The 56,565-nt window shown below is 63.1% G+C and carries 47 protein-coding genes and 1 pseudogene (1 of these 48 only partly in view); 26 read left to right on the top strand and 22 right to left on the bottom strand.

The genetic code is table 11. From position 1 onward, the window contains the following. Positions 1 to 766: the 5' portion of a GntR family transcriptional regulator gene (locus tag ACUN9Y_RS12220; protein ID WP_445460997.1), read on the bottom strand. Its footprint begins 14 nt before the window's first position; 766 of the gene's 780 nt are visible here — the first part of the coding sequence; it begins with the start codon at positions 764 to 766; its stop codon lies off the left edge, out of view. A gap of 93 nt (positions 767 to 859) precedes the next feature. Here ACUN9Y_RS12220 and ACUN9Y_RS12215 point away from each other — a divergent pair, with 93 nt between their 5' ends. From ACUN9Y_RS12215 to ACUN9Y_RS12205, 3 genes are all read left to right on the top strand, one after another. Continuing rightward, positions 860 to 2,626, top strand: coding sequence for a gamma-glutamyltransferase family protein (locus ACUN9Y_RS12215; protein WP_445460996.1), 1,767 nt, complete (start codon positions 860 to 862; stop codon positions 2,624 to 2,626). Continuing rightward, the gene (locus tag ACUN9Y_RS12210) at positions 2,623 to 3,093 is read left to right on the top strand and encodes a GAF domain-containing protein (RefSeq protein WP_445460995.1); all 471 of its coding nucleotides are present in this window, start codon (positions 2,623 to 2,625) and stop codon (positions 3,091 to 3,093) included. Before ACUN9Y_RS12215 ends, ACUN9Y_RS12210 begins: the two co-directional genes overlap by 4 nt. A 754-nt stretch (positions 3,094 to 3,847) precedes the next feature. Beyond that, positions 3,848 to 4,750 carry a GGDEF domain-containing protein gene (locus ACUN9Y_RS12205; protein WP_445460994.1) on the top strand — a complete coding sequence of 301 codons (903 nt, stop codon included), beginning with the start codon at positions 3,848 to 3,850 and terminating at the stop codon, positions 4,748 to 4,750. 22 nt (positions 4,751 to 4,772) lie between these two features. Here ACUN9Y_RS12205 and ACUN9Y_RS12200 read toward each other — a convergent pair. Further along, positions 4,773 to 5,155, bottom strand: a pseudogene (locus tag ACUN9Y_RS12200) (DDE-type integrase/transposase/recombinase); the annotation flags it as partial. 291 nt (positions 5,156 to 5,446) lie between these two features. Next, the gene (locus tag ACUN9Y_RS12195) at positions 5,447 to 6,181 is read right to left on the bottom strand and encodes a FadR/GntR family transcriptional regulator (RefSeq protein WP_445460993.1); all 735 of its coding nucleotides are present in this window, start codon (positions 6,179 to 6,181) and stop codon (positions 5,447 to 5,449) included. A 307-nt stretch (positions 6,182 to 6,488) separates the two neighbouring features. On the opposite strand from ACUN9Y_RS12195, the gene ACUN9Y_RS12190 reads away from it, so the two are divergent. Next, positions 6,489 to 7,835, top strand: a complete 1,347-nt coding sequence (locus tag ACUN9Y_RS12190) for an APC family permease (RefSeq protein WP_445460992.1) — start codon at positions 6,489 to 6,491, stop codon at positions 7,833 to 7,835. A 116-nt stretch (positions 7,836 to 7,951) separates the two neighbouring features. Then, positions 7,952 to 8,890 (top strand): acetamidase/formamidase family protein, encoded by a 939-nt coding sequence (locus ACUN9Y_RS12185; RefSeq protein ID WP_445460991.1) that lies wholly within the window; start codon positions 7,952 to 7,954, stop codon positions 8,888 to 8,890. A 53-nt stretch (positions 8,891 to 8,943) separates the two neighbouring features. On the opposite strand, the gene ACUN9Y_RS12180 is transcribed toward ACUN9Y_RS12185, so the two are convergent. After that, on the bottom strand, positions 8,944 to 10,533 hold the full coding sequence (locus ACUN9Y_RS12180) for an ABC-F family ATPase (RefSeq protein WP_445460990.1): 1,590 nt from the start codon (positions 10,531 to 10,533) through the stop codon (positions 8,944 to 8,946). Positions 10,534 to 10,636: 103 nt separating this feature from the next. Beyond that, entirely contained in the window at positions 10,637 to 10,789 is a 153-nt protein-coding gene (locus ACUN9Y_RS12175) for a hypothetical protein (RefSeq protein ID WP_445460989.1), read from the bottom strand. A gap of 171 nt (positions 10,790 to 10,960) precedes the next feature. Here ACUN9Y_RS12175 and ACUN9Y_RS12170 point away from each other — a divergent pair, with 171 nt between their 5' ends. Then, positions 10,961 to 11,875 carry a LysR family transcriptional regulator gene (locus tag ACUN9Y_RS12170; protein WP_445460988.1) on the top strand — a complete coding sequence of 305 codons (915 nt, stop codon included), beginning with the start codon at positions 10,961 to 10,963 and terminating at the stop codon, positions 11,873 to 11,875. Positions 11,876 to 12,017: 142 nt separating this feature from the next. Here ACUN9Y_RS12170 and ACUN9Y_RS12165 read toward each other — a convergent pair whose 3' ends face one another. The 4 genes from ACUN9Y_RS12165 to ACUN9Y_RS12150 all read right to left on the bottom strand — a co-directional run bounded on the left by ACUN9Y_RS12165 (position 12,018) and on the right by ACUN9Y_RS12150 (position 17,066). Continuing rightward, on the bottom strand, positions 12,018 to 13,568 hold the full coding sequence (locus ACUN9Y_RS12165) for an aldehyde dehydrogenase family protein (RefSeq protein WP_445460987.1): 1,551 nt from the start codon (positions 13,566 to 13,568) through the stop codon (positions 12,018 to 12,020). Then, complete coding sequence (locus ACUN9Y_RS12160) at positions 13,565 to 14,461, bottom strand: NAD(P)-dependent oxidoreductase (RefSeq protein WP_445460986.1); 897 nt, start codon at positions 14,459 to 14,461, stop codon at positions 13,565 to 13,567. Before ACUN9Y_RS12160 ends, ACUN9Y_RS12165 begins: the two co-directional genes overlap by 4 nt. Before the next feature lie 122 nt (positions 14,462 to 14,583). Further along, complete coding sequence (locus tag ACUN9Y_RS12155; protein ID WP_445460985.1) at positions 14,584 to 15,738, bottom strand: amidohydrolase; 1,155 nt, start codon at positions 15,736 to 15,738, stop codon at positions 14,584 to 14,586. A 29-nt stretch (positions 15,739 to 15,767) separates the two neighbouring features. Beyond that, positions 15,768 to 17,066 carry a DUF3100 domain-containing protein gene (locus tag ACUN9Y_RS12150; RefSeq protein WP_445460984.1) on the bottom strand — a complete coding sequence of 433 codons (1,299 nt, stop codon included), beginning with the start codon at positions 17,064 to 17,066 and terminating at the stop codon, positions 15,768 to 15,770. A 277-nt stretch (positions 17,067 to 17,343) separates the two neighbouring features. Here ACUN9Y_RS12150 and ACUN9Y_RS12145 point away from each other — a divergent pair, with 277 nt between their 5' ends. From ACUN9Y_RS12145 to ACUN9Y_RS12135, 3 genes are all read left to right on the top strand, one after another. Continuing rightward, complete coding sequence (locus tag ACUN9Y_RS12145) at positions 17,344 to 19,524, top strand: OsmC domain/YcaO domain-containing protein (protein ID WP_445460983.1); 2,181 nt, start codon at positions 17,344 to 17,346, stop codon at positions 19,522 to 19,524. 628 nt (positions 19,525 to 20,152) lie between these two features. Then, the gene (locus ACUN9Y_RS12140; RefSeq protein ID WP_445460982.1) at positions 20,153 to 20,950 is read left to right on the top strand and encodes a hypothetical protein; all 798 of its coding nucleotides are present in this window, start codon (positions 20,153 to 20,155) and stop codon (positions 20,948 to 20,950) included. A 174-nt stretch (positions 20,951 to 21,124) separates the two neighbouring features. Beyond that, the gene (locus ACUN9Y_RS12135; protein ID WP_445460981.1) at positions 21,125 to 22,216 is read left to right on the top strand and encodes a hypothetical protein; all 1,092 of its coding nucleotides are present in this window, start codon (positions 21,125 to 21,127) and stop codon (positions 22,214 to 22,216) included. A 53-nt stretch (positions 22,217 to 22,269) separates the two neighbouring features. Here ACUN9Y_RS12135 and ACUN9Y_RS12130 read toward each other — a convergent pair whose 3' ends face one another. Continuing rightward, a complete protein-coding gene (locus tag ACUN9Y_RS12130; protein ID WP_445460980.1) occupies positions 22,270 to 23,268 on the bottom strand; it encodes a DMT family transporter in 999 nt (332 codons plus the stop codon). A 355-nt stretch (positions 23,269 to 23,623) separates the two neighbouring features. Next, positions 23,624 to 24,532 (bottom strand): LysR family transcriptional regulator, encoded by a 909-nt coding sequence (locus ACUN9Y_RS12125; RefSeq protein WP_445460979.1) that lies wholly within the window; start codon positions 24,530 to 24,532, stop codon positions 23,624 to 23,626. Positions 24,533 to 24,676: 144 nt separating this feature from the next. On the opposite strand from ACUN9Y_RS12125, the gene ACUN9Y_RS12120 reads away from it, so the two are divergent. From ACUN9Y_RS12120 to ACUN9Y_RS12085, 8 genes are all read left to right on the top strand, one after another. Continuing rightward, the gene (locus tag ACUN9Y_RS12120; RefSeq protein ID WP_445461172.1) at positions 24,677 to 26,347 is read left to right on the top strand and encodes a GMC family oxidoreductase; all 1,671 of its coding nucleotides are present in this window, start codon (positions 24,677 to 24,679) and stop codon (positions 26,345 to 26,347) included. A gap of 392 nt (positions 26,348 to 26,739) precedes the next feature. After that, the gene (locus ACUN9Y_RS12115; RefSeq protein WP_445460978.1) at positions 26,740 to 27,078 is read left to right on the top strand and encodes a hypothetical protein; all 339 of its coding nucleotides are present in this window, start codon (positions 26,740 to 26,742) and stop codon (positions 27,076 to 27,078) included. 147 nt (positions 27,079 to 27,225) lie between these two features. Beyond that, complete coding sequence (locus ACUN9Y_RS12110; protein ID WP_445460977.1) at positions 27,226 to 27,438, top strand: hypothetical protein; 213 nt, start codon at positions 27,226 to 27,228, stop codon at positions 27,436 to 27,438. A gap of 75 nt (positions 27,439 to 27,513) precedes the next feature. Beyond that, positions 27,514 to 27,954: a copper chaperone PCu(A)C gene (locus ACUN9Y_RS12105; RefSeq protein ID WP_445460976.1), complete on the top strand. Its 441-nt coding sequence runs from the start codon at positions 27,514 to 27,516 to the stop codon at positions 27,952 to 27,954. A gap of 51 nt (positions 27,955 to 28,005) precedes the next feature. Further along, positions 28,006 to 28,584, top strand: coding sequence for an SCO family protein (locus tag ACUN9Y_RS12100; protein WP_445460975.1), 579 nt, complete (start codon positions 28,006 to 28,008; stop codon positions 28,582 to 28,584). Positions 28,585 to 28,871: 287 nt separating this feature from the next. Continuing rightward, a complete protein-coding gene (locus ACUN9Y_RS12095; protein WP_445460974.1) occupies positions 28,872 to 30,632 on the top strand; it encodes a chloride channel protein in 1,761 nt (586 codons plus the stop codon). After that, complete coding sequence (locus tag ACUN9Y_RS12090; protein ID WP_445460973.1) at positions 30,622 to 31,830, top strand: extracellular solute-binding protein; 1,209 nt, start codon at positions 30,622 to 30,624, stop codon at positions 31,828 to 31,830. Before ACUN9Y_RS12095 ends, ACUN9Y_RS12090 begins: the two co-directional genes overlap by 11 nt. Positions 31,831 to 32,188: 358 nt before the next feature. After that, a complete protein-coding gene (locus tag ACUN9Y_RS12085) occupies positions 32,189 to 33,019 on the top strand; it encodes a 3-keto-5-aminohexanoate cleavage protein (RefSeq protein WP_445460972.1) in 831 nt (276 codons plus the stop codon). A gap of 80 nt (positions 33,020 to 33,099) precedes the next feature. On the opposite strand, the gene ACUN9Y_RS12080 is transcribed toward ACUN9Y_RS12085, so the two are convergent. Then, on the bottom strand, positions 33,100 to 34,098 hold the full coding sequence (locus ACUN9Y_RS12080) for a helix-turn-helix domain-containing protein (RefSeq protein ID WP_445460971.1): 999 nt from the start codon (positions 34,096 to 34,098) through the stop codon (positions 33,100 to 33,102). Between the two features lie 144 nt (positions 34,099 to 34,242). Between ACUN9Y_RS12080 and ACUN9Y_RS12075 the strand changes: the two genes are divergently transcribed. The 3 genes from ACUN9Y_RS12075 to ACUN9Y_RS12065 all read left to right on the top strand — a co-directional run bounded on the left by ACUN9Y_RS12075 (position 34,243) and on the right by ACUN9Y_RS12065 (position 36,780). Then, the gene (locus tag ACUN9Y_RS12075; RefSeq protein WP_445460970.1) at positions 34,243 to 35,004 is read left to right on the top strand and encodes an SDR family NAD(P)-dependent oxidoreductase; all 762 of its coding nucleotides are present in this window, start codon (positions 34,243 to 34,245) and stop codon (positions 35,002 to 35,004) included. 190 nt (positions 35,005 to 35,194) lie between these two features. Beyond that, positions 35,195 to 35,692: a 2,4'-dihydroxyacetophenone dioxygenase family protein gene (locus ACUN9Y_RS12070; protein WP_445460969.1), complete on the top strand. Its 498-nt coding sequence runs from the start codon at positions 35,195 to 35,197 to the stop codon at positions 35,690 to 35,692. 32 nt (positions 35,693 to 35,724) lie between these two features. Next, complete coding sequence (locus tag ACUN9Y_RS12065) at positions 35,725 to 36,780, top strand: zinc-binding dehydrogenase (protein WP_445461171.1); 1,056 nt, start codon at positions 35,725 to 35,727, stop codon at positions 36,778 to 36,780. A 372-nt stretch (positions 36,781 to 37,152) separates the two neighbouring features. Here the strand turns inward: ACUN9Y_RS12065 and ACUN9Y_RS12060 are convergent, their stop codons facing one another. After that, positions 37,153 to 38,187, bottom strand: a complete 1,035-nt coding sequence (locus ACUN9Y_RS12060) for an AraC family transcriptional regulator (RefSeq protein WP_445460968.1) — start codon at positions 38,185 to 38,187, stop codon at positions 37,153 to 37,155. Between the two features lie 192 nt (positions 38,188 to 38,379). Between ACUN9Y_RS12060 and ACUN9Y_RS12055 the strand changes: the two genes are divergently transcribed. The 4 genes from ACUN9Y_RS12055 (at position 38,380) to ACUN9Y_RS12040 (ending at position 43,550) form a co-directional block, all read left to right on the top strand. Continuing rightward, positions 38,380 to 39,564 carry an acyl-CoA dehydrogenase family protein gene (locus ACUN9Y_RS12055; RefSeq protein ID WP_445460967.1) on the top strand — a complete coding sequence of 395 codons (1,185 nt, stop codon included), beginning with the start codon at positions 38,380 to 38,382 and terminating at the stop codon, positions 39,562 to 39,564. 182 nt (positions 39,565 to 39,746) lie between these two features. Continuing rightward, a complete protein-coding gene (gene bktB, locus ACUN9Y_RS12050; protein WP_445460966.1) occupies positions 39,747 to 40,943 on the top strand; it encodes a beta-ketothiolase BktB in 1,197 nt (398 codons plus the stop codon). Positions 40,944 to 41,067: 124 nt separating this feature from the next. After that, a complete protein-coding gene (locus tag ACUN9Y_RS12045; RefSeq protein ID WP_445460965.1) occupies positions 41,068 to 42,753 on the top strand; it encodes an AMP-binding protein in 1,686 nt (561 codons plus the stop codon). 20 nt (positions 42,754 to 42,773) lie between these two features. Next, complete coding sequence (locus tag ACUN9Y_RS12040; protein WP_445460964.1) at positions 42,774 to 43,550, top strand: enoyl-CoA hydratase-related protein; 777 nt, start codon at positions 42,774 to 42,776, stop codon at positions 43,548 to 43,550. Between the two features lie 182 nt (positions 43,551 to 43,732). Here ACUN9Y_RS12040 and ACUN9Y_RS12035 read toward each other — a convergent pair whose 3' ends face one another. Together ACUN9Y_RS12035 and ACUN9Y_RS12030 are read right to left on the bottom strand one after the other, a co-directional pair. Continuing rightward, positions 43,733 to 46,072 (bottom strand): glucose/quinate/shikimate family membrane-bound PQQ-dependent dehydrogenase, encoded by a 2,340-nt coding sequence (locus tag ACUN9Y_RS12035; RefSeq protein WP_445460963.1) that lies wholly within the window; start codon positions 46,070 to 46,072, stop codon positions 43,733 to 43,735. Positions 46,073 to 46,498: 426 nt separating this feature from the next. Next, positions 46,499 to 47,938, bottom strand: coding sequence for an FAD-binding oxidoreductase (locus ACUN9Y_RS12030; protein WP_445460962.1), 1,440 nt, complete (start codon positions 47,936 to 47,938; stop codon positions 46,499 to 46,501). 326 nt (positions 47,939 to 48,264) lie between these two features. Here ACUN9Y_RS12030 and ACUN9Y_RS12025 point away from each other — a divergent pair, with 326 nt between their 5' ends. After that, positions 48,265 to 49,131 carry an MBL fold metallo-hydrolase gene (locus ACUN9Y_RS12025; protein WP_445460961.1) on the top strand — a complete coding sequence of 289 codons (867 nt, stop codon included), beginning with the start codon at positions 48,265 to 48,267 and terminating at the stop codon, positions 49,129 to 49,131. 61 nt (positions 49,132 to 49,192) lie between these two features. Next, positions 49,193 to 50,482, top strand: a complete 1,290-nt coding sequence (locus ACUN9Y_RS12020) for an NAD(P)/FAD-dependent oxidoreductase (protein ID WP_445460960.1) — start codon at positions 49,193 to 49,195, stop codon at positions 50,480 to 50,482. A gap of 136 nt (positions 50,483 to 50,618) precedes the next feature. Here the strand turns inward: ACUN9Y_RS12020 and ACUN9Y_RS12015 are convergent, their stop codons facing one another. The 7 genes from ACUN9Y_RS12015 to ACUN9Y_RS11985 all read right to left on the bottom strand — a co-directional run. Then, a complete protein-coding gene (locus tag ACUN9Y_RS12015; protein ID WP_445460959.1) occupies positions 50,619 to 50,930 on the bottom strand; it encodes a cupin domain-containing protein in 312 nt (103 codons plus the stop codon). A gap of 191 nt (positions 50,931 to 51,121) precedes the next feature. Beyond that, a complete protein-coding gene (locus ACUN9Y_RS12010) occupies positions 51,122 to 51,937 on the bottom strand; it encodes a peptidylprolyl isomerase (RefSeq protein WP_445460958.1) in 816 nt (271 codons plus the stop codon). Between the two features lie 11 nt (positions 51,938 to 51,948). After that, on the bottom strand, positions 51,949 to 52,626 hold the full coding sequence (gene narI / locus ACUN9Y_RS12005) for a respiratory nitrate reductase subunit gamma (RefSeq protein WP_445460957.1): 678 nt from the start codon (positions 52,624 to 52,626) through the stop codon (positions 51,949 to 51,951). Further along, positions 52,623 to 53,399, bottom strand: a complete 777-nt coding sequence (narJ, locus tag ACUN9Y_RS12000; protein ID WP_445460956.1) for a nitrate reductase molybdenum cofactor assembly chaperone — start codon at positions 53,397 to 53,399, stop codon at positions 52,623 to 52,625. Before narJ ends, narI begins: the two co-directional genes overlap by 4 nt. Continuing rightward, positions 53,392 to 54,948 carry a nitrate reductase subunit beta gene (narH, locus tag ACUN9Y_RS11995; protein ID WP_445460955.1) on the bottom strand — a complete coding sequence of 519 codons (1,557 nt, stop codon included), beginning with the start codon at positions 54,946 to 54,948 and terminating at the stop codon, positions 53,392 to 53,394. The genes narJ and narH overlap by 8 nt, the downstream gene beginning before the upstream one ends. Beyond that, positions 54,945 to 55,112 carry a hypothetical protein gene (locus tag ACUN9Y_RS11990; RefSeq protein ID WP_445461178.1) on the bottom strand — a complete coding sequence of 56 codons (168 nt, stop codon included), beginning with the start codon at positions 55,110 to 55,112 and terminating at the stop codon, positions 54,945 to 54,947. The genes narH and ACUN9Y_RS11990 overlap by 4 nt, the downstream gene beginning before the upstream one ends. Continuing rightward, a partial coding sequence (locus ACUN9Y_RS11985) for a molybdopterin dinucleotide binding domain-containing protein (protein WP_445460954.1) occupies positions 55,109 to 56,565 on the bottom strand: 1,457 nt, incomplete at its 5' end. The genes ACUN9Y_RS11985 and ACUN9Y_RS11990, both read right to left, overlap by 4 nt.

The raw sequence follows: 56,565 nt of genomic DNA, 5'->3' as shown, positions 1-56,565 counted from the left end.
CGATCAGCTCCATAGGCCGGTGGCCGCGGGGCAGTTCGAAGCGTTGTACTAGCTGTAGCCTTCCCTCGCTGTCGTACTCGAAGGCGTCCCAGAGCATGCCGACATGAGGCGCGGCGAGATCCAGGTGCTCGCAGGCCTGGCGTGAAAGCAACTCCGTCGCGGCGCTGTGGCGAACGCTCGCTGTGCGAATGCCAAAGCGCTCCCACAGCAGTCGGTGATACGAGGCGCCGTGCTGTACTTCGGCGTTGTCCTGCAGTTCGACGGCGACCTCTGGGCGCATGAAGAAGGCGCTGAAGGCTGGCGGATATCCCGTCACCCACACCAGGCGGTCGATGCGCATGACCTCGTCGCAGTCGAAGCCGGTGAGCAGGGCGCCATACTGCGACGTCGCTACCCGCTGCACGCCGAGGACGCGGGTGTAGGGCATCATGACCTCGCCGGTGGCGGGATCACGGAAGCGATAAACGTGTACCTCCGGGACCTGGTCGCGAAGATCGGTGATGAAGCTGCCGAGCTTGCGCCGGCGAACGATCAGCCCCTTCTCGACCAGCTGTGCCAGCGCTTTTTGCACGGTGGAAAGGCCCACCGGTAGGGCAGCACAGATGTCTGTTTCCTTCGGCAACTGGTCGCCCGGGGCGTAGTCGCCTGTCTGGATACAGGCGTTGAAGGCGTCGGCCAGGCGCAGATATTTGGTGCGCTCGGGGACAGAGGCATCCCACTGGCTGATCAGGGGCCCAAGGGGCAGGGTGGTGGTCGTCTTTTGCATTCAACTAAGATAGATATGAACTAATTCTATTGTCAACTACGTAGTTAATGGGCGACGATGATGAGACGTTGATGAGCTGCAAAGGACAGAACTATGACCGAGACGTGGGCAGTGGCCAGCGGACATCCAGTGGCCACACGGGCAGCAGAGCGGGTGCTTCGCCTGGGTGGCAATGCGGTAGATGCTGGCGTCGCTGCGGGCTTGGCGCTCGGTGTGGTGCAGCCGGATCTGGTCTCGATCGCCGGCGTGGCACCCATCATCATGTATGACGCCAGTACCGGCGAGGTCACGAGTCAGGATGGCGTGGGTGGCTGGCCGGCGGCGGCGGATGTCTGCGTCATGCAGCGCGATCATGGTAATCACGTGCCTGAGGGGATTCTTCGTAGCGTGATACCGGCGGCGCCGGCAAGCTGGATCAAGGCGCTGGCGGAGAAAGGAACGATGCGCTTTGGCGATGTGGTCGAAGATGCCATTCGCGCCGCCCGTGACGGATTCGAGGTTTATCCTCTATTTGCCGACTTCATCGCCTCGCGTGAGCGCAAGTACGCTCGCTTCCCCTCCACCGCTGAGATTTTTCTGCCTGGTGGCAAGCCGCCGAAGGTCGGTGAGACCTTCGTGCAGCGCGACCTGGCTTGGACGCTTGAACAGATGGTCGCGGCGGAAACTGCGGCGATCGGGGATCGCCTGGTGGGGCTGGCGGCGGCTCGAGCGGCCTTCTATGAAGGTCCAATTGCCGAGCGCATTGTGGCCTTTCACTCCGAAAATGGCGGCTTGCTGACGGCGCGAGACCTGAAGAACTACCGAGTTCGTGACGAGCCGACCCTTGCAGTGACCTTCAGGGGCGTGCAAGTGCACTGCTGCGGTGCCTGGTGCCAGGGGATCTCCATGGCCCAGGCACTCGCGATGATCGAGGCGGCAGGAAAGAACGCCACCGTCAAGCCCGCTGCCCGCACTGGGGGAAACACCGACACTGACAGCGACACCGGAGGCCAGGGCCGGCAGCTCGATCTGCACTTCATTCTCGAAGTCCTCAAACGAGTCTTCGCCGACCGTGAAGCCTACGTCACCGATCCAGACTTCATGAAGATTGCTCCCGAGGCGTTGCTCGACTCGGCGTTTATCATGTCGCGTCTTGCGACGATCGGTGAGCGCTCGGACCCGTTGCCGCTGCCCGGTTGTGCGAGTGCCGCGAGTGGTGCGAGTGGCGAGCCTCCGGTCTATCGTGAGGGCTGTGCCGACACTTCCCACGTCAGCGTCATCGACGCCGAAGGCAACATCTTCTCGGCGACGCCCAGCGATCCCAGCTATGACACGCTGGTGATCCCCGGGACGGGGCTTTCGATATCCTCGCGGGGTTCCCAGTCACGCTCGATACCTGGTCACCTCAACGCCCTGGCCCCCGGCAAGCGGCCTCGGCTGACGCCTAACCCGATCCTCGCGCTCAAGGATGGCAAGCCCTGGCTTGCCATGGGCACGCCTGGCGGTGATGTGCAGGTCCAGGCAATGATTCAGGTGCTGCTCAACATGCTCGATTTGGGGCATTCGCCGCAGCAGGCCGTCGCAGCGCCACGGGTAGCGACCTACGCCTTCCCTGGCAGCTTCGCCCCCCACGATGTGCACCCCAATCAGGTGCTCTACGAAGACGACCTGCCGCGCGACCAGGTCACTGCACTTGCCGCCCACGGGCATGACCTCGAGGCCTGGCCGCCACTGACCTGGAAGGCTGGCGGTATCTGCCTGGCGTTGCGTGACGGTACCAACACGATTGCCGTGGCCGATCCGCGTCGGGCCGGCACATCGGCGGTGGGAAGCGAGAACACCGGGCCGGGGGCAGCCACCCGGAAAGGAGTCACGCCATGAGTCTCGACCTGGGCGTGACCTTGGAGCAACTGGTGGACCCCGCCACGTCACTCGAGCGTGTGCTTGAAGGTTGTGCTGGGGCGATCCCCTGCGGACTTTTCACCACCATGCGCTTTCACCAGGACAGCATGGAGGTTGAGCGTCTCTTCTCCACTCTGCCAGACATATATGCGGTGAGTGGGCGCAAACCGAAGCGCGATACCCCCTGGGGAGACAAGGTGTTGATCGCCCGGCAGGCGAACGTCGGTTTTGGTGCAGATGACATCGTCTGGGCCTTCTCTGATCACGAAACGATCCTCGGCCTCGGCCTCCTCGCGGTGCTGAACGTCCCGATCGTTCGCGGCGATCGGGTGTTGGGCACGATCAATTTCCTGCGACCTCGACCCGCCTTTACCGAGCAGGAAGTGGCCACCGGCCAATTGCTAGCCGCCGCCATCGCGTGCCGTGGTGACCTCGACGCAGGCTGATGCGACGGCGGCGAAGTAGGAAATAGCGCCACCCGAACCTGAATCGACATCAATGACAGAACACTGATGAAAACCGGACAAACTTCACTGACGTTGACAGTCAGGGCAAAACGCTGGTCCGCGACGAGACGAAGAGCCGCTGAAGCCCGCGCTTTGCACGGTGCCGCCCAACGGGGCCACGCCATGGAGGCGGGGCCGAATTATGCTTGCAAGGCGTTGGACTCGCCGCAGAACGGCGGGGGGCGAGTCGCATTGGAGAGCGATTTTCGCAAGCAGAAGGCATCGGTCTGGGAAGGCCACACAAGACAGATAAGCCTCAGGGGCCTACAGCGTCGCTAGTTCGGTGCCCGACCCGGCGTTGCTTGTGCGGTAGTGCAAGGGGCGTTGAATACCCCGGGGTGTCTCCTCGGTGGCGAACGAGTATTCTTTGGTAGCTCCGGAGGATATAGACAATGCGGCTTCAGCTCTTCATCTGAGTCCTTGAATGCGGCGAAGAAAAGGCTCGCTATCCTTCCGTAAACTTGCGCTGCTCATTGGGTATGCAGTCCGCATGGATGCCAAATAATTATACGCCTTGGCGAATAGCGCCAGTCGGGAGGCGCTGCATCGCCCGAGTGACACTTAGTGTGTTTGAGTGTGCTGTTTTTGTGTTTGTAGTGATGACAGCTTGTTTTCCTGGTCGTGTGTAAGCCCAGTTTCGTGCAGTCATTCTGTGTGGGTTGTGATTTATTATAATTATTGTGCAGAGTGTAATATGATTAGCGTCGAAGAGATGGCTTTTGTTTTGGAGGCATTGCCAGATCCCGTTTTTATACTTTCGCGGAGTGGAAAGTATGTGGCGGTTTTTGGCGGTCGTGATGATCGTTATTACCATGATGGCAGCGGGCTCGTTGGGTTGTATGTGTCCGACGTGGTGAAAAAGGACAAGGCGAATTGGTTTCTGGAGCAGGTCGATCTAGCGCTGGAAACTGGGGGGCTGGTAATCAGGGAGTATGAGTTGAGCAACCGGGATGTAAAAGGTTTGCTTGATGAAGGTCCCCAACAGCCGATCTGGTTTGAAGCTCGGATTCAAAAGCTCAATTTTTTGGTGGAGGGGGAAGAAGTTGTTCTGTGGGTGGCAAGCAATATTTCAGAGCGACACGAAATGGAAGCCAAGCTGCGTGAGCTCAGCGACACCGATCAGTTGACAGGGTTGTTTAATCGCAGGAAGCTTGAACGTGACCTGACGGTTCATTATGAGGCATTAAAAAGGCACGCAGTGCCGACGTCCATCCTGATGTTTGATCTAGATAACTTCAAAATTTTTAACGACACTCACGGACATTATAAAGGCGATGAAGTAATAGTGGCCGTTGCCGATATTTTTCGGTCGGAACTCAGGAAGTCGGATATCGCTTGTCGTTTTGGTGGCGATGAATTTATCGTAGGGCTGCCCAGTATAGATATGCAGCACGCGGAGAGGTTTGCTGCCCGACTGAGTGAATGCTTAAAACGCGAGTTGAGTCAGTTTTCTGCCGGCGGCATCGCTACGACGGTTAGTGTAGGTGTTGCGACGATGGTGCCTGATGATCGGTCGTATAAGGATGCCGTGAGGCGCGCAGATAAAGCGCTGTATGATGCGAAGCGAAACGGAAAAAATCGTGTTTTCTCGAAATGAAAGGTGAAACGCTCCGAGTATTCTAGACATTCGTCGGGCTCTGTGTATAACGCCGTTCGTACTCGATGGGAGGCAGGTTATCGTTCGTGCCATAGCGACGCCTCTTGTTTTAGAAAATCTCGATATAGTCAAACACATCGCTGGTAAATTGACGTCCCTGATCCGAATGTACCATGACAGCCCTTGGGGTTTGTAACGCCAACCGGCTGACAGCAAAGGGGTCAAGGCCAAGTTGGTAGTCATGCGGGGCTTCATCGACTAGCCCGCGACCTGACGAGAGAACGAGTCGATTACTACAGACGAGCAGAGCCAGCCTTCATGGGTACGGTTGTAGGTGATATCGGTGACCCAGGCTACATTGGGAGTCGTCACATCAAGTCGCCGCTTCAGCCGATGGGTTGAAGATCAGTCTCTAGCTGCTTCTGTTCGATCTCGGGTTCTTCGGTATGTCGCTGGCGACTCATGGAACCTCCTTGGTGCCTTCAGTGATACGGTCTGGAGGTGTCGATAAAACCCGGGGCGATTCACGCCAACAACGGGCGGTAAGCTCGGGTGCGGCCTGGTCGCCTTTCCAGGCGGTGAACGTTACCTTGACCTCACCGCTGTGCCATCGACGTTTCTTGCTTGTGATCAGAATCCCTGGTCGGTGGGATCAGAGGCTCGTACCTGATCCGAAATCTGGGAAGCACTTCAGCGTTACAGCGGCCGTCCATCCAGCGAGTGTTCCATGATCGCCAGGGTCAGGGTGAAGTGATGCTGCGCGATGCGAAAGGCGTCACCTTCGTGGCGATCCAGAATCGCCTGGACGAGCGCTCGGTGTTCCTTTCTGGCGCGGGGCAGGGATTCAACCGGATAGGGTTCGGAACCGAACCCAAGCGTGGCGCGGGCCGTCAGCTGGCGCGACTGGGCAACCAGATGATGGTTGTCGGCCATGTCCATGATGCAGTCGTGGAGCTGGCCATCGAGCTCTCTGGCGATCGATGCATCATTGGTCTCGCAGAAGGCCTCGAGTAGGGCCCTCAGCCGTTCGGCCTGGGCCGAATCGTGCCGTTCTGCCGCGGTTCTTGCGACGAGCCCTTCGACCAGGCAACGGTAGTCGAAAAAGTCCCTGAGCTGTGGCAATTCCTGGCCGAGGATGCGCTGTGCCGTGTCGGGAGAGGCGTCGTCGACCCGCTTGAAGGTCACGAAGGTGCCGCCGTCGCGGCCACGACGCGACTCGATCAAGCCCAGCTCCCCCACGATCTTCAAGGCGCCGCGTACGGTGACGCGACTGACCCGCTGGCGCTCGGCCAGGTCACGCTCCGCGGGCAGGCGATCTCCTGGCGAGTAGGCGCCGATGGCGATCGCCGTCACGATCCTGTCGGCCAGCTCCTGAGTCGCGGAGTGGGCGCTATGGGGGCTGCGCATATCGGTTCGTGACGGATCGGGCATAGCATTCTCTTACAAAGGTATTGTCATAATACCTTTAAGTGTGGTCTTCTGAAAATGAGGCGTTCGAGAGCGTCAACCCAGTGGCCTTGCCTGTCTGGTTTTCTGCCTGGCTGTCTGGCTGGCCGTCTGAATAGCGACGCGGTTCGAGTATACATGGCGACGATGCGTCGACGTCAGACGGATACGTCGTGCGCTGGAATCGACCGGGTGTTTAACGCATGCGGTTTGCGGCGTCGGCTGCCGTTCTCGATCGCCCTCAGGCGGGCGACCCCGCCGCCTCACGAATTACAACAAGAGGAGGTCACCAATGAGTGACAATACCCTGGAAAGTCTTGGCTATACCCAGGAGCTCTCGCGCGCGCTGACGCTGAGAGACCTGGTGATTTACGGTCTGATCTTCATCGTTCCCATCGCTCCTTTCGGCATCTTCGGCCATGTCATGAGCGCCAGTGGCGGGATGATCGTCACCGCCTACGTCATTGGCTTGGTGGGAATGCTGTTTACGGCCATCTGCTACTCGCAGATGGCGAAGGAATTCCCGGTTGCCGGCTCGGTCTACTCCTACGTGTCGCGCGGCGCAGGGAGCTTTGCCGGTTTCGTGGCGGGTTGGATCATGCTGCTGGACTACATCCTGATTCCGGCGCTGCTTTACGTCGTGGGGGCGTTGGCCATTCACGACATCTTCCCGTCGTTGTCTCCGATTCTGCTGGTGGTCGCTTTCGTCGCCTTCAATACCTACGTCAACATTCGCGGCATCAGCTTCACGGCGGCGTTCAATCGCTGGATGCTGATAGCCGAGTTGTTGGTCCTTGCCGTCTTCCTGGTGGTAGGGGTGGTTGCCATCAGCAACAACGTTAATGGCGCCGTGTTCTCGATGGCCCCGGTCTATGATGCCGACGATTTCTCTCTGGGCCTGATCATTTCTGCTGTGCCGATTGCGGTGCTCAGCTTCCTCGGTTTCGATGGTATCTCGACCCTCGCCGAGGAGGCCAAGGGCGGCGGCAAAGCGGTCAGCAAGGCGATCTTGCTGGTGCTGCTGATCATCGGTGGTCTGTTTATTGCCCAGACCTGGGTCGCGGCGTTGATTCAGCCGGACCCGGCGGCGTTTAACAACCTCGACACCGCGTTCTACGAGACCGCCCGAATCGCCGGCGGTGGGTGGCTGGCGGCCCTGACGGCGGCCACGACGGCTATCGCCTGGGGCATCGCCGACTCCTTGGTGGCCCAGATCGCTACCGCCCGCATCCTCTACAGCATGGGCCGTGATCGACTGCTGCCGGAGCCGCTTTCACGCGTCCATCCACGCTTCAAGACGCCCTACGTCAGCGCGCTGCTGGTCGGCGTCGTGTCCATTGTGGCGGGCATCGCCTTCATGCAGCATCTGGCGCTGCTGACCTCTATCGTCACCATTGGCGCTCTGACGGCCTTCATCATGCTCAACGTGACGACCCTCTACTATTTCGTGTTCAAGAAGAAGGCCGCCAACCCGTTCCTGCATATCCTCTGCCCGCTGCTTGGTCTGGTCGTGGTTGGCTACATCTGGAGTGGCTTCGAGTCCTACACCATCTTGATCGGGTTGGCCTGGGCCATCGTTGGCATTGCTATCTACGCGGCGGCGCAGCGCGGCGGACGTTCCGTGAACATGGAAATCTAGCCTCCTGGCAGGACGTTGACCGCGGCTCCTGAGCCGTCAGGAAGAGCCGGTGCTTCTTGCCTGGCGGCCCATGGCTCTCACGATGTCTTTCGCGACCATCCACACAGGACACCGACATGAAGATCAAGACCATCCATGACGTTCACCACTGTTTTGACCATGCTCTGGCGCCACGCGAGTGGGTCAGCTCCGGGGATACCCGGCGCTTTGACATCCTCGACGCCAGTGGTGGCTTGATCACTCGGGACAGTCAGGCCGAAGCGCTGACGCGTCTGCCCGCGGGCCAGCTCAATCCCGTCTGCGGGCCCTTGTACATGGAAGATGCCGAGCCTGGCGATGTCATCGAAGTGGAGCTGGTCGATTTCGAGCCGGGGCAGTGGGGCTGGACGGGGTTGATCCCGGGGTTTGGCCTGCTGGCCGATGACTTTCCTACGCCCTGGCTCAAGGTCTCCGAGTACGACAGCGAGTCGGTCTACTTCGACGAAGACATCGTCATTCCTTTTCGCCCCTTCGCCGGGACCATCGGGCTGGCACCGGCCGAACCGGGTCAGCACTCGATCGTGCCGCCGAGGATCTGTGGCGGCAATCTCGACATCCGCGACCTGGTCAAGGGTGCGCGTCTTTACTTGCCGGTTCAGGTGAAGGGGGGGCTTCTGAGCATCGGCGATACTCATGCCTGCCAGGGCGATGGCGAGGTCTGTGGTACGGCGGTGGAAACGCGAATGGCGGCCACGGCGACGCTGCGTCTGCACAAGGGCGACCGTATTCGTTCACCGATGTTCGATGTGCCTCCAGGAGCGTCCACCGAGCAGGATGCCGGCTTTCTGGTGACCACCGGGGTCGGGCCGGATTTGATGCAGGGAGCCAAGGACGCCGTGCGCTTCATGATCGATCGGCTGCACAAGCAGGCGGGGATGGAGGAGCAGTTGGCCTACGCCCTGTGCAGCGTCGCGGGGCGCTTGCGGGTCAGTGAAATCGTCGATCAGCCGCACTGGGTGGTGTCCTTCTACATGCCCAGGTCGATATTCCGGTCGACAAGTCTCAGGGCGATGTAAGGCGTCGCCTGAAGGCAGCGTCTGCTGCCCGTCAGGCGTGAGGGAAAGACGACTCAGCCGAGAACGCCCTGGCTGCGCAGGTAGTCATCATAGCTGCCGCTGAAATCGACGATGCCGTCGTCCTTCATCTCGATGATGCGCGTGGCCAGCGAGCCGACGAATTCGCGGTCGTGGCTGACGAAAATCAGCGTGCCGGCATAATGTTCGAGCGCCAGGTTGAGCGCCTCGATGGACTCCATGTCCAGGTGATTGGTGGGCTCGTCCATGACCAGCACATTGGGGTTTTGCAGCGAGAGCTTGCCGAACAGCATGCGCCCTTGCTCGCCGCCGGAAATCACCTTCACGGACTTGCCGATGTCGTCGTTGGAGAACAACATCCGGCCGAGGGCGCCACGCACGGTCTGCTCTCCGGCGGTCGTCCACTGCTGCATCCATTCGAACAGCGTCTCGCCGCCGTCGAAGTCCGCCGCGTGGTCCTGGGCGAAGTAGCCGACGTCGGCGGCATCGGTCCATTTCACTTCACCGGCGTCAGGCGCCATCGTGCCGACCAGGCAGTTGAGCAAGGTGGTCTTGCCGATGCCGTTGGGCCCAATGATGGCGACGCGTTCTCCCGCTTCGATTCGCAGGCCAAAACGCTCGAACAGTACATTGTCGTCCCAGGCCTTGGAGAGCGCTTCCACCGCCAGCGCATGGCGATGAATCTTCTTGTTCTGCTCGAAGCGAATGAAGGGGCTGATGCGCGACGAGGGCTTGACCTCATCGAGCTGGATCTTGTCGATCTTGCGCTGGCGCGAGGTCGCCTGCTTGGCCTTGGAGGCATTGGCCGAGAAGCGGCTGACGAATTGCTTGAGCTCGGCAATTTCGGCCTTCTTCTTGGCGTTCTCGCTATGCAGACGCTCGCGCGCCTGGGTGGCGGCAGTCATGTACTCGTCGTAGTTACCGGGGAACAGCTGCAGCTCGCCGTAGTCCAGGTCCGCCATGTGGGTGCAGACGCTGTTCAGGAAGTGGCGGTCGTGGGAGATGATGATCATGGTCGACGAGCGCGCCTTGAGAATGTCTTCCAGCCAACGAATCGTATTGATATCGAGGTGGTTGGTGGGCTCATCGAGCAGCAGCACGTCGGGGTCGCTGAACAGCGCCTGGGCCAGCAGCACGCGAAGCTTCCAGCCCGGAGCGACAACGCTCATCGGCTGGTCGTGCTGCATAAGGGGGATGCCCAGGCCCAGCAGCAATTCACCGGCACGGGCCTCGGCGGTATAGCCATCGAGCTCGGCAAAGCGCACTTCGAGATCGGCGACCGCCATGCCATCTTCTTCACTCATCTCGGCCTGTGAATAGATGCGCTCGCGTTCGGCGGCGACCGACCACAGCTCTTCGTTGCCCATGATCACGGTGTCGATGACACGTTCGTCCTCGAAGGCGAACTGATCCTGGCGCAATTTGCCCAGTCGTGTGGTGGCGGCTTTCATCACCTGGCCGCTGGTAGGCTCGAGATCCCCTCCGAGAATCTTGATCAGGGTCGACTTGCCACAGCCGTTGGCCCCGATCAGACCGTAGCGATGGCCCTGGCCGAATTTGACAGAAACGTTTTCAAACAGCGGCTTGGGGCCAAACTGCATGGTGATGTTGGCAGTAGAGAGCACGGCGGAGAATCTCGCGGGAGGAACATGAATGAGTGACTCGGGCCGGCGCTACACGCGGCTTCGACCAAAGTGGAGCGCGTATTGTACGCGTCAGACCATGGGGCTATCCACTTAAGCGCCCCTCCGATTCGGCGACAAGGCCCTGGACGGCGTGCCGATTCACCACTGCTGCCTTGAGGCCTGGTAACGTCGGCGTCAGGCGTGTGTCGCCGGCCAAGCGGGTAAACAGGCGCGACGGGTCCTGCTGCTGCATCATCGACCCTTTCCGCGAAGACGGCTGAGGCGCGCTCGGGCAGGTCGCCGGTGCGGCGGCTGTCGGTCGGTGAGTCCTCGGTGTATGGTGCCGGGAAAGACCGGGCCTTGACGGCCTAAGCCTCGGGAAGCTCGGCCGTGGCGGCTCGAGTCGCTGGCGAATATGGGACGATAAATGGACATTCCGCATCAGCGGTTGGTGTACTTTCAGGTAACCATCGAGGCGGGCTCGGTGCGTCAGGCCGCGGCGCGCCTGGACATCGCGCCATCCGCCATCAGCCGGCAGCTCAAGCTCATCGAGGCGGCGCTGGGCGCTCCACTGCTGGAGCGCTCGCGCAGTGGCGTGGTGCCGACGGCGGTGGGCGAAATGCTGCTGGCCTACTGTCGCAAGCGCTCGGTACTCGATGATGTCTTCAGCGAAGAACTCGATGCGTACCAGCGCCTGGAAACCGGCCAGCTATCGCTGACCGTCGGCGAAGGCTTCGTCGGTGATCTGATCGATACGCCATTGCGCAGCTTCACCGAGAGCTATCGTGGCGTTCGTCTCGATGTCAACACGGGAAGCACCAGCGAGATCATCGATGCGGTCGTCGAGGACGAGGCCCATATCGGGTTGATGTACCACGAGCGCGTCCATCCTCAGCTACGCTTCTGGCGTTCCAGCCGCCAGCCACTGGTGGCGCTGATGTCGCCACACCACCCCATCGCCGAGGGTACCGGCGCACTGTCGCTGACAGCGCTCAGCGAACAGCCTCTGGCCCTGTGGCGCACCGGCCACGGGGTGCGCCAGTTGGTGGATGAGGGCTTTCGAGAAGCGCAGTTGCGCCAGCGGGTCAGCATGCAGACCAATTCGCTCTCGGTGCTCAAGCATGCCGCCCGCTCCGGGCTGAATCTCACCTTGTTGCCGGCCTTCGCCGCCGCCAGAGAGCTCGAGGATGGCCTGCTCATCGCGCGGGACGTGGATTGCCAACGCTTTCGCGAGGCCCGTGCGCATATCATCACGCGGGTCGGTCGACGCATGCCCAGAGCGGGACTTCAGCTCTTGCGTCACCTGGAGCGCTGGATGCAAGCCTTCAACACGCACGTTTGAGTCGTTGTCGAGGCCATCTCGCCGAGAAGGGCGGCAGTCCGCGGGCCAGGCCAGGTAGACGCGACTCGCGGGCTGATCCACGGGGCGCTGTAACTGGCGTGGCGACTGGCATGGCGACTGGCGTGGCGACTGGCGTTGCGACTCAGCCCACGCCGCTGCCGTAGCCGGTGGCGACACTGGCCGTTGGCGAGGTTTCCACCCATACGCTCTGGGCGACGGTGTATTCCTTGAGACCTTCGACGCCGCTGGAGCGCCCGAACCCACTGTCGCCGAAGCCGCCGAAGGGCGACATGACGTTGATCGCCTTGTAGCTGTTGATCCACACCGTGCCGGCACGTAATCGAGCCGCTACCCGGTGGGCACGCGCCGGGTCCTGGGTCCAGACCGCCCCGGCTAGACCGAAGCGTGTGGCATTGGCCAGGCGCACGGCATCTTCTTCTGTGGTAAACGGCATGACCACGACCACAGGACCGAACACTTCCTCGCGTGCGATGGCCATGTCTTCGGTGACATCGACCAGCACCGTAGGCGCGAGGAAGTATCCACGGGCCTCTGCGGGTAGAGTCTCGGGCCGGTGTCCTCCACAGAGCACACGAGCGCCCTGGAGTTTCGCCGCCTCGATCATCGACAGGATGTGCCGGTGCTGGCGCGAGTTCTGCACCGGTCCCATTTGGGTGGCTGTGTCGCTGGGCAGGCCGACCGCGATACTGCCGGCCGTTCGGGCCAGGCGTTCGCATACCTCGTCGAAGATCTCCCTTTGCACCAGCAGGCGGGACCCCGCCACGCAGCTCTGTCCAGCGGCCGCGAAGATGGCCGCCTGGGCGCCGGCCACGGCATCGTCGAGCCTGGCGTCGCCGAAGACGATGTTGGCGGACTTTCCGCCGAGTTCAAGCACGCTTGGCACCAGGCGCTCTGCCCCTGCCTGGGCAATCTTCCTACCACTCTCGGGCGAGCCGACGAACACGAGCTTGCTGATGCCTGGGTGCCCGGTGAGAGCGGCCCCTGTGGTTGGCCCGACACCGTTGACGATGTTGATCAACCCTTGCGGCAGGCCTGAGCGCTCCAGCAGCATGGCGACGACCACCGAGGAGAAGGGCGTCAGCTCCGAGGGTTTGAGCACGACGCCATTGCCGGCGGCGATGGCCGGTGCCAACTGCCAGGCGCAGGTGAACATCGGCGCGTTCCATGGCGTGATCTGGCCGACAACCCCATAGGGCACATGGCGCACATAGTTGAGGTGCGAGGTCGGCACCGGAATCACCTCACCGTGCTGCTTATCGCACCAGCCGGCATAGTATTCGATCATTTCGCGGACCTTGATGACCTCTCCACGACAGTCTCGAATGGGCTTGCCGGCCACCACGCTCTCTAGCTGTGCCAGTGCTTCCTCATGGCCCTGCAGGGCAGCGGCGGCGGTGGTCATGCGCCTGCCGCGCTCGCTGGCGGTTAGCGCCATCCATTCCTGCTGGGCGGCCGTTGCCGCCGCGACCGCACGCTCTACCAGCGCCGCACCGGCATCGGCATATGTCATCAAGGGCAGTCCGGTGACGGGATCGAGTAGCTCGATGCTCTCGCCTTGGCCCGCCACCAACTCACCGCCGATCCAGTTGCTCAGCGCAATCCCGGGCAGCATGCCACGCGCTGTGAGCAGCTCGGTGAGGCATTCAACGGCCTTGTCGTTCAGCGAGTTCATTCTTTATCCTCCAGCGTCGAGGGCGTACTGCGTGGTTGCGAGGGGTGCCGGATCTGATCGGTCACATGGTTGAAGTCGGCGCTGTCGGGCGAGGCGTCGGTATGCCACCGTTCCACGACGCGGGTCAGCAGATCCAGCGACAGGCCGAGGTCCGCGGCGGCGTCGCGCGCCAGGCGCAGGTCCTTGCGCATCAGACCGGTGGTGAAGCCGGAGTCGAAGGCATCAGACAGAATCCACTTCGGGAAATTGACCTCACTGACGGCGCTGCGGCCCGAGCCGCTGTTCAAGCCCGCCAGGCAGGCCTCGGGGGCGACGCCGGCCCGGCTCGCCAGGGCGATGGCTTCGGCCGTGGTCAGCAGGTGCGCCGCGCACAGGTAGTTATTGGCCAGCTTGACCACATGGCCACTGCCGGCCTCTCCGACATGGGTGTAGCGTGCCGACAGCGCCTCGAGGACGGGGGTAACGCGCTCGATCGTCGATATCGCTCCACCGAGCAGCATGCCAAGGGTACCCGTGGCAGCGCCGGCCGGGCCGCCGCTGACCGGAGCATCGAGCCACTCGAGGCCGGCCTGGCGAGCCTGCTTCGCCAAGTCCCGGCTGACCACCGGATCACTGGTTGAGGTATCGACGATCACGCTGCCCTTCGGCGCCTGTCGCAAGAGCCCGGGTGAGGACTCGATCACTTCACTGACGTGGACTGAGGTGGGTAACGAGAGCAGATAGACGTCGGCTGCCGGCAGTGCGTCTGGGTTGACGATGTCGAGTCCGCGTGACGCCATCTTGCTGCGTGTGGCGGCCATGACATCGGTTCCAACCACCGCAAACCCAGCCTTGCGTAGGGTCAGGGCCATGTTCCCGCCCATCTGTCCTAAGCCGATGACGACAATCTTCATGATGACTCCTGTCTTGTGTTTGTTAGTGGTGAACCGCCATCGCCGACGATCAGGCAGCGGAGCGCCGAGCCATGCCGTGCAAGGCATGGCGAATCAAAGGTAGGGAGAGAAGAGCGCCCGGGTCAGCGCTTGCTGAGCAGCGCCTTGACCAGGGCTATCCAGTAGGCGACCCCGATCGGTGCCAGCGCGTCGTTGAAGTCGTATTTTGGGTTGTGCAGGGCCGCACTGTCGGTGCCATTCCCCAGCCAGATATAGGCACCGGGGCGCTGCTGCAGCATGAAGGCGAAGTCTTCCGATGCCATGGACGGCGGCAGTTCGCGATGTACCTGTCGGATGTCCGGCATCGCGGTAAGCACCTCGGCGCAGCGCTGGGCCTCGGCCGGCGTATTGAGCGTGGCCGGATAGCGCGACTGGTAGTCGATGCTGGCCTTCAGGCCATGGAAGTCGGCCGTGGCCGCAATCGCTTGGCCAAAACGTGCTTCAAGGTAGTCGCGTAGCTCGCCATCGAAACATCGCACGGTGCCACACAGCTCGACGGTCTCAGGCATCACATTGAAGGCATCGCCGGCGTGGAACTGGGTAACACTCATGACGGCGGTCTGGTGTGCCGGTATCTCTCGGCTGACGATGCCTTGCAGTTGATTGACCAACTGGCACGCCGCGAGGACGACGTCCTTGCCGAGGTGAGGCATGGCGGCATGGCAACCACTGCCCGTGAGCTTCACGGTAAAGACGTCGAAGGCAGCCATCACCGCCGAGTCGTGCACGGCGGCTTCGCCGAGTGCCATGCCCGGCCAGTTGTGAACGCCGTAGACCGCTTCCATTGGGAAGCGCTCAAACAGCCCTTCCTCGACCATGACGCGTCCGCCGCCCTCGTTCTCTTCCGCCGGCTGGAAGATGAAGTAGACGCGTCCGGCAAAGTCGGGGGACTCGGCCAATGCACAGGCGCCCCCCAACAGCATGGTGGTATGGCCATCGTGACCGCAGGCGTGCATCTTGCCCGGTCGTTGGGAGGCGTGGGCGAAGGCATTGGCCTCGCTCACGTCCAGTGCGTCGATATCGGCTCGCAGTCCGATGGCCCGGTCGCCGCCATGGCGACCATCGACCCATGCCACGACGCCAGTCCCACCGCCGAGCCCAGTCACCCTCGAAATCCCGGCGGCGTCCAGAATCTCGACGATGCGAGCGCTGGTATGGTGTTCTTCGAAGGCGGTTTCCGGCTGGCGATGAAACTCATGACGCCATTCGCGCAAAATATCCGCATTGACAATCGACATGGCATTTTCCCTATAGACGGTCATATCGGTTACAGCAGTGCCTGGGCCACGACGGCCGATCCGACGAAGGTTCCGGTGAACACCAGCAGTGACACGATGATCAGTTTCCAGCCAACCTGGCGGAACATGGTGAACTCTCGCGGTGAAAGCGCCAGGCCCGCGTAGGCCAGCACCGGCGTCACGATGGCCAGAAAGCTGACCGACGCCAATTGCTCGACGATCCAGGCGCTGGCCGGAAACCAGGGCAGCGTCACGATGATGCTGACCAGAGATACCCAGGCGACGCCCGGCAGATAGAAGGGCGCAAAGCGCGTGACGACCAGGCCGAACATGGTCATGGCGTAGAGAATCACCATGCCCGGTAGTGCCGCCAGCAAGGAGCCGCCGTTGATGGTATTGCTGACCCAGGCGACGGCACACACCACCGCCATGACGATGGCGGTTTGGCCAAGGTGGCGCTCGGGGCGCTCGTCATCGCTGACGGTAGCGGCGTAGTTCGGTTCCGCCGTGGCCTTGGCACCGACCGAGCTTACCGCCGTGCGCCCGGAGCACCATTTGAAGATTTTCTCGGCCAGCGGCAAGGCGATGAACAGCGAAATATAGAGGCCGGTGGCGTAGGTCAGCAGGTTGCTGGCGCCGGCGAAGGCCAACAGCTCATCGCGCATTTCCGGCAAGGCGCCGGCGATGGCACCCGAGCAGGCCGCGACCATGCTGCCGCTGCCCACGCCACAGGCCATCGCCAGGGCACGCGGGTCGAAGATGTCCAGCGTCGTCAGGTAGCCGGCCATCAGCGCGAACCACAGGGTACCGAACATGGTGCCGACGACGTAGACCCCCATGACGCCGATGCCTTCGGGCCCCTTGAGACCGTACTTGTCGGAGATGATGGCGATGTTGGGTTCCCGTGCGATGGAGTAGGTGGCACCAATGGCCTCACGTCCCATTTTGAGTACAACTACCGCGAAGGGCATGGCGATCAGCATGGTGCCCAGGTTGCCGAGCTCCTGGAGAACCAGGGCCGGCCCGGCGCTGAGGATCTGCTCGATAGCCGGCCCGATGGTGGAGCCGAAGCGGGCAATGAAGGGCATGATCGATAACAGAATGATCGGTGCGGCGGCGTCACTGAGCTTCACCGGCACCAGGCGCGAGGTGGCCGAGAACAGATGTGGGTTCAGCAATAGCCCGATGATAAAGGCGTAGAACAGCGGCAGGAGCAGCAGGGTGCCGGGCCCGAGGGGAATCTTGATGATGCCGATGGCTTCGGAGATCAGGGCCGCTATGGCCACGATGCCATGCAGGCGCCAGTCGAGGAGCATAGAGAGTTTCATGCGGATGTCCTGTTGTTGTAATTACGGGCAACGTCGGTGGAGAACCGCGGATCGTTCCACCATCACCGTCTTCTCGAGTATCGAAGGAGGGAGTGTTCTAATGAAAGATCAATGGTGTGCTATTTTTTAGGGCGCAGTCGCTCTGGTCGCTCTGGCCGGTGCTGGCAACGCATGGTGAATTTTTGCCCAGCCGACCAAGACGCCGCACGGTGAAAACTGGATAATGGCGGGCTAGGCGCGCACGGCGGCCCGAATTCACTTATCCGGTGCTATCTCCATGGAAATCAAGGTCAATTTTCTCGAAAATCTCAGGCTTGAGGCCAAGTTTGACGATTTCACCGTCGTCACCGATCAACCCATTCGCTACAAGGGCGATGGATCGGCGCCGAGCCCCTTTGACTATTTCCTGGCGTCCTCTGCGCTCTGCGCGGCCTACTTCGTGCGCGTGTACTGCCTGGCGCGCGACATTCCGACCGAGAACATCCGTCTGTCGCAGAACAACATCGTCGACCCGGAGAATCGCTACAACCAGATATTCAAGATCCAGGTAGAGCTGCCGGAGGATCTTTCGGACAAGGACCGCCAGGGGATTTTGCGCTCCATCGAGCGCTGCACCGTCAAGAAGGTGGTGCAGACCGGGCCGGAGTTTCAGATCGAGACGGTCGAGAACCTGGACGAAGACGCCCAGGCGCTGCTGATGGCCGAGCCAGAGGAGGGCGCGAGCACCTGGATCGAAGGCAAGGACCTGCCGCTGGAGCAGACCATCGCCAATATGACGGGGCTTCTTCAGGATCTGGGCATGAAGGTCGAGATCGCGTCCTGGCGTAATATCGTTCCCCACGTCTGGTCGCTGCATATTCGCGATGCGGCATCCCCGATGTGCTTCACCAACGGCAAGGGCTCGTCCAAGGAGAGTGCACTGTGCTCGGCGCTGGGCGAGTTTATCGAACGCCTGAGCTGCAACTTCTTCTACAACGATCAGTTCTTCGGTGAAGAGATCGCCGCGAGCGAGTTCGTTCACTATCCGAACGAGAAGTGGTTCCTGCCCGGACCCAACGATGCGCTGCCCGAGGGGCTGCTCGATGCGTACTGCTGGGCGATCTATGACCCGGAAGGTGAGCTCTGCGGCGCCAACCTGATCGACACCAATTCTGGCAAGGTCGAGCGCGGCATCGTCGCGCTTCCCTTCGTCCGCCAGTCAGACGGCGAGACCGTCTACTTCCCCTCCAACCTGATCGAGAACCTCTATCTCAGCAACGGCATGAGCGCCGGCAACACGCTGGCCGAGGCACAGGTTCAGTGCCTGTCGGAGATCTTCGAGCGGGCGGTGAAGCGCCAGATCCTCGAAGAGGAACTGACGCTGCCGGATGTGCCCATGGAGGTGCTGAAGACGTACCCCGATATTCTCGAGGGCGTCGAGGCGCTGGAGGCCCAGGGATTCCCGATTCTGGTCAAGGACGCCTCGCTCGGCGGGCAGTTTCCGGTGGCGTGTGTGGCCTTGATGAACCCGAAGACCGGCGGGGTCTTTGCCTCCTTCGGTGCCCACCCAAGCTTCGAGGTCGCGGTGGAGCGCAGCCTGACCGAGTTGATGCAGGGCCGCAGCTTCGAGGGGCTGAACGACTTCCCGCCACCGACGTTCAATTCCCTGGCGGTGTCCGAGCCGAACAACTTCGTCGAGCACTTCATCGACTCCTCCGGGGTCGTGTCATGGCGCTTCTTCAGCGCCAAGTCCGACGTCGAGTTCTGCGCGTGGGACTTCTCCGGCAGCAACGACGAGGAGGCCGCCAACCTGTTCGGGATTCTGAAGGACCTGGACCTGGATGCCTACATGGCGGTACACGAGGACCTCGGCGCGCCGGTCTGCCGTATCCTGGTGCCGGGCTACTCCGAGGTCTATCCGGTCGAGGATCTGATCTGGGACAACACCAATATGGCGCTCGACTACCGTGAAGACATTCTCAACCTTCACGCCTTGAACGATGACCAGCTCGCGGCTCTGCTCGAACGCCTGGACGAGAGCCAGATCGACGACCATGTCGACATCATCACCCTGATCGGCGTCGAGTTCGACGAGAACACGGTATGGGGCCAACTGACCATTCTGGAGCTCAAGCTGTTGATCAACCTGGCGCTTGGCCAGCACGAAGAGGCGCTGGAGAGGGTCGAGATGTTCCTCCAGTACAATGACAATAGCGTCGAACGCGGCCTGTTCTACCAGGCCATGAGGGCGGTGCTGGAGATCGCTGTCGATGACGAACTCGAGCTTGACGACTACCTCTACAACTTCAAGCGCATGTTCGGCGATGACACCATGGCCGCGGTGGTCGGCTCGGTGGACGGCACCGTGCGCTTCTCCGGCCTGACCCCGACCAACCTGCAGTTGGAGGGGCTCGAGAAGCACCAGCGCCTGATCGAGAGCTACAAGAAGCTGCATGCAATGAGGGCCGCCAAGGCCTAAGGCCCTAGGCACTTCGCTTCGTCGTGCATCCCAACCGATGCAACGCTCAAGCGGTTGCCAACGCTGGCCTTCTCGGAGGGGAGGGCCGCGTCCGGCGCGGTATTCCTCGTCGACCCCGAGCCGATCTTGCCCGACGAACGATCGGCGTCGGGGAGCGGCCTGCCCATCCCGACGCTCTCCCTGCTTTCCGACCGCGAGCTGCTCCCCTGATGTCAGGAGCGCAGTGTCTGAAAAACATGACGATGGTCGTCTGGGGTCCCTCGTGGCGCGAACCGGGCGTCGAGCACCGCAGTCGACGATTGGCGCGTTCGCGAGGATGGGCGTAACGCGACAAGGCTCTCTGGTCTCCGTTGACGGCGCGTTCTTCTTATCGCCTCTCCGCGGGAAGTATCCGCCTTCTGTTTGATGTTGTTGTTAAAAAACAAATGGTTAGTCTGAAAATCTCGGTGGTGAAAGGTTCGTCCATCAATCCCTTCGTGCCTTCCCTGGTGCTAAATAGCGTCGAGAGCGTCGTTGTTCCGCCACCAGGGAGGCGGCCTGCGACGGCAGGCACCCGGGCCATGGTCTACGCTGGTTGGCCATGAGTGCACGTTTTAGCACATTTATGGTCTGACCAAGGGACGGGATGATGACGACGATTGACGCGCGACAGGTGGGCCCATTCATCTTCTGCCTCCTGGTGACGCCAGCCGTGCTGGCTCAGGAGGGGCCGAATGCTGCTGCCCAGGCGAATAACCCGCTGGCGAGCATGACCGCGTTCAATATGCAGAACTATTACATTGATGAAATAACCGACTCGGATGAGAGCGCCAATCAATTCTGGTTCCGCTACGCTTCCCCATTTTCATTAGGTCAGTCCGACTGGCTGCTGCGTGCTTCGCTTCCCATCAACAGCTATCCGACGCCGCCCTCGGGAGACACGGAAACGGGCGTTGGAGACCTGAACCTCTTCACCTCATATCTCGTCGATACCGGAAACCCGGCGATCAGCTTTGGCTTCGGGCCCCAACTGACCGCGCCCACTGCATCGAAAGATGAAGTCGGTAGCGAGAAGTGGTCGGCTGGGTTGGTCAACGTGCTGTTCAATGCCAGCTCGCCCAAGTTTCAATACGGCTATTTGATGTCCTGGCAGCAGAGCTTTGCCGGCGAGGATGACCGTAATGATATCGATGTGGCGGCCTTCCAGCCTTTTGGCTTCTACCAACTTGGCGATGGTACCTATCTGCGCAGTGCACCGATCTGGCAGTTTAATCTCGACAATGGCGACTATGGGATACCGCTAGGTGTGGGGATTGGTCAAGTCATCAAGCAGGAGAAGACCGTATACAACTTCTTTGTGGAGCCACAGTTCTCGGTGGCCGATGAAGGTGCTGGGCAACCTGAGTTTCAGGTATTTGTCGGCTTGAACCTGCAATTCAGCAAGTGATGGTCGTGGAGTGAACGAGGCGTTCTGTCGTCGGCTCATGAGGACAGACATAGATGTTTGCTGCTTCAGTCGCCATCGCGTCATGAAAGACGGCGGTGGACGCCGTCCCTTTGTGTTTATCGACTCGCCGCTTCGACGAGCGGCAGTGCCAGGGTGAAAGGCCAGGAGCGGGTAATGCGAGAGCTGGGATACCTTGGGTTGGCAGCGGCGTGTCTGTGCTCGGGGGCATGGGCCCAGCAGCCGGATGGTTTGGCGCCGGACCGAGAGCCGTCACCGGGCATGGGAAATGAGCGTCGGGAATCCCCGTGGCTCCTGGTACCGAAAGTGAGTAGCGATCCGAAGATTGGCACCTCGGCGGGAGTCATCGCCGGATACATGTTCCAGACCGACCCCGAGTCTACGGCATCTATTTTGGGGGCTATGGGCACCTACAGCACCACCGACTCGTGGATCGGTGGCATTTTTTTTCGCGGTTACTGGGACGCTGATAGCAAGCGCCTGACGGCAGGCATTGGCCGCGGCGAAATCAACAATGACTATGAGGATTTTCTTGGCACGGGGTTGCCGGCTCAGACGACGGACGAAATGAAGCTGGTGTTTGCCCGGTATCTTCAGGAGGTCTACCCGCATTGGTTTATCGGCGCCCAGGGCGTGTATACGAACTACCTGGTGGTCAGTCACGACCTCGAGGCTCAGACCATCATGCAGGCCGCCGGGATTACGGGAGTCGACGCAGGAGCCGTCGGACTTTCGCTATTGTATGACACGCGAGATAGTCAGAATGCGGCGAGTGATGGCATAAGGTTCGATATCAATAATTTTGCCTTTCGTGAGGCATTCGGGGGCGAGGATGATTTCGATAGCTTGAGCGTCGAGTTTGACCAGTACATTCCGAATGGCGATGGCCATGTCTTCGCCTGGCGCGCGTTCGGGCGCGGGACCGATGATGCGCCCACGAGCGGGTACTCTAGCGTCGAGTTGCGGGGCTATACCCGAGGCCAGTATCTAGCGCCGAACTCCGTGTCCGTGGAAGCCGAGCAGCGGTTCCATGTGCATGGGCGGTTTGGTCTCAATGCCTTTGCCGGAGTTGCCTGTCTGTTTGGAGATGGGGAGAGGTGTGACGAAGGCGACAATCTCTATCCGAGTGCTGGCATCGGTGCTCAGTATGTGCTGAAGGAAGAGGAAAACATCGTGGTCACCGCCGATTACGCACAGGGCAAGGAAGATAACAGCGGATTTTACGTGAGGCTGGGGCAGGCCTTCTAGACGGCGTTGCCCCGATCCCGGGACGATGACGTCGCTCGGTGTCGTTTACGTCGTCATTTGCGCAGTCGTTTGCGCAGTCGCTTGAGTTGCCGCTTGGGAAGGCTGCCGAGTGCCAGAGCGGTAAGCATCAGTGCGCCACCGCCAACGACCATCGGCAGGATGGGTTCGTCGAGCAGGATCATCGAGCCGAGGTAGCCGATCAGGGGCGTCAGGGTGCTGATCAGGGCGACCTTTGCTGGTTCGAGCAGTTTGCCGGCGCCGATCAGCATGCCGAAGCCGATACCCGTGACCACGGGCCCCATGAAGGTGAGCAAGGCGATGGCCCGAGGGGCGGTCATCGAGGCCGTCGGTAGTCCCTCGAACACCAGCGCCAATGCCGTCATGCCGATACCGGCCACCAGGAATTGCCAGAACACGGCGTCGAGGACCTTGCCTTGCCAGGCATGCTGCGACACTAGCCGAATCGCCATGGCCCAGAACAGTGCGGCGGCCAGCACGACGAACAGTGGCGCCCACTGCCCTGGCTCCCCGGAGGCCAGCATGATGGTGGCGCAACCCGCCGCCGACAGCAGGGTCAGCAAGACTCGGAAGACCGGGGGACGCTGGCGAAACACCACAACGTCCATCACCAGAAGCCACAGCGGTGTGGTGTAGATGAGAATGCTGGCGGTGCCAGCGGGCACATATTGCAGCGCCGCCGTGACCAGCCCCATCGATACGATAAACTGCAGCACTCCGACGCCCAGGATGACCGGTACGTCCGCTCTGGTTAGCCGCGGCCGGCGTCGGTGGGCAGCATAAATGACCAAGGCGATGACCGGGACGCTGAGCAGAAAGCGCAGCCCCACCATCCATAGCGGCGAGAAGTACTCCACGCCCATCTTCATGACCGGCCAGTTGAGGCCGAGCAACAGCACCGAGACGAGCAGTAGCTTGACGCCCTTGGCGGTATCGCGTTTGGTGGCGGTTGCCGCGTTCAGAGCGGCGCTATTCGATGCATCCACGTCTGGATCGGATGCCGTCGACGTCGGCCGGGTCGATACGTCCGCCATCCTGGCGTCTCCCGTCAAATGGGTGGTTGTCTGTCGCGGCTGCGTGGCCTCACCGCGCTGGCCCTTGGTCGGCTGGACCCGCGGGGCAGGCGCCGGGCGCTGCCGTGCTAGTCGCATACGGCAGGGCGGTCTCGGGGGCAGACTTGGGGCCAAGGCCAGGGAGAGTCTTGCCAGGGGGGCAACGGGTCGGTCTTGAGCCGGTGCAGACCATGGCGAACTGTACCAGCTTGCCGAGACATTCGTTAGCGTCATATCGGTGTCGATCGAGCGCGCCCGACGGGTCAGCGGTCAGCACCGCCGTGGTGGGCGGGGCGTCGACAGGGCTGGCAGGGAGCCTGAGGACAGAGTGCTGGCGTCAGGCGGGGCGCAGACTCCAGACCTGGTCGAGCGACGCGAGTGCCATCTGAATCGGCGTGTCGTCGTCGCGGTCCTTGCGCCAGACGAAGCAAAGTGCGCAATCCAGGGCGATGCCATCGACCACCACCAAGCCACTTGTCTGTCGTTCGGCGATGGCTTGCGACTCTCTGGCGAGGCTCAGCCCCACGCCGGCGCGTACCAGATCGAGCATGCACGCCTCCTGATCTACTTGCGCCACACGGTTTGGCTTTTCACCACTGTCTCGCATGGCTCCCTGGAGCAGGCGGTGGTGCACCGAGTCGGGTGGTGTCACGATCCACGGCAGGGCGGCCAGGGACGACCATCGCGTGTCGGCGACTCGCGCCTCCCAGCCAGGCGGTGCGACGATGCGGTAGCGAAAGTGGGTTAGCTCGACATGGGCCACGTCGTCGTTGCTGTCGCCGGGGCCGGCCCCGGGAGGCGCGAGGTGGAAGGCCACGTCGAGCTCGCCTTTTTCGACTCGCCTCATGACGCAGCCGCTCATGCCATGGTGCAACTCGGTTTCGAGCTGTGGTGCACGCTCGACCAACGAGTTGAGAAAGCTGCCCAGACGAATGAACTCGGGGTCGACAATGGTGCCAATCTTCAGCAGGCCCCGCACCGTGCAATGCAATGACTGCGCCATCTGCTCGAAGATCCTGAGACTCGTAAGGGCTTTCTCCGCCACCGGCAACAACGCCAGGCCATTGGCCGTTAGCGCCAGTCCCTGGGGCCTGCGGTCGAACAGCGATAGCCCCAGCGTTTGCTGAAGGTGCTTCAACTTTAGGCTAATCGCGGGTTGCGTCAGGTGAAGTTGCTCGGCCGCCCGGGAGACACTTCCCAGGCGCGCAACCGCCACGAAGGCACGCAGCGTGGCGTATTCCTGCATCGTCGCGGTTCCTCGAACGAGTGTTATTTGAAAACCTTATAACAGGGTTTGACAGAACTCAATTGCGCGAGCCAAGGGACGGGGTAGTCTGCATTTCAGGTGCCGGTGGCCAAGAAGGCAGGCGAGAAGAGGACGATCATGACCATGCGACAACAACAAAGCAGCATGTTCGACTATATCGTGGTCGGCGCGGGCACTGCGGGCTGCCTGCTGGCCAACCGCCTGAGCGCCGACCCGGCCAATCGCGTCTTGCTTATCGAGGCAGGCGGTCGCGATAACTACCACTGGATCCACGTGCCGGTGGGGTACCTGTACTGCATCAACAACCCCCGCACCGATTGGCTGTTTCGCACCCAGCCGGACAAGGGCTTGAACGGCCGCACGCTGATCTATCCCCGGGGCAAGACCCTCGGCGGCTGCTCCAGCATCAACGGCATGATCTACATGCGCGGCCAGGCCCGGGACTACGACCACTGGGCGGATGTCACCGGCGACGAGCAGTGGCGCTGGGAACACTGTCTGAAGGCGTTCACTCGGCATGAGGATCACTATCGCCTCGACGATGGCGGTGACGGCGAGGCGGCTCATGCCGACTTTCACGGGCATGGCGGTGAATGGCGAGTCGAGAAGCAACGCTTGAAGTGGGAGGTGCTCGATGATTTTGCCCATGCCGCCGAGCAAGCCGGCATTCCCCGCACCCAGGACTTCAACCGAGGGTGCAACGAAGGCGTGGACTACTTCGAGGTCAATCAGCGAGCGGGTTGGCGCTGGAATACCGCCAAGGCGTTCCTGCGACCGGCGCTCAAGCGCGGCAACCTGACGCTGTGGCATTCGACCCACGTCAATCGGCTCTGCGTCGAGACGTCCGGCGGCGAGAAGCGCTGCGTGGGAGTCGAAGTCGAGCGTGGTGGGAAAACGCTTGTCGCAGGGGCCCGACGTGAAGTGGTGCTGTCGGCGGGGGCGATCGGGTCGCCGCATATCCTTCAGCTATCCGGCATTGGACCGGCGCACCTGCTCAGGGAGCACGGTATCGAGGTGGTTCAGGATCTGCCCGGCGTCGGCGAGAATCTCCAGGACCACCTGCAGATCCGCTCGGTCTACCGCGTCACCAACGCCAAGACACTCAACGCCATGGCCAGCACGCTCTGGGGCAAGGCCTGCATTGGCCTTGAGTACCTGCTCAAACGCACCGGTCCCATGAGCATGGCGCCTTCCCAGCTCGGTATCTTTACCCGCAGCAGTGATGACACCCCATACCCGAATATCGAGTATCACGTGCAGCCGCTGAGTCTGGAGGCGTTCGGCGAGCCTTTGCATCCTTACCCCGCTATCACGGCAAGCGTGTGCAACCTTAACCCGAGTAGCCGCGGCAGCGTCAGGATTCAGAGCGCGGATCCGCGCAGGGCTCCCGCTATCCAGCCGAACTATCTGAGCACGCCGGAAGATCGCCAGGTCGCCGCCGATTCGCTGCGCGTGACGCGCCGAATCGCCGCGCAGCCCGCGTTCGCGAAGTACCAGCCCGAGGAGGTCAAGCCCGGCGCCGAGTATCAGAGCGACGAGGAGTTGACCCGTTTGGCGGGGGATATCGGCACCACCATTTTTCATCCGGTGGGGACGACGGCCATGGGACGCGCAGACGATGGTATGGCCGTGGTCGACTCGCGCCTGCGCGTGCGAGGCATCAAGGGCCTGCGTGTGGCCGATGCCGGCATCATGCCGACGATCACCAGTGGCAACACTAACTCACCGACGCTGATGATCGCAGAAAGGGCGGCGTCCTGGATGCTGGAGTCGGTGGCGAAGGGTGACGAATAGGGTGGCGAATAGGGCGGTGTACCCCTTGCCAGGTGCCGAGGCATCATGCCGAGCACCTGCACGAGCGGCCAGTGGCAACACTAACTCACCGACGCTGATGATCGCAGAAAGGGCGGCGTCCTGGATGCTGGAGTCGGTGGCGAAGGGTGGCGAATAGGGCGGTGTACCCCTTGCCAGGTGCCGAGGCATCATGCCGAGCACCTGCACGAGCGGCCAGTGGCAACACTCACTCACCGACGCTGATGATCGCGGAAAGGGCGGCGTCCTGGATGCTGGAGTCGGTGGCGAAGGGTGACGAATAGGGCGGTGTACCCCTTGCAGGTGCCGATCGCTTGATCGACGCCCACGGCGACCCTAGAATGCAGGCCTGTTTTCTGCCTCAGAATATCTCGATGACTCTGTCCCGCCCCATTCTGTTGATGATCGTTGTTCCCATCGCCTTCACGCTGGCGCTAGGCGGACTGATTTTCGGTGGCCAGGCGCTATCCGACAGCGATGTGGACGGTGAGATTCAACATGCCCTGGCGACGGCGTTGAATACCTCCGGGGAGATCGAGCTGTCTAACCTGCAGGACGTCAATTACGGCTATGGGGTGTGCGGGCTCTACAAGTCGAGCCTGTCTGCCGATGGCTACGCCTCGTTCTTCTACGACAAGCAGAGCGACAGCGTGACGCTGGATGTCAATTCGCGCCGCTTTACGTCGAACTGCGGCTTGTCTTCGATCTGCTGATCGGCGCCTGTTCGCCTCGAACCCCAACGCTTCGCTTTGGACAGGCCTCCCACGGTGCCTGCCAGATTGTCGCACCCGTCTTGCATCAAATGTCGTTGGCGCTATGGTGGGAATCTCTCGCCCTGGCCTGACAGGGCCGGGCTGTCGGTGGCCAAGCTGTCGGTGGCCAAGCTGTCGGTGTCTGGGCTGTCGGTGGCCAAGGGAGAGCCGTCCCTTCCCCTTGTCTGCCGCTTTCGCCCCGGGGTCGCCTCGTTGTGGCTGGCGCTGGTACTGGCACCCGTTGGGCCAGTGGTGACGGGAGATGGTCAGGTGTGGCAGTCCTTTCTGGCCTTTCCGGATGGATCCATGGTTTACCATTAGTCACCAACAGTCACTAAACAGTCACTAAACAGTCACCAATAGTCACCAATAGTCACCAACAGGAGTCGATCGCTGATGAATCGAGTACACCGGAACTGCGCAATGGGCATGCTGGCATTGCTGATGGGTACCGGCGCTGCCCAGGCCGCCGAGATAGAAGTGAGTGATGCGCGCTTGCGCCTGCTGCCGGGCGACCTGCCGGGGGCTGGCTACTTCGTGCTACACAACAACAGCGACGATATGGTGACCCTCACCGGCGCGCAAAGTGCGGCTTTCGATAGCGTCGAGATGCACGTCAGCATGGAACAGGACGGGATGGCCAAGATGCAGTCCATTGCCGGTGTCGACGTTCCCGCTGGCGAGCAGTTTGCATTTGAGCCCAGCGGCCACCACCTGATGTTCATGCAGCGGACACAGCCGCTCAGCGTCGGCGATGAGGTAGAGGTCGTGCTCGAATTCGAAGGCGAAGAGCCGCTTCCCGTCAGCTTCGACGTCGTCTCACCGGTATCGCAGTAGACGGCATTCACGTCGGGCCCGGGTCGTCCGAGACATGGCAGGAACATAACGATGATGAAGTGGCTTCTCCCCTTGTGTGCATCTGTCTGGCTCGCCGGGTGCAGCGACCAGAACTGGCGGACCAAGGATATCTCCGAGATCATGCCGGCCCTGGACTTTGACCTCATCGATGAGCGTGGCAGGCCGGTCGACGAAGAGGTCTATCTCGGCAAGACCACGCTGCTCTATTTCGGCTATACCCATTGCCCGGACGTCTGTCCGACCACGCTCGCCCGTCTCGCCAATGCAACTCGGCAACTCGATGAGGCGGTGCGCGACAAGGTTCAGGTGCTGTTCGTCTCGGTGGACCCGGCCCGCGATACCCCCGAGGTGTTGGCGCAATACACGGACGTGTTCGGCCCGCAGTTCATTGGCCTGTCAGGCGAGACGTCCGACCTGGACGCACTGACCAACCGCTTTCGCATCTCGTACGGTTACGGCGAGGAGGATGCCGAGGGCAACTACGATGTCAATCACTCGAGCGCGGTGTTCGCCTTCAATCCCGCCGGTGAGGCGCGCCTTCTGATTCGCGATAATGATCCGCTTGAAGCGGTGATATCGGACATCGATCGGCTCGTGGCCAAGGGGTAACGCCCGGCTCGATCCTCATCGTCCCACCGGTGAGTGCAGGGTGGAAAAGCGGCCCTGGGCGCCGGACTCGCGCCGGCGTCGTTTGTGCTTCATTTCGCGCAAGCCGGAGGCGCCGGCGCGCGTCATCACGCTCGCTTCTCGGCAGGGCGAGGGGACAACGAAGGGGGCGCCAGGCCCTTCGTGCGGTTTGCGAGCATAGCGACAATATCAGTCGCAACGCTGAGCGCCTTGCTGCTGACGACGCGAAGGCCTACACCTGATGCAGGGGTGTCGTCGCGGAGAAGGTCGTGGTCGAGCAAGATCAAGCGCAGCAGTCTTCGCCATCGGCGTTTCTCGTCCTGAGGGTCGTGCGCTTTCTGGGGCTGGTGGCGCTGGGCGCGATAGTCGGTGGCATCGCCGCACTGGTGGCCGTGAGTTTCGTCGCTGGGGTGGTATGGCTCAACGACACGCTGCTGATCTCGCCGCGTGGTCGGATGATGTTCGAGTACCCGCAGTGGCTGGTCGTCACCACCCTGGCGGTTCCCATCCTGGGGGGCGTGCTGGTCGGTCAGCTGCATCGCCTGCTACCGCAGCATCGCCCCCATGGGCCGGCCGATGTGATCGCTGCCGTTCAAACCGGGCGCGGTCGCCTCCCCATCCGTGCAGGCGCCGTGTCGGCCCTGAGTGCGTTGGTGTCATTGGGAAGTGGCGCGTCGGTGGGGCAGTACGGTCCCTTGGTTCATCTGGGCGCGAGCCTTGGCTCGGCCGGCGCGCGCTGGCTGAGACTTGGTCACTGTGATGACCACATCACCATCGCTTGCGGCGTCGCCGCCGCCATCGCCACCGCCTTCAACGCGCCACTGGCCGGGATTGTGTTCGCCCATGAGGTGGTGCTGCGCCACTATGCGCTGCGGGCCTTTGCGCCGGTGGCCGCCGCGGCCCTTGTCGGCCATGTCATTGCCACCAATGTGCTGGCTCGTGGTGCACTCTTTCATGTGGCAGAGGCGCCGCTACCCAGGTCCTGGGAGTTTGGTGTTTTCCTGTTGGTCGGTGGCCTCGGAGCCCTCATCGCTGGTGCCTACATGCGTGCGATTCTGGCCGTGGGGGCGCGGTCGGCGCGCCTGGCGCTGGCGCAGCCATTACGGCCGGCGGTGGCGGGGGCCATGCTCGGCGTAGCGGCGCTGTGGGTCCCGGATATTCTTGGCATGGGCAAGGAGACACTGCGTTTTGCCACCATCGCCGGCGCCTACACGAGTCCTGAGCTGCTGATGGTGATGGGGCTGAAGCTTGCCGCCACGGCGCTGTGTCTGGGGATGGGATTCGGTGGTGGGGTCTTTAGTCCGGCGCTGGTGATCGGGACGCTCTTTGGCGCCCTGGTGGGAACGCTGGTGGCCTCCATCAGCGGTGTGACCGATACCTTCGTGTTCTACGCCATCTGCGGCATGGTGGCCGTGACCGCGCCGGTCATCGGGGCGCCGCTGACCACCCTGTTGATCGTATTCGAGCTGACCGGCAGCTACGCCTTGATGACGGCAGCACTGGCAAGCGTGACGCTGGCCTGTCCGATCGCCGCCCAGCTGTTCGGTCGTTCGTTGTTCGATATCCAGCTGGCTCAGCGCGGCCTCGATCTCTCTGTCGGGCGCAGTCAGGCGATACTCGGCGAGACCCGCGTCACCGACCTGATCAGCGATGACTGTGTCACGCTGACGCCTGAGACCACCGCGGCCCAGGCCGTCGCGGCGTTGACGCGCTCTGGTCATGCACTAGGCCATCTCGTCGATGACCAGGGGCGCTATCGCAACAGCTTCACCTTGGCGGAATTGTACCGCGGGCAGGTGCGGGACAGCGCGTTGCTGGTCGGCGACTGGCCACGAACGCCGCGCCCGGTACTGGGGCCGGAATCGTCGCTGTGGACCGCCATGGGGCTGCTGCAGCATGGGGTGGGAGACGCCATCGTGGTGGTGGATGGCGAGGGTCGCTTTCTCGGGGTGGTGCGGCAGACGCGCATCGCCGAGGCCTACCTGAAGCACAGCGATGAACTGAATCGGGAGGAACACGGTGCAGGCTAGACCGCTCGCATCGCCTGAGCTGGCTGGCGGCGGTGTGGCCGCCGCAGGCAGCCAGCCTCCCCTGGCGTGGGTCTGCACCGCCTGGCTTGTCTGTCTGTTGCTTGTCTGTCTGTTGGCGGCATCGCCGGTGTCGTCTCTGGCGGCCGAGACTCGCGCTACGGAGGACGCGGAGCTGACGGTGCTGAGCTGGGGCGGCGCCTATGAGCGTGCCCAGCAGCTCGCGCTGTTCGTGCCCTTTAGTGACGCGACCGGTATCAGGGTCAAGGTAGAGCGCTACGATGGCGACCTGACGGCGCTGCGCCAGGCGGTTGCCGATGGTCATGTGCCCTGGGACGTGATCGATATGACGCGCAGTGCCGCGTTGGCTGCCTGCGATGAGGGGCTTCTGACCTCGCTGGCCCGAGACGGGGTGGTGCCGGCTCCCGATGGCACGCCGCCGGCGCGGGACTTCATCGAAGGCGCGCTCGGCGAGTGCTTCGTGACCCACTCCATCTTCGCCACGGTGTTGGCCTATCGTACCGATGCCTTCCCCGGGCGCCGCCCGACCCGGGTCAAGGACCTGTTCGATCAGCAGCGGTTTCCCGGTCCGCGTGCCTTGCAGCGCACGCCCAAGGCCAACCTGGAGTGGGCACTGCTGGCTCAGGGCGTGCCGCGCGAAGAGCTCTATCGCCTGCTCAGTACGCCCCGCGGACTCTCCCTGGCGCTGGCGCGTCTGGAAGGTCTCGATGATCTGCGCTGGTGGACCCGTGGTGATACACCATCGCGCCTGCTGATGGACGGCGAGGTGGTCATGGCGTCTGGATACAATGGGCGCTTCTTCGATGCCGTGTTGAACCAGGGCGCGCCGATTGCGATTGTGTGGGACGGCCAGGTGCAAGAGCACGAGACCTGGGTCGTGCCGCGTCACGTTGATCATCCGCAGGCGGCCAAGGCCTTCATCGGCTTTGCCACCAGCGCAGAGCGACAGGCCGAGCTCACCCGCTATATTCCCTACGGACCCTCACGCCAGTCTGCGGTCCCGCTGATTGCCACCCACCGTGACACTGGGGTCGACATGCGCCTGTATATTCCGACGCATCCGTTCAACAGTGCCAACGCGGTGGTTCTCGATGAGCGCTGGTACGCTAGTACCTTGCGACGGATTACCCAGTATTTCGACGCGAGACTGACCGCCAGGGACGCCGCGTCCGCCCCGTAAAACGGGGGCTGTGCTGTGGGGCTGTGTTATCCGGCACGCTAGCTCTGCGTCGTTTGATCCCCACATCGAGGATGTCGGTGCGGCGCATCGACCTTTGCGGCGCGACATCGTCGTTGGATGCGCTGTCGTTCATGCCCCTGGTGGGGGGGCGTGCCCGTCGTTCTCCGGCGTTGGCGAGTGCCCGGGACAGGCGCCAGGTATGGACGGACGGCAGTGCCAGACTCGCCGACGAGGTGGCTCGGGAACTGAACTATTCTGGTGAGAGGAGCTCCTTTGAAGCCGGGTGGTGGGATCACCGTTCCGCGCTTTGGCCGATGGGGTCGCTGAGTCAGGATACGGGTCGAAAGAGGTGCCATCGATGTCTTCTCCCTGCATCATTTGCGTCGCTATTACCGGAAGTCTCCCGCGCAAGAGCAATAATCCCGCCGTTCCGATTAGCATCTCCGAGCAGGTCGAGAGCACCCAGGCGGCTTTCGAGGCCGGGGCCAGCATCGTCCATTGCCACGTCAGAAACGACGATGAGACACCAAGCTCAGACCCGGAGAAGTTCTTGCGCCTGAAGCAAGGGCTTCAGCAATACTGCCCGGGCATGATCATCCAGTTCTCCACCGGAGGTCGCTCCGGCGCCGAACGTGAGCGTGGGGGAATGCTGCCCACCGAGCCGGATATGGCGAGCCTGGCGGTGGGGTCGAACAACTTTCCCAACCGTGTCTATGACAACTCGCCGGAGCTGGTGTCCTGGCTGGCGGACGAAATGCGCCAGTATGACGTCAAGCCGGAGATCGAGGCCTTCGATCTTTCGCATATTCATCAGTCGGTCAACTTGATGAAGGACGGCAAGATCAAGGCGCCGCTTTACGTGCAGTTCGTGATGGGAATCAAGAACGCCATGCCGGTGGACAAGCCGACCTTCGACTTTTACATCGCTACGCTCGAGCGGTTGGCACCTGGCTCCCTGTGGTGTGGTGCCGCCATCGGCGCGCAGCAGTTGCTGGTGAACGAATGGTCGATTGCGGCCGGCGGCCACACCCGCACCGGCCTGGAGGATAATGTCCGTCTCGACAAGGACACCCTGGCGCCGTCCAATGCGGCTCTGGTGGCGCGGGTGGTGACGCTGTGCGAGCAATACGATCGACCGGTCGCCACCTGGCAGCAGGCGCGTGACATGCTCGATGTTCCCCAACGGTAGCGGGGAGCCAAGCCAGTCGCGACGACGGGCCTTGCGTGATGCGATGCATCGCGCCTGCCGAGTTCAGCGCGGGGCAAGCGTCATCCTGGTGTCTCGCGCTGTGATGCCTGCCACTGGCGTGGAGATTGGCCGGTCCACCGACGGAAATGGCGGCTGAAGACGGCGACTTCTGAATAGCCGAGCTGCAGCGCCAGGTCGGTCACCGCGATCTTACCTTCGCGCAGCAACCGCTCGGCCAGGCCCTGGCGGGTAGCCTGGAGCATGTTGCGATAGGACGTGCCGGCCTGTTTCAGCCGAATCTGCAGCGTTCTGGGGTGCAGGCCGAGTGCCGAGGCCACCCAGTCGACGCTGCACTCTCCGGTGGGCAGCAGGCGGCTGATCGTATCCTGAACCTGGTCTTCCAGGCAGCCTGGGTAGTGGCTCTGCAACTTGGCGAGGTAGAGGCGTAGGTGCTCGTTGAGTCGGGCTTCATCGCGGTGGCTCGGGGATTCGAGGTCTCTCGCGTCGAGATAGATGCCATCGAATGCCTGGTCGAAGTAAACCTGGCGAAAGCCGGTGGGCTGGAGAACCTCAGGCGCTGGCTGACGCAGGTAGAGCGCTATCGTCAGGCGGTTGCGATCGAGCAGCCCCGCGACGAAAAGCGCCAGGTGGGCCACGCTTAGCTGCATCAACTGTCGGATACCCATTGCGCTCTGGGTGTTGAGGGTGAGGGCCAGGCGCACCCTGTCGGCTTGCCTGCGTTGTTCAACGCAGATCCCCGAGGCATGCAGGTAGAGGAAGTTATTGGCCGCCGTGAGGGCCTCTCCCACGGTGGTGGCCCGGGACACGATGATCGGAAGATCACCCAGCACGCCAAGCGTCTGGCGGGCAACGAGCTCGAGCCCGAACAGCGGGCGTTGGCAGCGCAACGCGCCGAGCTCGAGGAGCTCCGCGAGCTTGTGATAGGCGATGTAGGTATCCGGGTCACGGAACTGAGATTGGCGCAGGCCAGCCTGACGGATGATCGCGACCGGGTTCTCGCCGCAGTCGTGAATCAATCGCTCGATCTGCTCTGCCGCCCCGCTGCGTACCAGATACATGCCGTCGTTCCCTTCGCCGTGGCGCGCATTTTCGCGTGCGTGACTCGTATAAAGTCAACTTTTGTTCGCCAAAGGTCAAGAACTGCCGCGATCACCCTCCTAGATTGATACGACCAATAACAACGATCCTGATGGAGAATTCCCATGCGCCTGCAAGGAAAAATCGCGGTACTCACGGGAGCCTGTGGTGGCATCGGCCAGGCAATCGTCGACAAACTGGTGAAGGAGGGCGCTTGCGTCCTGGCGGCTGACCTTTCCGAGGCTGGACTCGCCGACCTTCACGACACCCACGGCGACGCCGTAGCGACCCGCCTCACCGACGTGACCGACTATCGCGATGTCCAGGCCATGATCGCCGCCGCCGTGGAGGCGTTCGGTCGGCTGGATATCATGATCAACAATGCCGGCATCGCACAGCCCAAACCCTTGATTGAGCATGATCCCGAACGCGATTTCGATGGCGTCACCGCGGTCAACCAGAAAGGCGTCTATCACGGCATCGTCGCGGCGGCGCAGCAGTTCCGATCCCAGTCGTCTGGCGGAGTCATCCTCAATACCTCGTCGGTGTACGCCAAGATGGCCTCGGAGATGACGTTTTCCTACAACGTCAGCAAGGCCGCGGTCGACATGATGACCAAGTGTGCCGCACTCGAACTCGCACCACTCGGCGTGCGGGTTTGCGCCATCGCGCCGGGTCGGGTCGACACCCCGATGCTGCGCCAGTACGAAGCGCTGGGCCTGTGGGACCACATCCACAAGGAACAGATGCGCCGAACACTCACCTCGCCCAGTGAAATCGCCGACATCGTGGCGTTTCTGGTCAGCGACGACGCCAATTGCATCAACGGCTCCACCATCGATGCCGCCGATGGGTTCGAGAGCTTCAAGTTTCCCCTGCTGCCCTGATTGGCCGAACGCTACCGCGTGATCGAGGCGTCGGGTTTTTCACCAGGACATTGGGCCAGCGTGTCCGATGCCGACACAAGACCAGTGACACAAGACCAGCGACACAAGACCAGTGACACAAGACCAGCGACACAAGACCAGTGACACAAGACCAGTGACACAAGACCAATGACAACTGAGAGGCTCCGAGATGATCCCTGATATCACCAAGCACCAGGATGTATTGCTTACCCTGAATACCCGCGAAGAGACATTGCTCAAGAATGTGCTGCCCGGCGTCGACATCTACCCGCTGTTTCTCGACGCGGAGAATGGCACCTGGGTGATACGCGCCATCTTCGCGCCCGGCACCACATTGCCCAAGCATTTCCACACCGGAACGGTCCACTTCTACACCTTGGCCGGTAGCTGGAACTACGTCGAGTACCCCGATCAGCCGCAAACCGCCGGCAGCTATCTGTATGAGCCAGGCGGATCCATTCATACGTTTGAGGTGCCGGCGGACGGCGAGGGCGCCGACGGTTTCATGGTCGTGCAGGGCGCCAACATCAACTTCGATGAAGACGGCAACTTCATCAACATCATGGATGCCGGTTGGATCGAGCAGATCATCATCGCCGCGGCGCAGGTGCAGGGCGTCAAGCCGCGCTACTTCAGGCCCGGGGCAGACGCCGCCCTCAACGATTAGTAACTCACGCCAGGGAGAGTGCCGTGGAGACCATGAACGCCTTGACCATGCGCGATGGCAGCATTGGGCTGGAGACCGTCGAGATTCCGACGCCGGAGAAAGGGCAGGTGCTGGTCAAGAGCCTGGCCTGCGGCATCTGCGGGTCCGACCTGCACATTACCCATCACGCGAGTGAAGTGTTCGACCTGTACCGCAGGCTCGGAATCATGAGCGACGCACAGGACGACCATACCGGAATCATGCTGGGACATGAGTTCTGTGCAGAGGTTGTACGCCATGGGCCGCAGACGCCGCAGACTCACCCGGTCGGCAGTCGCGTCACCTGCGTGCCGATTCTGATGACGCAACATCAGGCCGGCATCGGCGTGACCCCAGGGGTCGTCGGCGCCTATTCGGAGTACTTCATCGTCGATGAAGCGCTGTTGCTGGCAGTACCGGACGGTTTGCCAAATGAGGCAGCGGCGCTGACCGAACCCTTGGCGGTGGGGTTGCACGCCGTCAACCGCAGCGCTATTCAACCCGGTGACGTGGCGTTGGTGGCGGGGTGTGGGCCGATCGGTCTGGCGGTGATCGCCGCACTTACGCGGCGCGGTATCGAAACGATCGTCGCGTCGGACCCGAACGGCCACAAGCGGGAGCTCGCCGGGAAACTCGGAGCCAGGTACCTGGCCAACCCGGCCCAGGAGGATGAGGTGGCTCTTGCCATCGACGTGGCGTCGGGGCACCGAGTGGTGATCTTCGAGTGCATCGGTATTCACAGCCTGATCGATGCCTTTATCAAGCGTGCGCCGGTCGGTGCACGTCTGGTGGTCACGGGTGTACACACCACGCCGAGCGAGATCAACTACGCCTACGCCACGGTGAAGGAACTCGACCTGACCTTCTCCTACTACTATAACCCCCAGGAGTTCGCGGATTGTCTGGCGGTACTCGGGGACGGAGAGCTCGCCTGGCAGCATCTGCTGACGGCCAAGGTAGGTATCGACGGGGTGAGTGGTGCCTTCGACGAGCTGACGCGCAACAAGGATCACATCAAGGTGATGATCGAGCCGTGGCGGAGGGGGGCGCTCGAGCCTTTCGAGCCCTGAAGGCCGCCGAGAGCCCGAGCCAGCTTTGCAAGACGAACACCGCAAGACGAGCACCGCAAGACGAGCATGGCGCCCAGGGGGCGCCATTTTTTTCGTTAAGCGTGTTGTCGCCGGTCGCGGGCTGCGGGCCAGTCGCGTTTCGGGGACGAGTGGCGAAGGCGTCTCGGGTCAACCTCGAACTAGTCGTGTGTCCTGATGTACCGCACCGCACGCCGCCCCGTGGCGCTGCCTAGGCTCAGTCTGAAAAGCCGACGCGCGAAGGTTAGACAAGGCAAAAATCGGTGAGAAAGCGCAGTTTACGGGGTGTAAATGAGCATTTTGATCAGATTTTTAACGCCGTATTACCGAGCGCCGGCACTTTTCAGACAAGCCCTAGCGCCTGTGCTTGCGCCAGGCCGCCGGTGACAGTCCCGTCCAGCGTTTGAAGGCGTGGCAGAAGGCGGCGGCCTCGGCGAAGCCCGACTGCTCGGCGACTTCCTGCACGTTCAGGTGCTCGCGGGTCAGCAGCGTCTGGGCGAAGTCGCGTCGTAGGGTGTCCTTGATCTGGCGCACCGAAGCGCCTTCGTCGGTCAGGCGGCGGCGCAGGGTCCTGGGCGACATCCGCAGGTGCTCGCTGAGTTGCTCGATGTCCGGCATCTGCTCGAAATCGTGGCGTTGCAGCAGCAGGCGCACCCGCGCCTGCAGGCTGGCGTCGCGTACGGGACGGTGCAGGATGACCCTCGGGCAGTCGCCGAGAAACCCCTGCAACTGGGCGGCATTGCGCACGATCGGCAGCTGCAGAAAGCGGCGGTGCAGAGAAAACCCGCAGTACGGTCGGTCGTACAGCAGCTCGCCGAGAAACATCGCGCGGTACTCCGCGCCATGCGCCGGAACGTGGTAGTTAAAGCAGGTGCTGGCGAAGGGCACCTGCTGCCCGACTAGCCAGCTGGCGAAGCGCTGCCACATCAGCAGCAGAAATTCCTGCAGCAGATGGTCGGGGTCCTGGCCCTGATGATGCAGGTGCAGGCGATAGAAGAGCAGGGCGTCGGGATCGTCGGCCAGGCCGACATCGATGTCGTTGCTGACCGCGCGATAGAAGCGTGCACTCTGCTCGAGCATGCCGCCGAGCGTGCGTGCCGCGCAGGCCAGTTCCGCCATCAAGGAAAAGACCCCGCGTTTGCACACGCCGGGTGCCAACCCCATGAACTCATCGCCACTGTAGCGCCAGACCGCTTTGATCAACTCGCTCAGTTGGCGCTCGCTGATGGGGCACCTTGGCTGGTCGAGCCAGTCGGCGGGAATGTCCGCGGCGGCCAGCAGCACCTGCGCGTCCGCCCCCTGGCGCAGCGCCCCACCGATACTCGCCCTGATGTAGTGATTGGCGATATGGAGTTTCGTGGAAGGGCAGGGCAGAGCGGTACGGTCCATTCGACGGGGTCCGAGTCACGACGGGTAGGGAAGCGACCCTGCGCTGGCAGCCAAGGGCAACGGTGACGCTCGAGTCAGCTTGCCCCGTCTGGCCGATTCGATCAATGAAAACGTCCTCGCCCGCCCTTCAATCGGCAAGCGAAATCGCCGTTTAATGACCGTCATGGCGTATCAACCGACGGGACACCTTGCATGCACGCACCGACACCGCAGCCACCCGACGCGACTGAGGCGTGGAGCGACGCAGACCTTGATCTCTTTCACGACAGCGTGCGGCGCATCCTCGCCCATGAAGTGGCCCCTCACTACGACGACTGGGAAGCGGCCCACTGCCTGCCGCGGTCACTGTGGAATCGGCTGGGTGACGCCGGTCTGCTCGGCGTCGATCTGCCGGCGTCACTCGGTGGCTGCGATGCCGGAGTCGATCTGTGCCTGATGATCTGCGAGGAAATCTCCCGCCAGGGCTTCGGTGGCCTGGCGAGCGCCTACAACATTCACGCCAATATCGTGATGCCGTACCTGTGGCACCTGGGCAGCGAGGCCCAGCAGCAACGCTGGCTACCCGCCATGGCTCGCGGCGACGTGCTCGGTGCTATCGCGATGACCGAGCCCGCTGCCGGTAGTGATCTGGCGGCGATGCGCACCAGCGCCGAGAAGGTCGAGGGAGGCTACAAGCTCAACGGATCCAAGGTCTTCATCACCAATGGCCTGCTGGCGGAGCTGGTGATCGTGTGTGCCAAGACCGATCCGAGCGCCGGGGCGCGAGGGGTGTCGCTGTTTCTGGTCGATACGTCTCTGCCGGGCTTCAGCCGTGGCAAGGGCATCGCCAAGATCGGTCAGCATGCCAGCGACACCGCGGAGCTGTTCTTCGATGACCTGGTGGTGGCCGACGATGCCCTGCTCGGTGAGGTCGGCAAAGGGTTCGTCTACCTGATGCAGGAGCTGCCTCGCGAGCGGCTCGGCGTGGCGGCTCAGTCTCTCGGGGCCATCGACGGCGCGCTGCAGCTGACGCTGGACTATGTTCAAGAGCGCAGGGCCTTTGGCCAGGCCATCGGAGACTTTCAGAACACCCGCTTTACGCTGGCCGAGGTCAAGGCCCAGCTCGACGTCGGTCGCGCCTATTTCCAACAGTGCCTGTCGGCCTACTCGCGCGGCGAGATGAGCGCCGTGGCAGCGGCTACGCTCAAACTGACACTGACCGAGATGCAGTGCCGCTCGATCGATCGCTGCCTGCAATTGTTCGGCGGCTACGGCTACACCCTGGAATACCCGATTTCCCGATTCTTTGTTGATGCGCGCATTCAGACCATCTACGCCGGGACCTCGGAGATCATGAAAGAGATGATCGCACGTGACTTGCTGGGCCGGGGACGCTGAGGGTGGCGAAGCGGCTGACCTTGGCCAGCGCCGCGACGACCGCCCCTGATTACCGGCCCAGCGATTCAGCCCGGCGATCTCGCCCGGCCATCTAGCCCGGCCATCTAGCCCGACCATCTAGCCCGGCCATCTAGCCCGACCATCTAGCCCGGCCATCTAGCCCAACCAAAGAGGACGTTTCGATGACCCGTAGCCTTCGCTTGCAAGATGTCGTGATCGTTGCCGGTGCGCGTACCGCCATCGGTGATTTCGGCGGCAGTCTGTCCGCCTTCAGCCCCGCCGAACTCGGCACCTTTGCCGCCAAGGCGGCCATCGAGCGGGCCGGCGTCGAGGCCGGTGAGATCGATCATTCGGTGTTCGGCCATATCATCACCACCGCCGCTCAGGACGCCTATCTGGCCCGGCACATTGCCCTGAACTGCGGCATGCACCACGGTTCCGCCGCCATGAACGTCAATCGGCTGTGCGGCTCGTCGGTGCAGGCGCAGATTTCCGCGGCCCAGATGATCGCCGCCGGGGATAGCCGCATGGCCCTGGCCGGTGGCGCCGAGAGCATGAGCCAGGGTGCTTACTTGCTGCCGAAGCTGCGCTTCGGCCAGAAGATGGGCAATGCCTCGGCCATCGACTTGACCGTTGGCGTACTGAGTGACCCCTTCGACAGCGGTCACATGGGCATGACCGCGGAGAATATCGCCGCGCGTTACGGCTTCACCCGCGACCGGCTCGACGAGTTTGCCTGCGACAGCCACGCCAAGGCCGCGGCCGCTTATGATACCGGCGTGCTGGCATCACAGATTGTGCCGGTGGAGGTGCGCCGTGGGCGTGAGACGCTGTCCTTTGCCCAGGATGAACACGTTCGCGCCGGCCTGACCTGCGCCCGGCTCAACGGCCTCAAGCCGGCCTTCAAGGACGATGGCGTGGTCACCGCGGGCAATGCCTCGGGGATCAACGATGGCGCAGCGGCGTTGGTACTGACCTCGATGCAGGAGGCCGAGCGCCAGGGGCTCAGTCCCCAGGCGCGCTTCGTCGCCTACGCCTTCGCCGGGGTCGAGCCGGAGGTGATGGGGCTGGGGCCGATTCCGGCGGTCCGACAGGCGCTGAAAAACGCCGGCCTTAAGCTCGCCGACATCGACGTGATCGAGTCCAACGAGGCCTTCGCCGCCCAGGCCATGGCGGTCGCCGAGACCCTGGAATTCGACCCGACCAAGGTCAACGTGCACGGCGGTGCCATCGCTAACGGCCACCCGGTCGGCGCGACCGGCGCGATCATCACCCTGAAGGCGCTCTATGAGCTTGAGCGGATCGACAAGCGCTACGCGTTGGTCACCATGTGCATCGGCGGCGGCCAGGGGATCGCCCTGATCCTGGAGCGGCTGTAGCGCTTGGCCCGGGCCTTGCCCAGGGCGAGTCTCGGGGCGGGTCGCCAAGGCGCTGAGAGGCCTTTTACGGCAGACGCATCGACCGGCATCACGCCAGCCACACAACAACAATGCGAGGCAGGACATGACACAGGCCCCTGAGTCCCAGGCACAGATCCAGCGTGCCACCCGCAACTGCATCGGCGATGCCTTCGAGCGCACCGCGATGCGCGGCGGACAGGAGATCGCCATCGAGTATCAGGCCCGTCGCTGGCGCTACGACGAACTCAACAGCGCGGTGAACCGGGTGGCCAATCGGCTGCTCGAGCTGGGGCTTGCCCAGGGCAGCCGGGTGGCCGCCTTCGGCAAGAATTCCGACGCCTATCTGATCCTGTGGCTGGCCTGTACGCGGGCCGGCTTGATCCACGTGCCGGTCAACTTCTCGCTGACTCGCAAGGAACTGACCTACGTGCTGCGCCAGTCTGGAGCCACGGCGCTGTTCGCCGACGACGGCCTGAGCGGCCAGGTCGATGCGGTGTGCACGGAGCTCGCCCTGGTCGTGCGCGGTACCTTGCACAGCAGCGCTGGGCACAAGGGCACTGTTCACAGCGGCACTGTTCACAGCGACACTGTTCACAGCGACACTGTTCACAGCGACACTGTTCACAGTGGGCACAGCGCAGCGTCGGCGGCTAGCGAGGCGCGTCCCGATATTCTCAGCATGGCCACCGGCACCGCCAGCGATGTGCCCCCCGAAGTCGCGCTCAACGACAGCGACGTGGTGCAGATCCTGTATACCTCGGGCACCACCTCGGACCCCAAGGGCGCGATGCATACCCACCGCTCGCTGATGACCGAGTATGCGGCCTGTCTGCGACACCTCGATATCCAGCCGGGCGATCGCTGCCTGGCGGCGCTGCCGCTCTATCACTCCGCGCAGATGCATGTGTTCAGCATGCCGTCGCTGCTGGCCGGTGCCTACAGCTACCTGCTCGATACGCCGACCCCAGAGGCGATTCTGAGCGCGCTCAAGGGCAAGGGGCTCAACAGCTTCTTCGCGCCTCCTACCGTGTGGATCGCGCTGCTTCGCCATGAGCAGTTCATCGATGCCGAGCTTAAGCACCTGGATAAGCTCTACTACGGCGCCTCGATCATGCCAGAGCCGATCGTGCACGAACTCGGCGAACGTCTGCCGGCCTCCGGTCTTTACAACTGTTATGGCCAGAGCGAGATTGCGCCCCTCGCCACGGTGCTGATGCCGAACGAGCATCGCGACCGGCCTTCGTCTTGCGGGCGTCCCTTGAACAGCGTGCAGACGCGTGTTGTCGATCCCGTCAGCGGACGGGTCTGTGCGCCGGGCGAGCAGGGGGAGCTGGTGCACCGTTCGGCCCAGCTCATGGTTGGCTACTGGGACAAGCCGGAAGAGACCGAACGGGCCTTCGCCGGCGGCTGGTTTCATTCCGGGGATCTCGGCTACCAGGACGAGCAGGGCTACCTCTGGATCGTCGATCGGATCAAGGACATCGTCAACACCGGCGGTGTGCTGGTGGCGAGTCGTGATGTGGAAGACGCCCTCTATACCCATCCGGACGTGGACGAAGTCGCGGTGATCGGGGTGCCGGATGCCAAGTGGATCGAGGCCATTGTCGCCGTGGTCGTGGCCCGGCCCGGCGTTCACCAAGATGGCGAGGCGCTGCTGCGCCATGCCAGAGAGCAGTTGGCCCCGTTCAAGGTGCCCAAGCACATCTACTTCGTCGAACAGTTGCCGAAGAATTCCTCGGGCAAGCTGTTAAAGCGCACCCTGCGCGATGAGTTCGGCAATGCGCCCTGAGCCGGCGCAAGGGGGGCACCATGAGTAAGGCGACGAGGCTCGAAAGCCACCTTGAGGGAAGGGTCAGGGTGCTGCGTCTGGTCAACCCTGCGCGCAAGAATGCCCTCGACACCCTGGGTTATGAAGCGCTGATCGCGGCCTTCGATGATGCCACGCGGGATGAAGACGTCAGGGCGCTGGTCCTGACGGGGTCGGAGAGCTGCTTTTGCAGCGGCAATGATCTGGACGATTTCGTGACCCACCCGATCGCCGATGCCAGCCACCCGGCCTATCGCTTCATGGCCACCCTGGCCGAGTTCGACAAGCCGGTGGTCGCGGCGGTGGAAGGGCCCGCCGTCGGCATCGGCGCGACGCTTCTGCTGCACTGTGACCTGGTCTACGCCGGCGACGGTGCCCGAATGCACCTGCCGTTTGTCCAGCTCGGCGTCTGCCCGGAATTCGCCTCGACCTACGTGCTGCCGGCCCTGGTGGGCCATCAGCGCGCGGCGCAGCTACTGATGCTGGGAGAGCCGCTTGGCGCCGCGGAGGCGTGCCGGCTGAACCTGATCAATCAGGTGGTCGAGAAGGGGGCGGCCCTGGCCATGGCCCTCGAGGTCGCGCAGCGACTGGCCCAGGCGCCGCCGCAGGCACTCAGGCAGACCAAGCGGCTACTGCGCCAGGGCGGTCGAGCCGCCTTCGACGCGGCCATGCAGGCAGAGCTTGCGGTGCTGGCACGCGCGCTGGATTCAGATGAATTCAACGAGGCCATGGCGGCGCGGCGCAAGGCGCGTGCTGGTGGCAACTCCACCCTGGACTAGCGATCCGCGCAGCGCTGCTTGCCGGTGAGAGGGGGCACCCCGGCGGTCGGGGGCGATGCACCTCGTAACCGAGCAGCCCCGTCGAGGTATCGACGGGGGCTTCGTCACGGCTTCATTGTGATGTCGTCAGGGCCGCCTCATGGCTGCCTCGAGACGCCAGGCGGCCCTGCCCATCCGACGGGCTACTGTGGCAGCTTGTAGGCCACCACATAGTCGCCAATGGTGGTGCCGATGGAGCCATGACCGCCGGCAACCAGCACGACCATCTGCTCGCCCTGGCTGTTGAGGTAGGTCATCGGGGTGGCCTGGCCGCCGGCGGGCAGACGCGACTCCCAGAGTTGCTCGCCGCTGGTCACGTCATAGGCGCGCAGGTAGTTGTCGACGCTCGCGGCGAGGAAGGCCACGCCACCATCGGTGATGATCGGGCCACCGATGCCGGGCACGCCCATCTTGAACGGCAGCGGCAGGGCGGTCATGTCTTCGATCGTCCCGTTCTTGTGCTGCCACACGGTCTCGCCGCTGCGTAGATCGGTGCCGGCCACATAGCCCCAAGGCGGCTGCTGGCAGGGGATGCCGAAGGGCGACAGGAACGGCTTCATCTCGACGGCGTAGTCGCCCCCGGCGTTTTCATTGAGGCCCTGTTCGCCCTGGTTGGTGGCCCCCAGCTCGGCGCCATCCTTCGGCACCAGGGTCGAGGTGAAGGCGAGGTACAGCGGCATTCCGAACATCACCTGACGCTTGGGATCGACCGCGATGCTGCCCCAGTTAAACACGCCAAAGTTGCCCGGAAAGACGATGGTGCCCTGTTCGGACGGCGCGGTGTACTGCCCCTCATAGCGCAGTGACCGGAACTGGATACGGCACATCAGCTGATCCAGCGGGCTGGCGCCCCACATGTCGGCCTCGCGCAGGGTCGGGGGACGGAAGTTCAGGCTCGACAGCGGCTGTGTCTCTGCGGTGAAGTCGCCCTCGATGGCGCCCTGGGGTGCGGGCTCTTCGGAGACCGGCATGATCGGCTCGCCGGTCGCACGGTTGAGCACATACACGTCGCCCTGCTTGGTCGGCACCACCAGCGCTGGCTGGGTGCCCTCGTCGGTCTCGAGATCGATCAGGCTCGGTTGTGCCGGGGTGTCCATGTCCCAGAGGTCGTGATGGACGAACTGGCGCACCCATTCGACTTGGCCCGTCTCGATGCTGAGCGCGACCACCGAACTCGCGTACTTTTCCTCGGCCTCGGTGCGGTACATGCCGAGCTGATCGGGCGTGCGGTTGCCCATGGGGAAGTAGATCAGCCCCAGTTCCTCATCGGCGCTGGCGATGGACCAGCTATTCGGTGAACTGGTCGAATAGGTCTCGCCTTCGCCGATCGGCGCGGTCTCCTGCGGATTGCCGGAGTCCCAGTTCCAGCGCAGCTCACCGGTCCTGGCGTCGTAGGCGCGGATCACGCCGGAGGGCGAGTCCACCGCATAGTTGTCGTTGACCGATCCGGCGACGACGACCAGGCCGTTGGTCACCACGGGGGGCGAGGTGGAGTAGTAGAAGCCGGCCTGCTTGAACGGCATGTTGTGCATCAGGTCGAGTTCGCCACCGTCGGCGAAGTTCTCGCACAGCGCGCCGCTGGCCGGGTCGACGGCGAGCAGGCGTGCGTCGGACGTCGGCATGAACAGCTGCGCATCGCACTGCATGGCAGCCAGTTCTTCCGCCGGGCCGCTGGCCACCTGTACGTCGATCGAATCGGCATCGCCGCTGGCCGGCGGCAAGTAGGAAACCCCACGGCAGGTCTGGTGCTGGCGCGAGCTCTCGGCCGGCACCTTGGCATCGTACTGCCACTGTTTCTCGCCGGTGTCGGCGTTCAGGGCCACGAGCCAGTTGTGCGGTGTGCACAGGAACAAGGAGTTGCCGATCTTCAGCGGTGTCGCCTCGTAGGTGGTCTCGCCGACGTCATCGGGGCCCTTCATGTCGCCGGTCTGATACTGCCAGGCGAGTTCCAGTTCGCCGACGTTGTCCGGCGTGATCTGGTCAAGCGGCGAGAAACGCTGCCCCAAGTTGCTACGCCCATAGGCGTGCCAGCTATCCTCGGGGGTATCGCCGGTACGCGGCTGCTCGGCGATCACTTCGCTGTTCAGCTCGCCCTCGGTGCGGTGGACGTCGACGCTGAGACTCGCTAGCGTGCCGACGCCGACGATCGCCCAAATCGGTGCGAGTACCAGCATGCCTGCGCGGCTGCGGCCCTTGGCCGGTATCAACAGCGGAATGGCGAGCACCAGGAACAGCCCCAGACGAGTGGCCAGCGGCCACCAGTCATAGCCGGATTCCCATAGCGCCCACGCGGCCGTGGCGACGAGAAATGCCGCGTATAGGCTCTGGGCGGCGGCGCGGCGAGACCGTACGAGGGTGCCAACCGTCATCAGGACGGCACCGGCGATGGCGTAGTACCAGCTGCCGCTGAGGGTGATCAGCCAGATGCCACCCCCCAACAGTGCTAGCCCCACCAGCCAGAAGATGAGGGAGAGAATGATCATGATCCAAGCTCCTTGCCGGGAATCGGGCGTGTGGCGTTGCGTGAGTAGTTAGCTTGCGAATAAGGGTAGCACATCTACCTCTATTGGCGCTTCATTCTAGTGCCAAGTTACTCGTGTCACATGACTGTTTAGCTTTAGGTTTTGCCAGTTGGCGATTTGCCATGGGGCGGCGCAAACAAGTCATCGCCGATGACCGCAACGACATCCGGGCCGCCGACGTTAGCGTAGAAGGCGAGAAGGGAGCTGTCAGAGTGGCTCGGGACCAGCGGGACGTGGCCCATCGCCTCGGTAGTACCCGGCGAGGCCAGCGAGGGCGCCACCGGGGCCGCGTCTTCGTTGACGCCTGGCGCACGACCAGCAAGCGGCTGGTTTCGTCAGTCGCTTTCGCCCGCCAACCTCGTCTAGTGCCTTAAGGAACCGGTGTGACTAGACCAGTTTGCCCGGGTTCATGATGCCCTGTGGATCGAGAGCCTGCTTGATGCTGCGCATGACCTCCCAGCCGTCGCCGTGCTCGCTGGCCATGTACTCACGCTTGCCGATGCCGACACCGTGTTCCCCGGTGCAGGTGCCGCCGGCGGCCAAGGCTCGCGCGACCAGGCGCTGGTTGAATGCCGCCAGGGTCTCGAGTTCGTCCTGGTTGTCGCGGTCGAAGATCACCACCAGGTGAAAGTTGCCATCACCGACATGGCCCAGCAGCGGTGCGGTGAGTCCGGTCGCCTGGACATCGAGCTGGGTGGCCGCGATGCACTCGGCTAGCCGTGAGATCGGCACGCAGATGTCGGTGGCCCAGAACTCCATGCCCGGACGCAGTTGCTTGGCGGCATAGGCGGCGTCATGCCTGGCTTGCCACAGCGTCTGGCGGTCCTCCTCGAGTGTCGCCCAGGCAAAGTCACTGCCGCCGAAGTCCTGGCACAACTCGGCGAAGGCTTTGGCCTGCTCACGAACGCCGGCGTGGGTGCCGTGAAACTCCAGGAACAACGTCGGTTTTTCGCCATGCGTAAGCCGCGAGTACTGATTGACGGCCTTCATGGCTAGAGCATCCAGCAGCTCGATGCGTGCCAGGGGCAGACCACACTGGATCGAGGCGATCACGGTATTGACCGCACCGGCCACGTCATCGAAGGCCACCGTGGCCGAGGAGATCGCTTCCGGCAGCCCATGCAGCTTGACCGTCAGCTCGGTGATGATGCCGAGGGTTCCTTCGGCGCCGATCATCAAGTGAGTCAGGTCGTAGCCGGCGGCGGACTTGCGTGCTCTGCCACCGGTCTGCACGATGCGTCCGTCGGCCATCACGACGGTGAGGGACAGCACGTTCTCGCGCATGGTGCCGTAGCGGACGGTGTTGGTGCCGCTGGCACGGGTCGATGCCATGCCCCCCATGCTGGCATCGGCGCCGGGGTCCACCGAGAAGAACAGGCCGGTGGCACGCAGGTGGTGATTGAGCTGGGTTCGGGTCACCCCAGGCTGGACGGTGGCGTCCAGGTCTTCTGCGCGGACCTCGACGATGGCATTCATGCGCGAAAGGTCAACGCATAACCCCCCACGCTCGGCGATGATCTGGCCCTCGATGGACGTGCCTACGCCGTAGGGAATGACGGCAATGTTGTGATGGCTGCAGGCGCGTATCACGCGGGACACTTCCTGGGTGGAGTGAGGGAAGCAGACCGCATCCGGTGCCGCCGGGTGGTGCCAGGATTCATCGTGACCGTGCTGCTCGAGAATGCCGGGAGCCGTGGTGATCCTGTCACCCAGCAGTGGCGTCAGATCGGCAAGCAGCGCCGCCAGGGTGGCCGCAGAAGGACGTCGAGGCTGGCGCATCGGTGGTGCGCTGGCGGTGGTGGAGAATGGCGGGTGAGTCTCGGTCATGGCAGAACCCTCGAGGCACCCGGGGGCGCCGACAGTGAGCAAGCTATCGATAGTGCTCGTGGCATGATGCCGGGTTTCGCTACGCCGGGTAAAGACGTTGGCTCCTTGCTTGCTGGCTGACCAAGGCTGACAGGATGGTGTTCCCCCGCGGGACTCGCTGGCCGACGGCTTGCCGCCGAGTCAGCGCTCACGAGGGAGACGGCGCAGACGGCGAGCACCTACCCACTTTTTATGTCGTTTTGGACTATGTGCAGAACTAAAATCTCGTCGGACTGTCCTCCGAGAGTAGCACTCGGCAAATGCCGTCACGCTCACAGGAGGACCCCATGACCAAGGCGCAGATTACCCACTTCTTCGACGAGCCCACCAATACCTTCAGCTATGTGGTGAGAGACCCCGGTAGCCGCTGTTGTGCGATCATCGACTCGGTGCTCGACTTCGACTACGCCGCCGGCCGCACGGGGACCGACTCGGCCGATGACATCATGGCTTTCGTGCAACGAGAAGGGCTCGAGGTACAGTGGGTGCTGGAGACCCATGTTCACGCCGATCACTTGTCCGCGGCGCCTTATCTGCGCGATCACCTGGGCGGCAAGACCGCCATCGGCGCCAATATCACCGTCGTGCAGGATGTGTTCGGCAAGGTCTTCAATGCCGGGAGCGAGTTCTCTCGGGACGGCAGTCAGTTCGATCGGCTGTTCGAAGACGGCGACGAGTTTTCCATCGGCGCGCTGCGCTGTCGGGTCATGCATACCCCGGGGCACACGCCGGCCTGCCTGACCTATGTGATGGGGGAGGCGGCCTTCGTCGGCGATACCCTGTTCATGCCCGATTACGGCACCGCTCGCTGCGACTTCCCCGGCGGCGACGCCCGTGCGCTGTACCGCTCTATCCAACGGGTGCTGGCGCTGTCCGACACTACTCGACTGTTTCTGTGTCACGACTACAAGGCGCCAGGGCGGGATGCGTTCTGTCACGAGACCACGGTCGGCGATCAGCGTCGCGATAATGTGCATGTCCGCGATGGCATTGATGAAGAGGAGTTCGTGGCGATGCGTACCGAGCGTGACGCCACCCTCAACATGCCGGGCCTGATCCTGCCGTCGGTTCAGGTCAATATGCGTGCCGGGCGAATGCCCGCCGCCGAAGCCGATGGCCGGGTCTACCTGAAGGTTCCCGTCGACGGGTTCTAGCCAGTCCTCAGTGCCAAGGGGCCGCTTCCAGGCGCCTATTCCAGGGAAGGAGAGTCAAGCCATGAGCACCATCAAGGAGCCAGACACCGTGCATCGTCACGATGTCGTCATCATCGGCGGTGGCGCGGGCGGTATCGCCGTCGCCGCCAGTCTGTTCAAGCGTCGGCCGAAGCTCGATATCGCCATCATCGAGCCAAGTACCGAGCACTACTATCAACCCGGCTGGACCCTGGTGGGGGGCGGCGTCTTCGATGCCGAACAGACGCGACGCTCCACGCAGAACGTCATGCCCGCGGCGGCGAAGTGGGTCCGGGCGTCGGCACGTCGAATCGAGGTCGAGGCCGGCGTCGTCGAACTGGACGATGGCCGGATGCTGGGGTATTCCCGTTTGGTCGTGGCGCCGGGACTGGTGCTCGACTGGGCCGCCATCGATGGCCTGGAAGACAGCCTGGGGCAGTACGGGGTGACCTCCAATTACCGCTACGACCTGGCGCCCTATACCTGGTCGTTGGTGAGCTCGCTTGCCGAGGCGCCGGCGCCTGCGGCGGGGAGAGTCAAGGCGCTGTTCACCCAGCCGCCGATGCCGATCAAGTGCGCCGGTGCGCCGCAGAAGGCGATGTACCTTTCGTGTGATTACTGGCACCACCACGGGCGACTCGATGCCATGGACGTCAGCTTTTGCAATGCCGGCGATGCGCTGTTCGGGGTGCCCGAGTATGTGCCGGCGCTGGAGGAGTACATCGCGCGTTATGGGATCGATATGGCCACGCGACACCGCCTGGTGGCGGTCGATGGGCCGGCGCGCAGGGCACGTTTCGTGGTGACCTCGGCCGCGGGAGACACCCGCGAGATCGAAAAGTCCTTCGACATGCTCCACGTGGTGCCGCCCCAGCGCGCGCCGGGCTTTATCGTTAAGGCCGGACTCGCCAGCGAGGACGGCTGGCTCGACCTGGAGCCACATACCCTGCAGCATCGCCATCACCCGACGGTGTTCGGCCTTGGCGATGTCAGCGCCACGCCCAATGCCAAGACTGCGGCGGCGGTGCGCAAGCAGGCGCCGGTGGTGGCCGAGAACCTTCTGGCGTCACTCGATGACAAGCCGCTGACGGCGGCCTATCTCGGCTATGGGTCCTGTCCCTTGACGGTCGAGAAGGGGCGTGTGGTACTGGCCGAATTCGGCTACGGCGGTGAGCTGCAGCCGACCTTTCCGCGCTGGCTGAACGATGGCCAACGCGCCACCCGGCTTGCCTGGTGGCTCAAGGCCAGACAGCTCCCCTGGCTCTACTGGAACGGCATGCTCAAGGGGCGGGAATGGCTGGCCAAGCCGGCGACTCGCACGCCGCCAGGGTGAAATGCCCGTGTGAAATGCCAGGGGCCCCAAGGGTCGGCTCCGCTGTCCCGGGGCTCCCCTTGGGGACTCGGGCTTCGGGGCTGGTTCTCAGGAGCTGGTTCTCAGAGGCTGGTTCTCGGGGGCTGGTTCTCAGAGGCTAGGTTTCAGAGGAAGCCGGCACCTTCATCTCGACCTCGACGAAGGCGAAGCTCGCGTCGCCGGCGTTGATCACGTTGTGTTCGGTGCCCTCGGTCCGGCTGTAGGAGACGCCGGCGGTAAGGGAGACCTCACGCTCACCGTCCGGCGTTTCCAGGCGCATCACGCCAGCGCTGAGCGGCACCACGACATAGTCGTGGCCGTGGCGGTGCCAGCCGGTCTCGGCGCCGGGGGCGAAGTCCCATCGGGTGACGATGCAGCGCTCGTTGTCGACTTGGACGGTGGCGGTGGCTTGGGGGCGCTGATCTGACATGGCGGTAATCCTGTGGTGGTGAGGGCAAGAATGCGCAGCGCGCATGGGCGCAGCAACAGACTATCGCATTGCCCCCGCTGCGGCCTATCCCATCGCCGCCGCCTATCCCATCGCCGCCGCCTATCCCATCGCCGTCGCCTATCCCATTGCCGTTGCCTATCCCATCGCCGTTGCCTACCGGATGCCGAGGTTTATTGCATCAGGGCGCCGTCGGCCTCGTCCTCGACCAGAGAAAATCCCTCGACGCCGATCTCGGCCTCGAGGGCCAGCAGGTAGTGGCGCAGCGCCACTCGAGTGGCCTGTTCGCGCATGTCACGGCGGACCCGGTCGACCACATCGGCATAGGGCAATGCGCGGCGCTCGGTACGCTCGTCGATCATGATCACGTGCCAGCCGTAGCGTGATGCCAGCGGACGATCATGCAGGCCTACCGGCAGGTGTGCGAGCGCCCGGTCCAACTCCTCCACGGTCTGCCCAGAACTCAGCCAGCCAAGCTCGCCCCCCTCTTCCCGGGAGGGGCACTTCGAGTAGCGTTGGGCTAGCTCGGTAAAACGTTCCGGTGTGGCCTGCAGCGTCTCGATCAATGCAGTGCCCTGGTGATACTGGGCGTCCCTGGCCTCGGCGTCATCCGGGGCGGCTGCCAGGAGGAGGTGGCGCACACGCAGCCGGGTCGGTTGGCTGAAGCGTTCTGGGTGGGCGCCGTGGTAGCGCGCACAGGCGCCGTCATCGGGCTCGGGGATCTCGAGTTCACGCTCCAGCAGCGCCGCGACGGCGGCTTCGTCAGGCTCAGGCAGGGAAGCGTCCGCCAGACCCAGCATCGATGCCCGTTGGTGAAGCAAGGCCTGAACGACCAGGGCGCGGGCCGCCGCCTTGGCGGCGGTCGCACGATCGCTGGCCGGGTGAAACTGCATTTCGGCGGCGATGGTGCCTTCGTCGATGACGAGATCACCGACGCGAATGGCCGGGCGCGTTGCGTCGGTCACGGTTTCCAGGGGAATGGTCTGCATCTCACACCTCCTCAGGCTCGGCGTCTGACGATCTGGTAGCGTCGGCCGAGATAGCCCAGCGGGGCGCTCCAGGCGTGGACCAGGCGGGTGAACGGGAAGATCAGTACGATGGTCAGACCAATCAGGATATGGATGTGGTAGATGAAACCGATGCCGGTGAGATGGGCGGCGGCGTTGCCCTGGAAGAACACGATGGCCTGGGCCCATTGGGCGAGACGTACCATCACCCCGCCGTCCAGATGCTGCATGGCGGCGGGAATGGTCAAGAGACCGAGCGTCACCTGAACCACCAGCAGGGCGATGATCAGGGTATCCATGGTACTCGAGGAGGCCCTCACCCGGGGGTTGGTCAGGCGGCGATGCAGCAGCATGGCGCCGCCGACCAGGCACATGACCCCGGCGATGCCGCCGACCACGATCGCCACGATCTGCTTGTTGCCGGCGCTGATAAAGGGCTCGTAGACCCAGTGCGGTGTCAGCAGGCCGACCAGGTGGCCGAAGAAGATCACCAGAATGCCAACGTGAAAAAGGGGGCTGGCGAGTTTCATGCGCTTGGTCGACAGCATCTGGCTCGAGCCGGTCTTCCAGGTGTACTGGCCGTGGTCGAAGCGCATCAGGCTGCCGATCAGAAAGACGCTACCGGCCAGATACGGGTAGAGGCCGAACAGCAGGGTATGCAGATAGTTCATGACAGGCCTCCACGGGGAGAAGTGGGCGGGGACGGGATGTCGGGGAGACGAATGGTCTCCGGCTGGACGTTGTGGCTGCGTTCGGCCAGGCGCTTGCCCTCGGCGGACTGCAGCGAGCAGTCCTGGTCGGATTCGGCGGAGAAACGCACCGCCTCTTCTTCCCACACCGCATCGATGGCGGCGGGGGTGTCGTCGGCGGGCTCTTCCTTGACCTTGTCGCGATGGACGTCGACCTCGGCCTCGGCGCCGATCAGGCTAAGTAGCGCCAAAGGGATGCGCGCGTAGTCGTTGTCCTTGGCCTGAAGGCGCGCGGTCAACAGCGCCAGGATGTGATGAATATCGCCCAGCCAGCCCGCGATACGCTTAGGGTCGAGGGTCGAGAGGTACTCGATGAACAGCGGCAGGTAGTCCGGCAACTCACGGCTATCGAGGTGGTAGCCGGCGGTCTCGTACTCCGCCAGCAGGTCGACCATGGCCTGGCCGCGATCGCGGGATTCGCCGTGGACGTGCTCGAAGAGCAGCAGCGAGGTGCTGCGACCCCGGTCGAACTGGGCCACGTAGGCCGACTGGAGATCGAGAAGATCCTGCCGTTCGAGCCTGTCACACCAGTCGAGCAGGGCGGGTTTCTCACCGCCCTGAGGCAGGGGCATCGCCGTCAGGGCCCGGCGGATCTCCGGCAGCGCTTCGATCAGTCCGGCGTCGGGGTAATCGAGCAGCCGCGCTAGCGCGCGGATGCCGAGGTTCAACGCTGGGACGCTTGAGGGCTCAGTCATTTTCGAGCTCCGTGCGTGTCGGATCATAGTGCTCGACGTTGACCAGGGTAGAGGTCTGCTTGCGGCCGCCGAACAGGCTGCTCGAGTCGTTGCCTCCCTGGCAACCGCTGCCGAAGGTGAAGCCGCAGCCGCCGCGCTCGGGGTAGGCCTCGCGGGCCTGCTCGCGGTGGCTGGTCGGGATCACGAAGCGGTCCTCGTAGTTGGCGATGGCCAGGTAGCGGTACATGTCCTCGACCTGAGCCTCGCTGAGCCCGACCTCGTCGAGTACCGTGGCATCGAGCTTGCCCTCGACGTGCTTGCCGCGCATGTAGACGCGCATCGCCATCATGCGCTTGAGCGCCAGGATCACCGGGGCTTCGTCGCCGGCGGTGAGCATGTTGGCCAGGTACTTCACCGGGATGCGCAGCGATTCGACCTTGGGCAGCACGCCCTCGGTCTCGACGTGGCCGGCGTCCACCGCCGACTGGATCGGCGACAGCGGCGGCACGTACCAGACCATCGGCAGGGTGCGATACTCCGGGTGCAGCGGCAGGGCCAGCTGCCAGTCCATGGCCAGCTTGTAGACCGGCGACTCCTGGGCGGCCTTGATCACGTTGTCGTCGATGCCGTCGCGCTTGGCCTGGGCGATGACCTCGGGATCATGCGGGTCGAGGAAGATCTCGCACTGGCGCTTGTACAGGTCGCGTTCGTCTTCGGAGGCTGCCACTTCTTCGATACGATCGGCGTCATACAGCAGCACGCCAAGGTAGCGAATGCGCCCGACGCAGGTCTCCGAACACACCGTCGGCTGGCCCGATTCGATGCGCGGGTAGCAGAAGATGCACTTCTCGGACTTGCCGGTCTTCCAGTTGTAGTAGATCTTCTTGTACGGGCAGCCGGACACGCACATCCGCCAGCCGCGGCACTTGTCCTGATCGATCAGCACGATGCCGTCTTCTTCGCGCTTGTAGATCGCACCGCTCGGGCACGACGCCACGCAGGCCGGGTTCAGGCAGTGCTCGCACAGGCGCGGCAGGTACATCATGAAGGTGTTTTCGAACTGGCCGTAGATGTCCGCCTGAACCTTGTCGAAGTTGACGTCCTTGCGCCGCTTGGCGAACTCGGTGCCGAGTAGCTCCTCCCAGTTCGGGCCCCACTCGATCTTGTCCATGCGCTGGCCGGAAATCAGCGAGCGCGGGCGGGCCACCGGCTGGTGGTTGCCTTTCTTGGCCTGGTGCAGGTGCTGGTAGTCGAAGGTGAACGGCTCGTAGTAGTCGTCGATCTCCGGCAGGTCGGGGTTGGCGAAGATGTTCGCCAGCACCCGCCACTTGCCGCCGATGCGCGGCTCGATAGTGCCGTCATCACGCCGTAGCCAGCCGCCTTTCCAGCGCGCCTGGTTCTCCCACTCCTTGGGATAGCCGATGCCGGGCTTGGTCTCGACGTTGTTGAACCAGGCGTATTCCACGCCCTCGCGACTGGTCCAGACGTTCTTGCAGGTCACCGAACAGGTGTGGCAACCGATGCACTTGTCGAGGTTGAGCACCATGCCCACTTGGGAACGAATCTTCATTTGGCCGCCTCCTGAACGCTGTCATTGCCTTCGCCGTCGAGCCAGTTGATGTGCTCGACACCCTCGCGGCTGGTCCAGACGTTCTTGCAGGTCACCGAACAGGTGTGGCAACCGATGCACTTGTCGAGGTTGAGCACCCTGCCCACTTGGGAACGAATCTTCATTTGACCGCCTCCTGAACGCTGTCATTGCCTTCGCCGTCGAGCCAGTTGATGTGCTTCATGCGCCGCACGATGACGAATTCGTCGCGGTTGGAGCCCACGGTGCCGTAGTAGTTGAAGCCGTAGGACAGCTGGCCGTAGCCGCCGATCATGTGGGTCGGCTTGGGGCAGACTCGGGTTACGGAGTTATGGATACCGCCGCGGGTGCCGGTGACCTCGGAGCCCGGCACGTTCACGATGCGCTCCTGGGCGTGGTACATCATCGCCATGCCGACCTTGACTCGCTGGCTGACCACCGCCCGAGCGGCGATGGCGCCGTTGGCGTTGTACAGCTCGATCCAGTCGTTGTCCTCGACGCCGATGGCCTTGGCGTCGTCCTCAGACAGCCACACGATGGGGCCACCGCGAGACAGCGTCTGCATCAGCAGGTTGTCGGAGTAGGTCGAGTGGATGCCCCACTTCTGGTGCGGGGTGATCCAGTTCAGGGCGATCTCGGGGTTGCCGTTCGGCTGCTCCGTGGCGACGCTGTGAATTGCCTTGGTGTTGATCGGCGGGCGATAGACCAACAGGCTCTCGCCGAAGTCACGCATCCAGGCATGGTCCTGGTAGAACTGCTGGCGGCCGGACACGGTGCGCCACGGAATCATCTCGTGGACGTTGGTGTAGCCGGCGTTGTAGGACACGTGCTCGTCCTCGAGGCCAGACCAGGTCGGGCTCGAGATGATCTTGCGCGGCTGGGCGACCACGTCACGGAAGCGAATCTTCTCCTCTTCCTTGGGGTGGGCGAGGTGGGTGTGATCGCGTCCGGTGATCTTGGACAGCGCCTCCCAGGCCTTGACCGCCACTTGACCGTTGGTCTCGGGGGCCAGCGCCAGGATCATTTCGGCGGCGTCGATGGCGCTGTCGATGCGTGGCTGACCCTTGGCCGGGCCCTCGAGCTTGACGTGGTTGAGCCCGCGCAGCAGCTCGACTTCCTTGTCGGTGTTCCAGCCGATGCCCTTGCCGCCGTTGCCGATGCTCTCGAGCAGCGGGCCGACGGAGGTAAAGCGCTCGTAAGTTTCGGGGTAGTTGCGCTTGACCTCGATCAGGCTCGGCATGGTCTTGCCGGGGATCGGCTCGCACTCGCCGCGCTTCCAGTCCTTGACCTCGGCCTGGGCCAGCTCCGAGGGGGTGTCGTGCTGCAGCGGCAGGGTGACGAGATCGGTTTCCTCGCCGAGGTGACCAACGCAGACCTCGGAGAACTTCTTGGCGATACCCTTGTAGATGTCCCAGTCGCTACGCGCTTCCCAGGCCGGGTCGGTGGCCGCGGTCAGCGGGTGGATGAAGGGATGCATGTCCGAGGTGTTGAGATCGTCCTTCTCGTACCAGGTCGCGGTGGGCAGCACCACGTCGGAGTACAGGCAGGTGGTGGACATGCGAAAGTCCAGGGTCACCAGCAGGTCGACCTTGCCTTCCG

The organism is Halomonas sp. V046 (assembly GCF_052645355.1).
This window is presented reverse-complemented; position numbering and strand designations above follow the sequence as displayed.

Excerpts from the sequence above, each read along its gene's own strand:
- narI (WP_445460957.1), bottom strand. The coding sequence starts at position 52,626 with ATGAACTATCTGCATACCCTGCTGTTCGGCCTCTACCCGTATCTGGCC.
- ACUN9Y_RS12150 (WP_445460984.1), bottom strand. The coding sequence starts at position 17,066 with ATGAAACTCTCTATGCTCCTCGACTGGCGCCTGCATGGCATCGTGGCC.
- ACUN9Y_RS12100 (WP_445460975.1), top strand. The coding sequence starts at position 28,006 with ATGATGAAGTGGCTTCTCCCCTTGTGTGCATCTGTCTGGCTCGCCGGG.
- ACUN9Y_RS12060 (WP_445460968.1), bottom strand. The coding sequence starts at position 38,187 with ATGGACCGTACCGCTCTGCCCTGCCCTTCCACGAAACTCCATATCGCC.
- ACUN9Y_RS12165 (WP_445460987.1), bottom strand. The coding sequence starts at position 13,568 with ATGAACTCGCTGAACGACAAGGCCGTTGAATGCCTCACCGAGCTGCTC.
- bktB (WP_445460966.1), top strand. The coding sequence starts at position 39,747 with ATGACCCGTAGCCTTCGCTTGCAAGATGTCGTGATCGTTGCCGGTGCG.
- ACUN9Y_RS12130 (WP_445460980.1), bottom strand. The coding sequence starts at position 23,268 with ATGGCGGACGTATCGACCCGGCCGACGTCGACGGCATCCGATCCAGAC.
- ACUN9Y_RS12055 (WP_445460967.1), top strand. The coding sequence starts at position 38,380 with ATGCACGCACCGACACCGCAGCCACCCGACGCGACTGAGGCGTGGAGC.
- ACUN9Y_RS12085 (WP_445460972.1), top strand. The coding sequence starts at position 32,189 with ATGTCTTCTCCCTGCATCATTTGCGTCGCTATTACCGGAAGTCTCCCG.
- ACUN9Y_RS12155 (WP_445460985.1), bottom strand. The coding sequence starts at position 15,738 with ATGTCGATTGTCAATGCGGATATTTTGCGCGAATGGCGTCATGAGTTT.
- ACUN9Y_RS12045 (WP_445460965.1), top strand. The coding sequence starts at position 41,068 with ATGACACAGGCCCCTGAGTCCCAGGCACAGATCCAGCGTGCCACCCGC.
- ACUN9Y_RS12125 (WP_445460979.1), bottom strand. The coding sequence starts at position 24,532 with ATGCAGGAATACGCCACGCTGCGTGCCTTCGTGGCGGTTGCGCGCCTG.
- ACUN9Y_RS12185 (WP_445460991.1), top strand. The coding sequence starts at position 7,952 with ATGAAGATCAAGACCATCCATGACGTTCACCACTGTTTTGACCATGCT.
- ACUN9Y_RS12160 (WP_445460986.1), bottom strand. The coding sequence starts at position 14,461 with ATGAAGATTGTCGTCATCGGCTTAGGACAGATGGGCGGGAACATGGCC.
- ACUN9Y_RS12145 (WP_445460983.1), top strand. The coding sequence starts at position 17,344 with ATGGAAATCAAGGTCAATTTTCTCGAAAATCTCAGGCTTGAGGCCAAG.
- ACUN9Y_RS11990 (WP_445461178.1), bottom strand. The coding sequence starts at position 55,112 with ATGAAGATTCGTTCCCAAGTGGGCAGGGTGCTCAACCTCGACAAGTGC.
- ACUN9Y_RS12120 (WP_445461172.1), top strand. The coding sequence starts at position 24,677 with ATGCGACAACAACAAAGCAGCATGTTCGACTATATCGTGGTCGGCGCG.
- ACUN9Y_RS12025 (WP_445460961.1), top strand. The coding sequence starts at position 48,265 with ATGACCAAGGCGCAGATTACCCACTTCTTCGACGAGCCCACCAATACC.
- ACUN9Y_RS12195 (WP_445460993.1), bottom strand. The coding sequence starts at position 6,181 with ATGCCCGATCCGTCACGAACCGATATGCGCAGCCCCCATAGCGCCCAC.
- ACUN9Y_RS12035 (WP_445460963.1), bottom strand. The coding sequence starts at position 46,072 with ATGATCATTCTCTCCCTCATCTTCTGGCTGGTGGGGCTAGCACTGTTG.
- ACUN9Y_RS12140 (WP_445460982.1), top strand. The coding sequence starts at position 20,153 with ATGACGACGATTGACGCGCGACAGGTGGGCCCATTCATCTTCTGCCTC.
- ACUN9Y_RS12175 (WP_445460989.1), bottom strand. The coding sequence starts at position 10,789 with ATGATGCAGCAGCAGGACCCGTCGCGCCTGTTTACCCGCTTGGCCGGC.
- narH (WP_445460955.1), bottom strand. The coding sequence starts at position 54,948 with ATGAAGATTCGTTCCCAAGTGGGCATGGTGCTCAACCTCGACAAGTGC.
- ACUN9Y_RS12190 (WP_445460992.1), top strand. The coding sequence starts at position 6,489 with ATGAGTGACAATACCCTGGAAAGTCTTGGCTATACCCAGGAGCTCTCG.
- ACUN9Y_RS12030 (WP_445460962.1), bottom strand. The coding sequence starts at position 47,938 with ATGACCGAGACTCACCCGCCATTCTCCACCACCGCCAGCGCACCACCG.
- ACUN9Y_RS12020 (WP_445460960.1), top strand. The coding sequence starts at position 49,193 with ATGAGCACCATCAAGGAGCCAGACACCGTGCATCGTCACGATGTCGTC.
- ACUN9Y_RS12010 (WP_445460958.1), bottom strand. The coding sequence starts at position 51,937 with ATGCAGACCATTCCCCTGGAAACCGTGACCGACGCAACGCGCCCGGCC.
- ACUN9Y_RS12215 (WP_445460996.1), top strand. The coding sequence starts at position 860 with ATGACCGAGACGTGGGCAGTGGCCAGCGGACATCCAGTGGCCACACGG.
- ACUN9Y_RS12065 (WP_445461171.1), top strand. The coding sequence starts at position 35,725 with ATGAACGCCTTGACCATGCGCGATGGCAGCATTGGGCTGGAGACCGTC.
- ACUN9Y_RS12170 (WP_445460988.1), top strand. The coding sequence starts at position 10,961 with ATGGACATTCCGCATCAGCGGTTGGTGTACTTTCAGGTAACCATCGAG.
- ACUN9Y_RS12135 (WP_445460981.1), top strand. The coding sequence starts at position 21,125 with ATGCGAGAGCTGGGATACCTTGGGTTGGCAGCGGCGTGTCTGTGCTCG.
- ACUN9Y_RS12080 (WP_445460971.1), bottom strand. The coding sequence starts at position 34,098 with ATGTATCTGGTACGCAGCGGGGCGGCAGAGCAGATCGAGCGATTGATT.
- ACUN9Y_RS12210 (WP_445460995.1), top strand. The coding sequence starts at position 2,623 with ATGAGTCTCGACCTGGGCGTGACCTTGGAGCAACTGGTGGACCCCGCC.
- ACUN9Y_RS12015 (WP_445460959.1), bottom strand. The coding sequence starts at position 50,930 with ATGTCAGATCAGCGCCCCCAAGCCACCGCCACCGTCCAAGTCGACAAC.
- ACUN9Y_RS12070 (WP_445460969.1), top strand. The coding sequence starts at position 35,195 with ATGATCCCTGATATCACCAAGCACCAGGATGTATTGCTTACCCTGAAT.
- ACUN9Y_RS12105 (WP_445460976.1), top strand. The coding sequence starts at position 27,514 with ATGAATCGAGTACACCGGAACTGCGCAATGGGCATGCTGGCATTGCTG.
- ACUN9Y_RS12075 (WP_445460970.1), top strand. The coding sequence starts at position 34,243 with ATGCGCCTGCAAGGAAAAATCGCGGTACTCACGGGAGCCTGTGGTGGC.
- ACUN9Y_RS12205 (WP_445460994.1), top strand. The coding sequence starts at position 3,848 with ATGATTAGCGTCGAAGAGATGGCTTTTGTTTTGGAGGCATTGCCAGAT.
- ACUN9Y_RS12115 (WP_445460978.1), top strand. The coding sequence starts at position 26,740 with ATGACTCTGTCCCGCCCCATTCTGTTGATGATCGTTGTTCCCATCGCC.
- ACUN9Y_RS12040 (WP_445460964.1), top strand. The coding sequence starts at position 42,774 with ATGAGTAAGGCGACGAGGCTCGAAAGCCACCTTGAGGGAAGGGTCAGG.
- narJ (WP_445460956.1), bottom strand. The coding sequence starts at position 53,399 with ATGACTGAGCCCTCAAGCGTCCCAGCGTTGAACCTCGGCATCCGCGCG.